The sequence below is a fragment of the Streptomyces sp. NPDC007088 genome (genome assembly GCF_042869355.1).
Classification (GTDB): Bacteria; Actinomycetota; Actinomycetes; order Streptomycetales; family Streptomycetaceae; genus Streptomyces.
In genome coordinates, this window is record NZ_JBIAFO010000025.1 from 1 (window position 1) to 56,371 (window position 56,371).

Annotated in this window: 43 protein-coding genes and 2 pseudogenes (1 of these 45 cut by a window edge); 22 read left to right on the top strand and 23 right to left on the bottom strand. The window is 73.0% G+C overall.

Annotated elements, in window-relative coordinates; translation table 11 throughout:
• Positions 1–221: 221 nt before the first annotated feature.
• From ACFYMP_RS28130 to ACFYMP_RS28145, 4 genes and pseudogenes are all read right to left on the bottom strand, one after another.
• Positions 222–1,910 carry a glycoside hydrolase family 13 protein gene (locus tag ACFYMP_RS28130; protein ID WP_388862810.1) on the bottom strand — a complete coding sequence of 563 codons (1,689 nt, stop codon included), beginning with the start codon at positions 1,908–1,910 and terminating at the stop codon, positions 222–224.
• A gap of 65 nt (positions 1,911–1,975) precedes the next feature.
• A pseudogene (locus ACFYMP_RS28135) lies at positions 1,976–2,671 on the bottom strand (sugar ABC transporter permease); the annotation flags it as partial.
• A complete protein-coding gene (locus tag ACFYMP_RS28140; RefSeq protein WP_388862939.1) occupies positions 2,650–2,805 on the bottom strand; it encodes a hypothetical protein in 156 nt (51 codons plus the stop codon). The gene ACFYMP_RS28140 and the pseudogene ACFYMP_RS28135, both read right to left, overlap by 22 nt.
• A 173-nt stretch (positions 2,806–2,978) precedes the next feature.
• A complete protein-coding gene (locus ACFYMP_RS28145; RefSeq protein WP_388862812.1) occupies positions 2,979–4,253 on the bottom strand; it encodes an extracellular solute-binding protein in 1,275 nt (424 codons plus the stop codon).
• Between the two features lie 408 nt (positions 4,254–4,661).
• Between ACFYMP_RS28145 and ACFYMP_RS28150 the strand changes: the two genes are divergently transcribed.
• A complete protein-coding gene (locus ACFYMP_RS28150; RefSeq protein ID WP_388862814.1) occupies positions 4,662–5,780 on the top strand; it encodes a LacI family DNA-binding transcriptional regulator in 1,119 nt (372 codons plus the stop codon).
• 99 nt (positions 5,781–5,879) lie between these two features.
• Here ACFYMP_RS28150 and ACFYMP_RS28155 read toward each other — a convergent pair whose 3' ends face one another.
• The 5 genes from ACFYMP_RS28155 to glgA all read right to left on the bottom strand — a co-directional run bounded on the left by ACFYMP_RS28155 (position 5,880) and on the right by glgA (position 13,966).
• Positions 5,880–8,894, bottom strand: coding sequence for an alpha-mannosidase (locus ACFYMP_RS28155; protein WP_388862816.1), 3,015 nt, complete (start codon positions 8,892–8,894; stop codon positions 5,880–5,882).
• Between the two features lie 217 nt (positions 8,895–9,111).
• A complete protein-coding gene (locus ACFYMP_RS28160) occupies positions 9,112–9,285 on the bottom strand; it encodes a hypothetical protein (protein ID WP_388862818.1) in 174 nt (57 codons plus the stop codon).
• Positions 9,286–9,657: 372 nt separating this feature from the next.
• On the bottom strand, positions 9,658–11,199 hold the full coding sequence (locus ACFYMP_RS28165; RefSeq protein WP_388862820.1) for an SDR family NAD(P)-dependent oxidoreductase: 1,542 nt from the start codon (positions 11,197–11,199) through the stop codon (positions 9,658–9,660).
• Positions 11,200–11,413: 214 nt separating this feature from the next.
• Complete coding sequence (gene glgC, locus ACFYMP_RS28170; RefSeq protein ID WP_388862822.1) at positions 11,414–12,631, bottom strand: glucose-1-phosphate adenylyltransferase; 1,218 nt, start codon at positions 12,629–12,631, stop codon at positions 11,414–11,416.
• Between the two features lie 174 nt (positions 12,632–12,805).
• Complete coding sequence (gene glgA, locus ACFYMP_RS28175) at positions 12,806–13,966, bottom strand: glycogen synthase (protein WP_388862824.1); 1,161 nt, start codon at positions 13,964–13,966, stop codon at positions 12,806–12,808.
• A 348-nt stretch (positions 13,967–14,314) separates the two neighbouring features.
• Between glgA and ACFYMP_RS28180 the strand changes: the two genes are divergently transcribed.
• Positions 14,315–15,349: a DMT family transporter gene (locus ACFYMP_RS28180; RefSeq protein ID WP_388862826.1), complete on the top strand. Its 1,035-nt coding sequence runs from the start codon at positions 14,315–14,317 to the stop codon at positions 15,347–15,349.
• A 33-nt stretch (positions 15,350–15,382) separates the two neighbouring features.
• Here the strand turns inward: ACFYMP_RS28180 and ACFYMP_RS28185 are convergent, their stop codons facing one another.
• Complete coding sequence (locus ACFYMP_RS28185) at positions 15,383–16,693, bottom strand: transglycosylase family protein (protein ID WP_388862828.1); 1,311 nt, start codon at positions 16,691–16,693, stop codon at positions 15,383–15,385.
• Positions 16,694–17,406: 713 nt separating this feature from the next.
• On the opposite strand from ACFYMP_RS28185, the gene gndA reads away from it, so the two are divergent.
• Complete coding sequence (gene gndA / locus ACFYMP_RS28190; protein WP_388862830.1) at positions 17,407–18,846, top strand: NADP-dependent phosphogluconate dehydrogenase; 1,440 nt, start codon at positions 17,407–17,409, stop codon at positions 18,844–18,846.
• Between the two features lie 556 nt (positions 18,847–19,402).
• On the opposite strand, the gene ACFYMP_RS28195 is transcribed toward gndA, so the two are convergent.
• Positions 19,403–20,020, bottom strand: a complete 618-nt coding sequence (locus ACFYMP_RS28195) for a TetR/AcrR family transcriptional regulator (protein WP_388862832.1) — start codon at positions 20,018–20,020, stop codon at positions 19,403–19,405.
• A 217-nt stretch (positions 20,021–20,237) separates the two neighbouring features.
• Between ACFYMP_RS28195 and ACFYMP_RS28200 the strand changes: the two genes are divergently transcribed.
• The 4 genes and pseudogenes from ACFYMP_RS28200 to ACFYMP_RS28215 all read left to right on the top strand — a co-directional run.
• Positions 20,238–20,390, top strand: coding sequence for a DUF1427 family protein (locus ACFYMP_RS28200; RefSeq protein ID WP_388862834.1), 153 nt, complete (start codon positions 20,238–20,240; stop codon positions 20,388–20,390).
• Positions 20,387–20,641 (top strand): XapX domain-containing protein, encoded by a 255-nt coding sequence (locus tag ACFYMP_RS28205; RefSeq protein ID WP_388862836.1) that lies wholly within the window; start codon positions 20,387–20,389, stop codon positions 20,639–20,641. Before ACFYMP_RS28200 ends, ACFYMP_RS28205 begins: the two co-directional genes overlap by 4 nt.
• Positions 20,638–21,552 carry a DAPG hydrolase family protein gene (locus ACFYMP_RS28210; protein WP_388862838.1) on the top strand — a complete coding sequence of 305 codons (915 nt, stop codon included), beginning with the start codon at positions 20,638–20,640 and terminating at the stop codon, positions 21,550–21,552. Before ACFYMP_RS28205 ends, ACFYMP_RS28210 begins: the two co-directional genes overlap by 4 nt.
• A gap of 104 nt (positions 21,553–21,656) precedes the next feature.
• Positions 21,657–22,472: pseudogene (locus ACFYMP_RS28215) on the top strand (alpha/beta hydrolase); the annotation flags it as partial.
• Between the two features lie 487 nt (positions 22,473–22,959).
• Here the strand turns inward: ACFYMP_RS28215 and ACFYMP_RS28220 are convergent.
• Together ACFYMP_RS28220 and ACFYMP_RS28225 are read right to left on the bottom strand one after the other, a co-directional pair.
• Positions 22,960–24,834, bottom strand: a complete 1,875-nt coding sequence (locus tag ACFYMP_RS28220) for an ABC transporter ATP-binding protein (RefSeq protein ID WP_388862933.1) — start codon at positions 24,832–24,834, stop codon at positions 22,960–22,962.
• 72 nt (positions 24,835–24,906) lie between these two features.
• On the bottom strand, positions 24,907–26,505 hold the full coding sequence (locus tag ACFYMP_RS28225; RefSeq protein ID WP_388862840.1) for a glycoside hydrolase family 71 protein: 1,599 nt from the start codon (positions 26,503–26,505) through the stop codon (positions 24,907–24,909).
• A 355-nt stretch (positions 26,506–26,860) separates the two neighbouring features.
• On the opposite strand from ACFYMP_RS28225, the gene ACFYMP_RS28230 reads away from it, so the two are divergent.
• Positions 26,861–28,345, top strand: coding sequence for a sugar transferase (locus ACFYMP_RS28230; protein WP_388862935.1), 1,485 nt, complete (start codon positions 26,861–26,863; stop codon positions 28,343–28,345).
• A 22-nt stretch (positions 28,346–28,367) separates the two neighbouring features.
• Here ACFYMP_RS28230 and ACFYMP_RS28235 read toward each other — a convergent pair whose 3' ends face one another.
• Positions 28,368–29,309 carry a GDP-L-fucose synthase family protein gene (locus tag ACFYMP_RS28235; RefSeq protein WP_388862842.1) on the bottom strand — a complete coding sequence of 314 codons (942 nt, stop codon included), beginning with the start codon at positions 29,307–29,309 and terminating at the stop codon, positions 28,368–28,370.
• 275 nt (positions 29,310–29,584) lie between these two features.
• On the opposite strand from ACFYMP_RS28235, the gene gmd reads away from it, so the two are divergent.
• The 3 genes from gmd to ACFYMP_RS28250 all read left to right on the top strand — a co-directional run bounded on the left by gmd (position 29,585) and on the right by ACFYMP_RS28250 (position 34,473).
• The gene (gmd, locus tag ACFYMP_RS28240; RefSeq protein ID WP_388862844.1) at positions 29,585–30,598 is read left to right on the top strand and encodes a GDP-mannose 4,6-dehydratase; all 1,014 of its coding nucleotides are present in this window, start codon (positions 29,585–29,587) and stop codon (positions 30,596–30,598) included.
• Between the two features lie 299 nt (positions 30,599–30,897).
• Positions 30,898–33,633: a LamG-like jellyroll fold domain-containing protein gene (locus ACFYMP_RS28245; protein ID WP_388862846.1), complete on the top strand. Its 2,736-nt coding sequence runs from the start codon at positions 30,898–30,900 to the stop codon at positions 33,631–33,633.
• A 132-nt stretch (positions 33,634–33,765) separates the two neighbouring features.
• A complete protein-coding gene (locus tag ACFYMP_RS28250) occupies positions 33,766–34,473 on the top strand; it encodes a hypothetical protein (RefSeq protein ID WP_388862848.1) in 708 nt (235 codons plus the stop codon).
• A 160-nt stretch (positions 34,474–34,633) separates the two neighbouring features.
• On the opposite strand, the gene ACFYMP_RS28255 is transcribed toward ACFYMP_RS28250, so the two are convergent.
• Together ACFYMP_RS28255 and ACFYMP_RS28260 are read right to left on the bottom strand one after the other, a co-directional pair.
• Positions 34,634–35,755, bottom strand: a complete 1,122-nt coding sequence (locus ACFYMP_RS28255) for a glycosyltransferase (protein WP_388862850.1) — start codon at positions 35,753–35,755, stop codon at positions 34,634–34,636.
• Entirely contained in the window at positions 35,752–36,291 is a 540-nt protein-coding gene (locus ACFYMP_RS28260) for a WcaF family extracellular polysaccharide biosynthesis acetyltransferase (RefSeq protein ID WP_388862852.1), read from the bottom strand. The genes ACFYMP_RS28255 and ACFYMP_RS28260 overlap by 4 nt, the downstream gene beginning before the upstream one ends.
• 164 nt (positions 36,292–36,455) lie before the next feature.
• Here ACFYMP_RS28260 and ACFYMP_RS28265 point away from each other — a divergent pair, with 164 nt between their 5' ends.
• Both ACFYMP_RS28265 and ACFYMP_RS28270 read left to right on the top strand, forming a co-directional pair.
• Positions 36,456–37,994 carry an O-antigen polymerase gene (locus ACFYMP_RS28265; RefSeq protein ID WP_388862854.1) on the top strand — a complete coding sequence of 513 codons (1,539 nt, stop codon included), beginning with the start codon at positions 36,456–36,458 and terminating at the stop codon, positions 37,992–37,994.
• 101 nt (positions 37,995–38,095) lie between these two features.
• On the top strand, positions 38,096–39,007 hold the full coding sequence (locus ACFYMP_RS28270) for a transglutaminase family protein (protein ID WP_388862856.1): 912 nt from the start codon (positions 38,096–38,098) through the stop codon (positions 39,005–39,007).
• A 14-nt stretch (positions 39,008–39,021) separates the two neighbouring features.
• On the opposite strand, the gene ACFYMP_RS28275 is transcribed toward ACFYMP_RS28270, so the two are convergent.
• From ACFYMP_RS28275 to ACFYMP_RS28285, 3 genes are read right to left on the bottom strand one after another with little or no spacing between them, the layout of a single operon-like run.
• Positions 39,022–40,260 carry a hypothetical protein gene (locus ACFYMP_RS28275; protein WP_388862858.1) on the bottom strand — a complete coding sequence of 413 codons (1,239 nt, stop codon included), beginning with the start codon at positions 40,258–40,260 and terminating at the stop codon, positions 39,022–39,024.
• Positions 40,257–41,978, bottom strand: a complete 1,722-nt coding sequence (locus ACFYMP_RS28280; protein WP_388862859.1) for a lipopolysaccharide biosynthesis protein — start codon at positions 41,976–41,978, stop codon at positions 40,257–40,259. Before ACFYMP_RS28280 ends, ACFYMP_RS28275 begins: the two co-directional genes overlap by 4 nt.
• Complete coding sequence (locus tag ACFYMP_RS28285) at positions 41,975–43,180, bottom strand: glycosyltransferase (protein WP_388862861.1); 1,206 nt, start codon at positions 43,178–43,180, stop codon at positions 41,975–41,977. Before ACFYMP_RS28285 ends, ACFYMP_RS28280 begins: the two co-directional genes overlap by 4 nt.
• Positions 43,181–43,527: 347 nt before the next feature.
• Here ACFYMP_RS28285 and ACFYMP_RS28290 point away from each other — a divergent pair, with 347 nt between their 5' ends.
• Complete coding sequence (locus tag ACFYMP_RS28290; RefSeq protein WP_388862863.1) at positions 43,528–44,019, top strand: adenylyltransferase/cytidyltransferase family protein; 492 nt, start codon at positions 43,528–43,530, stop codon at positions 44,017–44,019.
• Here the strand turns inward: ACFYMP_RS28290 and ACFYMP_RS28295 are convergent.
• Complete coding sequence (locus tag ACFYMP_RS28295; RefSeq protein ID WP_388862865.1) at positions 43,979–44,701, bottom strand: CDP-alcohol phosphatidyltransferase family protein; 723 nt, start codon at positions 44,699–44,701, stop codon at positions 43,979–43,981. The genes ACFYMP_RS28290 and ACFYMP_RS28295 overlap by 41 nt on opposite strands.
• Before the next feature lie 731 nt (positions 44,702–45,432).
• Between ACFYMP_RS28295 and ACFYMP_RS28300 the strand changes: the two genes are divergently transcribed.
• The 5 genes from ACFYMP_RS28300 to ACFYMP_RS28320 all read left to right on the top strand — a co-directional run bounded on the left by ACFYMP_RS28300 (position 45,433) and on the right by ACFYMP_RS28320 (position 50,545).
• Positions 45,433–47,601 carry an ATP-binding protein gene (locus tag ACFYMP_RS28300; RefSeq protein ID WP_388862867.1) on the top strand — a complete coding sequence of 723 codons (2,169 nt, stop codon included), beginning with the start codon at positions 45,433–45,435 and terminating at the stop codon, positions 47,599–47,601.
• Positions 47,602–47,723: 122 nt separating this feature from the next.
• Positions 47,724–48,143, top strand: a complete 420-nt coding sequence (locus tag ACFYMP_RS28305; RefSeq protein WP_388862869.1) for a roadblock/LC7 domain-containing protein — start codon at positions 47,724–47,726, stop codon at positions 48,141–48,143.
• Between the two features lie 38 nt (positions 48,144–48,181).
• Entirely contained in the window at positions 48,182–48,499 is a 318-nt protein-coding gene (locus ACFYMP_RS28310) for a DUF742 domain-containing protein (protein WP_388862937.1), read from the top strand.
• Entirely contained in the window at positions 48,480–49,097 is a 618-nt protein-coding gene (locus ACFYMP_RS28315) for an ATP/GTP-binding protein (protein WP_388862871.1), read from the top strand. The genes ACFYMP_RS28310 and ACFYMP_RS28315 overlap by 20 nt, the downstream gene beginning before the upstream one ends.
• Entirely contained in the window at positions 49,094–50,545 is a 1,452-nt protein-coding gene (locus tag ACFYMP_RS28320) for a cytochrome P450 (RefSeq protein ID WP_388862873.1), read from the top strand. Before ACFYMP_RS28315 ends, ACFYMP_RS28320 begins: the two co-directional genes overlap by 4 nt.
• 36 nt (positions 50,546–50,581) lie before the next feature.
• Here the strand turns inward: ACFYMP_RS28320 and ACFYMP_RS28325 are convergent, their stop codons facing one another.
• Positions 50,582–51,817: a cytochrome P450 gene (locus ACFYMP_RS28325; RefSeq protein WP_388862875.1), complete on the bottom strand. Its 1,236-nt coding sequence runs from the start codon at positions 51,815–51,817 to the stop codon at positions 50,582–50,584.
• Positions 51,818–52,177: 360 nt separating this feature from the next.
• On the opposite strand from ACFYMP_RS28325, the gene ACFYMP_RS28330 reads away from it, so the two are divergent.
• Together ACFYMP_RS28330 and ACFYMP_RS28335 are read left to right on the top strand one after the other, a co-directional pair.
• The gene (locus tag ACFYMP_RS28330) at positions 52,178–52,849 is read left to right on the top strand and encodes a TNT domain-containing protein (RefSeq protein WP_388862877.1); all 672 of its coding nucleotides are present in this window, start codon (positions 52,178–52,180) and stop codon (positions 52,847–52,849) included.
• A 10-nt stretch (positions 52,850–52,859) separates the two neighbouring features.
• Complete coding sequence (locus ACFYMP_RS28335; RefSeq protein WP_388862879.1) at positions 52,860–53,114, top strand: hypothetical protein; 255 nt, start codon at positions 52,860–52,862, stop codon at positions 53,112–53,114.
• 42 nt (positions 53,115–53,156) lie between these two features.
• Here the strand turns inward: ACFYMP_RS28335 and ACFYMP_RS28340 are convergent, their stop codons facing one another.
• The gene (locus ACFYMP_RS28340; RefSeq protein ID WP_388862881.1) at positions 53,157–54,368 is read right to left on the bottom strand and encodes an FAD-dependent monooxygenase; all 1,212 of its coding nucleotides are present in this window, start codon (positions 54,366–54,368) and stop codon (positions 53,157–53,159) included.
• A gap of 427 nt (positions 54,369–54,795) precedes the next feature.
• On the opposite strand from ACFYMP_RS28340, the gene ACFYMP_RS28345 reads away from it, so the two are divergent.
• The gene (locus tag ACFYMP_RS28345) at positions 54,796–55,467 is read left to right on the top strand and encodes an enoyl-CoA hydratase-related protein (RefSeq protein ID WP_388862883.1); all 672 of its coding nucleotides are present in this window, start codon (positions 54,796–54,798) and stop codon (positions 55,465–55,467) included.
• A gap of 171 nt (positions 55,468–55,638) precedes the next feature.
• Here ACFYMP_RS28345 and ACFYMP_RS28350 read toward each other — a convergent pair whose 3' ends face one another.
• Positions 55,639–56,371: the 3' portion of a serine hydrolase domain-containing protein gene (locus ACFYMP_RS28350; RefSeq protein ID WP_388862885.1), read on the bottom strand. It continues 329 nt past the right edge of the window; 733 of the gene's 1,062 nt are visible here — the last part of the coding sequence; its start codon lies beyond the right edge, outside the window; its stop codon occupies positions 55,639–55,641.

The window sequence follows — 56,371 nt, forward strand, 5'->3', positions numbered from 1 at the left end:
GGGGGGGGGGGCGGGCGCGGGGGGGGGGGGGGGGGGCGGGCGGGGGGGGGGCCCCCCGCGGGGGCGGGGGGGGGGCGGGGGGGGGGGGCGGCCCCCCCCCGCGCCCCCCCCCCCCCCCCCGGCCCGGTCCGGGGCTGCGGGAGCCCGGACCGGGCCGATCGGTCCCTCATTCTCTGTCCGCGTCCGGCGCCGCGCGCAAACCGGGGACGGCCCCGGGAGGGTCAGGCCAGCCACCACACCGTGGTGTCGGCGGCCAGCGGGACGCGGCCGTCCGTGGCGGCGGGGAGGGCCCCGTCGGCGGCGCTGGTGAGCAGCGGCTGCCCGGGAGCGGGCAGCGTCACCGCGGCGCCGGTGGTGTTGGCGGTGACCACGACGCTCGCGCCGCCGGGGGCGGTGCGCCGGAAGGCGAGCACCCCCTCGGGGGCGTCGAGCCATTCGACGGACTCCCCCGCGCCGAGGGCGGGCTGGGCGCGGCGGGCGGCGAGGGCCGAGCGGTACAGCTCCAGGGTGGAGCCGGGCCGGCCGGTCTGTGCCTCGACGCTCAGTTCGGCCCAGTCCCCGGGCTGCGGGAGCCAGCTGCCGCCGGGCCCGAAGCCGTACGAGGGGCCGGTGCGCGTCCACGGGATCGGGACCCGGCAGCCGTCACGGAAGCCGTCCTGGCCCGCGGCCCGGAAGTACGAGGGGTCCTGGCGCACCTCGTCGGGCAGGTCGACGACGTCGGGCAGGCCGAGTTCCTCGCCCTGGTAGACGTAGGCGGAACCGGGCAGCGCGAGCATCAGGAGGGTCGCCGCGCGGGCCCGGCGCAGTCCGAGTCCGGGGTCTCCGGCGCTGCGGATCTGGGTGCCCAGGCCCGGCGGGTTGCCGAAGCGGGTGCGGTGCCGGGTCACGTCGTGGTTGGACAGCACCCAGGTGGCGGGCGCACCGACCGGGCGCATCGAGTCGAGGGTGCGGTCGATGACCTCGCGCAGCGCGGCGGCGTCCCAGTGGGTGCTCAGGTACTGGAAGTTGAACGCCTGGTGGAGTTCGTCGGGGCGTACGTAGCGGGCGGTGCGCTCGACGGTCGGGGTCCATGCCTCGGCGACGAAGATGCGCTCCCCGGAGTACTCGTCGAGGATCGTGCGCCACGAGCGGTAGATCTCGTGCACGCCGTCCTGGTCGAAGAACGGGGTGACGTCGTTGCCGAGCAGTCTGAGCTGGTCGTGCGAGCCGAGGTCGGGCAGCCCCTCGGCCTTGACGAGCCCGTGGGCGACGTCGATGCGGAAGCCGTCGGCGCCCATGTCCAGCCAGAAGCGCAGGATCGAGCGGAACTCGTCGGCGACGGCGGGGTGTTCCCAGTTGAAGTCGGGCTGCTCGGGGGCGAACAGGTGCAGATACCACTCGCCGTCCGCGACCCGCGTCCAGGCGGGTCCGCCGAAGACGGACTCCCAGTCGTTGGGGGGCAGTTCGCCGTCCTCGCCCTGTCCGGCGCGGAAGTGGTAGCGCTCGCGCAGCGGGGAGCCGGGGCCCTCGGCGAGGGCGCGTTTGAACCACTCGTGCTGGTCGGAGGAGTGGTTGGGCACGAGGTCCACGATGACCCGCAGCCCCAGCGCGTGGGCGTCCCGGATCAGGGCGTCCGCGTCGAGTAGCGAGCCGAACACGGGGTCGACGGCGCGGTAGTCGGCGACGTCGTAGCCCGCGTCGGCCTGCGGGGAGGCGTAGAAGGGGCTGAGCCACACCGCGTCCACGCCGAGGTCGCGCAGGTGGGGCAGCCGGGAGCGGACGCCCTCCAGGTCGCCCATGCCGTCCCCGTCGCTGTCGGCGAAACTGCGGGGGTAGACCTGATAGATGACGGCCTCGCGCCACCAGTCGCGGTGTGCGGCTGCGGTGGCGAGCCCGCGGTCCGGGGTGGGCTCGGTCGAGTGCTGGGTCATGGCGTCCTTGCTCTTGCTGCGTGCGGTCGGGCGGTGGTTCGGTGTCCGGCCGGGGCCGGGGGCGGTCAGCCCTTCGCGGAGCCAGCGGTGAGGCCGGTGACGAGGTGGCGCTGCACGAGGTAGAAGAAGGCGGTCACCGGGATCGCGATGAGCACGGCGGTCGCCGCCATGTAGTTCCACTGGGCGTCGTGTTCGCTCACGAAGCTCTGCAGACCCACCGCGAAGGTGTACTTCTCGTCGTCGAGCAGGAAGGTCGAGGCGAAGGCGACCTCGGACCACGCGGTGATGAAGGTGTAGAAGGCGGCGACGGCGATCCCGGGGCGGGCCAGCGGGAGGACGAGGCGGCGGAAGGTGCCGAAGAGGGAGAGGCCGTCGATCCGGCCGGCCTCGTCGATCTCGATCGGGATCGTGTCGAAGTAGCCCTTGAGCAGCCACGCGCTGTAGGGGATCGCGGTCGTGCAGTTGACGAGGACTAGCCCGAGATAGCTGTCCACGAGGCCGAGTTCGGAGAAGATCTCGTACATCGGCACGATCAGCACGGCGATCGGGAACGCCTGCGTCAGCAGCAGCACCCACATGAGCGGGCGGTAGCCGGGGAAGCGCATCCGGGAGACGGCGTAGCCGGTGGTCGCGGCGAACAGGACGCCGATCACGGTGGTGCCCAGGCCCACGATCAGGGTCGAGGACAGCCAGTGCCAGAACTTGGTGTGCTCCAGCACGAAGGAGTAGTTCGACAGGGTCATGCTGCCGAAGATCCGACCAGCACACCGAGCACGACCACCACGGGGGTGACCATCGCGTACGCGTACCAGTACTTCTGGTAGCCGCGCCTGAGCCGGGTCAGCGGGCCGGGACGGCTCTTGTCGGGGGCCGCGCTCTCGACGGCGACTGTCATGGGTTCGACACCTTCTGGGAGGTACTGCGTGCGGGCTGCGCTCGGTGGGTCCGGGGGGCGGACACCACCCGGTCCGGCGGCCCGGCCGCCCCCGGTCAGGCGGGGACGGCCGGTCGCCGGCGGGGCCCCCGCGCGCCGGCCCGCTCGGGGGCGGGCGCGCGGGGGCCGCACGGCTACTTGCCGAACTCGGGCAGCAGCTTGGCCATCGCGGTCTCGATGGAGGCCAGGCCCGCGTCCAGGGACTCCTTGCCACTGGCGATCTTCGGCAGTTCGCTGTCCATCGGCGTCCACAGCGAGGAGTACTCGGGCAGCGCCGGGCGCGGCTGGGCGGCGTCCAGGACCTTCTGGTAGCCGGCGGTGCCGGGGTCGGCCTTCACCTCGGCGGTGTAGGCGTCCTGGCGGGTGGGCAGCGTGCCGTTCTTGAGCGCGATCCGCTCCTGGGTCTTCGCCGAGGTCATGAAGCGCACGAAGGTGAGCGAGGCGTCCTGGTGGGCCTTGTCGGAGCCCGCGTACACCGAGAGGTTGTGGCCGCCGGTCGGGGCGCCCGGCTTGCCCGCGGAGCCGGCCGGGACGGTCGCGACTCCGAGGTTGTCCTTGTCGGTGAACGCGGAGCCCTTGTAGAAGTTGGTCAGCTCCCAGGGGCCCTGGACGATCGAGGCGACCTTGCCGTTGACGAAGGCGTCCTGGATGTGGGCGTAGGCGTCGGCGGTGACGTCGGCCTTGTGCAGGCCCTTGCCGTCGAAGAGGCCCTGCCACTCCTTGAGCCCCTTGACGGCGGCGGGGCTCCTGACGGTGATCTTCTTGGCCCCGGCGTCGACCGTGTCGGTGCCCTCGCCGTACAGGAAGGGCTGGGCGTAGTAGCCGGCCGTGGAGGCCCAGTAGCCGTCGGCCCCGGTCTTCTCCTTGACGAGGGCGGCGTCCTTCTTGAGGTCGGCCCAGGTGGCGGGCGGCTCGGCGATGCCGGCCTTCTTGAACAGCGCCTTGTTGTAGACGAGGGCGAGGGTGTCGGTGACCAGCGGGACGCCGTAGGTCTTGCCCTCGAACTGGGCCTGTTCGATCAGGTTCGGCTGGATCTTGTCCTTCTCGGCGAGCGCCTCGGTGCCGTCGAGCGGCAGCAGGTAGCTCTTCTTCGCGAAGGCGGGCGTCCAGCCGACCTCGGCGCGCAGCACGTCGGGGGCGCCCTTCGCTCCGGCGGCGGTGTCGAACTTGTTCTGCGCCTGGTCGAAGGGCACGTTGACGTACTTGACCTTGATGCCCTTGTGGGCCTTCTCGAACTGCCTGACCAGCGCCTTGTACGTGGGGGCCTCGTTGGTGGCGTTGGAGGTGTCCCACCAGGTGATGGTGACGGGCCCGTCCGCCTTGCCGCCGTCACCGTCCCCGCCGCCGCAGGCCGTCGCCGCGAGGGCGAGGGACGCTACCAGTGCGGTGGCCGCTATGCCACGCCGCATGAGTTCTCCTTGAGGGTGAAAAAGCCCGAGTGACCGGAGGGCGGGGCTCCGCGCCTCCGTCCCGCTCCCCGCGGGGAGGGGACTTTGCCGACTTGCCGACAGCGCCGTTGCGGCGGCCGGGCGAACGAGAACGTAACAGCCAGGTAAGCGGCGCGAAAGACCTTGCAGCAAAAAATTGCAAGACACCGCCGACGGACACCATCTCGTTATCGCCGCGTGACCTGCGAAGTACCGTTTCCGCAGGCCGCCACCCCTAGAACACCGGACCGAGGGGCTTGTGCAAGACTCTGCAAGCCCTTGCTGCCACGGCCGGGACCGGGGAACCATCGGACGGTCCGTGCGCGCCGCCCCCGACCCGCAGGGCACGGTCGCCCACCCGGACACCGACCCCGAACCCGAGGGAGCCCGATGCCACAGCAGCCCGCGGAGCGCGTACCGGCCACCCGCCGCCCGCGCGCCTCCGCCGTACGGACCGAGGGCACGGGCACCGCGCGGCTCGCCGACATCGCGGCCCAGGCCGGGGTGAGCGAGGCGACGGTCAGCCGGGTGCTCAACGGGAAGCCGGGGGTCGCCGACGCGACCCGGCAGTCCGTGCTCGCCGCGCTCGACGTCCTCGGCTACGAGCGTCCGGTGCGGCTGCGGCGCGGCAGCGCGGGTCTCGTCGGGCTGATCACCCCGGAGCTGGAGAACCCGATCTTCCCGGCGCTCGCGCAGGTCATCGGGCAGGCGCTCACCCGGCAGGGCTACACACCGGTGCTCGCGACGCAGACACCGGGCGGCTCGACCGAGGACGAGCTGACCGGGATGCTCGTGGAGCGGGGGGTGGCCGGGATCATCTTCGTGTCCGGGCTGCACGCGGACACCAGCGCCGACATGAGCCGCTACGAGCGACTGCGCGCCAGGGGCGTGCCTTTCGTCCTGGTGGACGGCTTCTCGCCCGGGGTCCGCGCCCCGTTCATCTCGCCCGACGACCGCGCCGCCATGCACCTGGCGGTGACCCATCTCGCCTCGCTCGGGCACACCGGCATCGGTCTCGCGCTCGGCCCGGTCCGCTTCGTGCCGGTGCGACGGAAGATCGAGGGCTTCGTGGACGCGATGCGGGGCCGCTTCGGCCTCGACGCCCAGGACGTCACCGGGCGTCTCGTGCAGCACTCGCTGTTCACCCTGGAGGGTGGCCGGGTCGCGGCGGACGCACTGCTGGACCGGGGGTGCACGGCTGTCGTGTGCGCGAGCGACATGATGGCGCTCGGCGCGATCCGCGCGGCCCGCGCCCGAGGTCTCGACGTGCCGGGCGAGGTCTCCGTGGTGGGCTTCGACGACTCGACCCTCATCGCCTTCACCGACCCGCCGCTGACCACCGTACGCAAACCGGTGCCGGCGATGGGCCAGGCGGCGGTGCGCGCGCTTCTGGAGGAGATCGGCGGGACCCCCGCCCCGCACAGCGAGTTCGTGTTCATGCCGGAGCTGGTGGTGCGTGGTTCGACCGCCTCGGCGCCCGTCCGGGCGGCGCCCGAGGGCATGGGCTGAGGCGTCCGCGTGCTGGCCGCGCGGGTCCCCGCCCGCCCAGCCCGGGGCGGCCGCGCGCACGCCGGTGTGCTCGCGCGGCGGCCCCCCGCCCCAGGGGGTTCAGGCCCGGGTCAAGCGCAGCGTCATGAGCTGGAAGGGCCGCAGGGACACGGTCACCCGGCCCTCGGCCGCCTCCGGTTCCGGCTCCTCGGTGAGGGTGCGCTCCAGCAGGTCGGTGACGGCCACGGCGGCCACCTCGAACCCCGCCGTGAGCGTCACCGCCGTCCGGCCGCCCCGCGCCTCGTGGAAGCGGACGACGACGTCACCGCTCCCGTCGTCGGCTAGTTTGACGGCGGTGACCACGACCGACTCCTGGTCGACCGTCACGAGCGGGGCGATCTCCTCGGCGGCGCCGTGCGCGGTGCGCTCGGGCAGGTTGATCCGCCAGCCCTCGCGGACCGCGTCGTCGATCGAGGCGGCGGGCACCAGGGCGTGCCGGAAGCGGTGCACCCCCTGATCGGTCTCCGGGTCGGGAAAGCGCGGGGCGCGCAGCAGGGAGGCCCGTACGGTCGTGGTGGTCCCCCGGTCACTCTCACGCACCGTGCGCGTCACGTCGTGCCCGTACGTCGAGTCGTTGACGAGGGCCACGCCCCAGCCCGGCTCCTCCAGGTGCACGAAGCGGTGGTTGCACGCCTCGAACTTGGCCCACTCCCAGCTCGTGTTGGTGTGCGTGGGCCGGTGGACGTGCCCGAACTGGGTCTCCGAGGCGTACCGCTCGGCGTGCACGTCGAGCGGGAAGGCGAGCTTGAGGATCTTCTCCGTCTCGTGCCAGTCGACCTCGGTGTCGATGTCCAGGCGCCGGGCCCCGGGCAGCAGCCGCAGCACCTGGGTGGAGCGCGAGTCGCCGAAGGAGCGGACGACGCGCACGCCGTCCCCGGCCGTGGTGACCTCCTCGGCCTCGGTGAGGTCGGTGACGGTGTTGCGGTAGAAGGCGTCGACGTCCCAGGCGTCCCACTTGTTGGGGAAGTCGGTGTGCAGCTGGAGCAGGTTGCCGCGGCTGCCCGGGGCGAGGGTCTCACGCCTCTTCTCCAGATCCCGCACGGAGACGAGGAGGCCCTGCGCGTCGATCTCGGCGCGCAGCAGGCCGTTGTCGAGGAGGAAGCCGCCGCCCGTACGGGGTGCCGGCGTCACGCCGCCGGTCGTCGGGGCGGCGCCCGCCCCGCCCGCCGCGATGCCGGAGCGGGTGTGCGGGGCGCCGTTGAAGACGAGCGGCCGGCCGCCCTTGCCCGCGAGGGCGCTCTGGGCGGCGTCGACGACGGCGTTCAGTTCCCGTGCCACCCGCGCGTGGGTCCGCTCGGCCTCGCGGTGCACCCAGGCGATGGAGGAACCGGGCAGGATGTCGTGGAACTGGTGCAGCAGCACCGTCTTCCACAGCCGGTCCAGGTCCTCGTAGGGGTAGCGGAATCCGGTGCGCACGGCCGCGGTGGCCGCCCACAGCTCGGCCTCGCGCAGCAGGTGTTCGCTGCGCCGGTTGCCCTGTTTGGTCCTGGCCTGACTGGTGAGGGTCCCACGGTGCAGTTCGAGGTACAGCTCGCCGACCCAGACGGGGGGCTCGGGGTACTCGGCCCGCGCCTTGGCGAAGAAGTCGGCCGGGCTCTCCCAGGCGACGGTCGCCGTGCCCTCCATGTCCCGCATCCGGGCCGCCTTGGCGACCATCTCGCGGGTCGTGCCGCCGCCGCCGTCGCCGAAGCCGGTGGGTGCGAGGGAGTGGCGGGCGCGCCCCTTCTCCTTGAAGTTGCGGGCGGCGTGCGCGATCTGGTGGCCGTTCATCTCGCAGTTGTAGGTGTCGACGGGCGGGAAGTGGGTGAAGATCCGCGTGCCGTCGATGCCCTCCCAGCGGAAGGTGTGGTGCGGGAAGCTGTTGGTCCTGCTCCACGAGATCTTCTGCGTCAGCAGGTACTTCGAACCGGCCGCCCTGATGATCTGGGGCAGGCCGGCGGCGAACCCGAAGGTGTCGGGCAGCCACGCCTCCTCGTTCTCGATGCCGAACTCGTCGAGGAAGAAGCGTTTTCCGTGCACGAACTGGCGGGCCATGGCCTCGGAGCCGGGCATGTTCGTGTCCGACTCGACCCACATGCCGCCGGCCGGTACGAACCGGCCCCCGGCGACCGCCCTCTTGACCCGCTCCCACACCTCGGGCCGGTGCTCCTTGACCCAGGCCCACTGCTGGGCCTGGGACATCGCGAAGACGAACTCGGGGCTCTCCTCGATCAGTGCGGCCATGTTGGCGCTGGTGCGGGCGACCTTGCGGACCGTCTCGCGCAGCGGCCACAGCCAGGCCGAGTCGATGTGCGCGTGACCGACCGCGCTGACCCGGTGCGCGGAGGGCTGGGCGGGGGTCGCGAGGACGCCGGCCAGTTCGGCGCGAGCGGCGGCGGCCGTCGCGTTCACGTGCTGGAGGTCGACGGCGTCCAGGGCCCGCTCCACGGCCCGCAGGACCTCCCAGCGGCGCGCCGAGTCGACGGGCAGCTCCTTCATCAGCTCGCCGAGGACCTCCAGGTCCATGACGAGATCCCACACGGTCTGGTCGAAAACGGCCAGATCCATACGGCCGAGCCGGTACTGCGGCTCGGTGCCGGCGGTCTCCTTGTCGCCGAGGGGGGTGGGCGCGAAGGGCCAGCCGCCCTGGATGACGGGGTTGGAGGCCGCCTCGACGCGGTAGTCGACGGTCTCCCCGCCGCGCACCGGGGCGCCGACGCGCACGTACCGGTTGCGGGGGTGGATGCCCTTGACCGGGCTGCCGTCGGGGGTGTGCACGAGCCCTTCGCACTGGAAGCCGGGGCCGGACTGGTTGAAGCCGATGTCGAGCACGGCCTCGACGGTGCGGCCGGCCCACTTTCGCGGGACGGTGCCGGTCACGGTGAACCAGCTGGTGCCCCAGGGAACGCCCCAGGGTTCACCGACCGCGAGGGGCCGGGGCTCGGCGGCCAGTCCCTCGGCGACGGGCACCGGCTCTCCGGGCGCCTCCCAGATCGCCACCCGGAGCGGAACGGTCTCGGGGTGGACGGCGGGACGGATGCGTTCTTCGAGGACGCGTTGGAGGCGTGCTTCGACCAGGGTGCGGTCGTCATGCATGGGGAGTGCTCCGTAGGCAGGGCGGCGGGACGCGGCGGTTCACGGTCGGGAACACCCCTGCCCACGCGCCCCGTACGTCACGCCTCAGGCCGCGCGCCACGGGGAACCGGGTGACCGCGCGGCGGCCCCGGCCAGGCGGGACGGCCGGTTCCCGGCGTGCGGGGCACGCGGGGAACCGGCCGTTGTCCTTGTCTTGGCGCGCCGGTGGCCGGGGCGGTCAGTCCACGCTGGGCAGGATGTGGGGTTCGGCGAGGTCGTCCTCGTACCCGGCGAGACGGATCGGCGCGGAGCGCGACCAGACCTCCAGGCTGCCGATCTGCTGCTGCCGACGCCGGCCGCGTTCGCCGTACTCTCGTGTCCGCTGTTCTCGCTGGGTCGTTTCAGGTGTCACCGCGCACTCCTTATGTGTCGGATAACCCCCCGGGGTACCGGCCCGGCGCCCGAGTCACCGGGGCGCGCCGACCGCCCGGTGGGGCACTGCTGCTGAGGCGGAACGGGCGCGGTGGCGCCGGTGGCTCGTGCGGAGGACAGCCGAGGTACGGCCGACTTCCGGGGACGGACGGGGGTGGGGGTGGCACCCGCGTCTGCTGTCCGTGCCCTCAGAGTAGCCACATGAGCGCGGTCCCGCTCGATGGCGCGGGAATCCGTCAACACGACGGGGACGGAGCGGCATCTTCCGGCCAACAGGACACCCGGTGCCGCCGTGCGGTCACCGGGTGTCGGAGGGGGTGGAGGTGTCAGCGCCGCGCGAGCGGAGGGGGGTTCACCACTTGCCGGGTTCGTAGTCCTTGAGGAAGACGCCGTAGACGTCCTCCCCCGACTCCCCGCGCACGATGGGGTCGTAGACCCGGGCGGCGCCGTCCACGAGGTCGAGCGGGGCGTGGAAGCCGGCCTCGGCGAGCCGCATCTTGTCGGGGTGCGGGCGCTCGTCGGTGATCCATCCGGTGTCCACGGCCGTCATCAGGATCCGGTCCGTCTCGAACATCTCCTGCGCGCTGGTGCGGGTGAGCATGTTGAGTGCGGCCTTGGCCATGTTGGTGTGGGGGTGTCCCGCGCCCTTGTAGCCGCGCGCGAAGACCCCTTCCATGGCGGAGACGTTGACGACGTAGGCGCGGCCGGCGGGGGTGGCGGCCATCGCCGGACGCAACCGGCTGATGAGGACGAAGGGCGCGGTGGAGTTGCACAGCTGGACCTCCAGCAGCTCCACCGGGTCCACCGCGTCGACGGTCTGCACCCAGCTGTTGGTGTCGTGCAGGTCCGGTACGAGTCCGCCCGCGTCGATCGCGGTGCCGGCCGCGATCCGTGCCGGGGAGGCGGAGCCGGTGACGAGGGCGAGTTCGGTCACGTCCTGGGCGCTGAGCACCTGGCTCTCGGAGCGCGCGGCGGGCAGGGCGGCGACGGCCCCCGAGCCGAAGGTCCCGATGACCTGGGAGGCGGGCAGTTCACCGGCGGGCAGCGGCGCGGACTCCGCGGTGAGCAGTTCGCGGTACGCCTGCGGGGAGCGGCGCACGGTCTGCGCGGCGTTGTTGATCAGGATGTCGAGCGGTCCCTCGGCGGCGACCGCGTCGGCGAGGGCGACGACCTGGGCGGGGTCGCGCAGGTCGATGCCGACGATCTTGAGGCGGTGCAGCCACTCGGCGCTGTCCGGCATCGCCGTGAAGCGGCGGATCGCGTCGTTCGGGAAGCGGGTGGTGATCGTGGTGTGGGCGCCGTCCCGCAGCAGCCGCAGCGCGATGTACATCCCGATCTTGGCGCGGCCGCCGGTGAGCAGGGCACGCTTCCCGCTCAGGTCGGTGCGGGCGTCGCGGCGCGAGCGGTTCTTCTCGGCGCACTCCGGGCACAGCTGGTGGTAGAAGGCGTCGACCTCGACGTAGCGGGTCTTGCAGGTGTAGCAGGAGCGCGGGCGCTTGAGGATGCCCGCGATACGGCCGGCGGCCGAGGAGGAGGGCAGGACGCCCTGCGTCTCGTCGTCGATGCGCTCGGCGGAACCGGTCGCCGTGGCCTCGGTCACGGCCCGGTCGTGCGCGGTCTTGGCCGCCCTGCGCTCCTGCCTGCGGCGCTGCTTCACGGTCCGGTAGAGGCCGGAGGTGGCGCGCCGGACGAGTATCGCGTCGGGGTGGTCGACGTCGAGCCCGTCCAGCTCCTTGATCACGTCGAGGCAGACCGCGAGCCGCTCGGGGTCGATCCCCGCCACCTGGGCGTCCTCGCGGGGCTCCGGGGAGCGCGGCTGTCCGGGGATGGCCGCTGCGGGCTGCCCGGGAGCGCTGGGCTCGGTCGTCGTGGAGGTGCTGCTTGCCGGCGTCATCGCGTTGTCCTCTGGGTCCTGAAAGCTGCGCGCACCTGGGGCGCGGCCCCGCCGCCGCGCTCCGGGGCGGCGCCCGGCTCAGAAGGATGAGGGTCGAGGCAAGGTCAGAGGGTACTGGGGCGGGAGCCCCGGCGACAAACCGCCCCGGCCCGGGGCCGGGCGTCCACCGGTGGGGCGGTCGCCCGGCCCCGGGCCGGGGCGGGGGCGCCGGGCCTCAGTGGGCGTGCACTCCCTTTCCGAGGGCGATGACGCCGTGCGGGGAGACCGTGTACAGCCGTCCGTCCCGGTCGGGGTTGACGCCGATGGTGGCCCCGGGGGCGACCTCGACGTTCTTGTCGAGCACGGCGCCGCGCACGACGGCCCCGCGTCCCACCCGTACGCCGGAGTGCAGGACCGAGCCCTGGACGACGGCGCCCGGTTCGATCACGACGCCGGGCGACAGGACGGAGCGGGTCACCTGGCCCCGGATCACGCAGCCGGGGCTGACGATCGACTCGCTCGCGATGCCGCCGGCGCAGAACTTGGCGGGCGGCAGTCCGTCGGCGTAGGTGTAGACGGGCCATCTGCGGTTGTCGAGGTTGAAGGCGGGGGTGTCGGTGACGAGGTCCATGTGGGCCTCGTAGTAGGAGTCGAGGGTGCCCACGTCACGCCAGTAGCCGTGCTCGCGCGCGCTCTCCCCCGGCACCCGGTTCTCGTCGAAGTCGTAGAGCTGGGCCTGTCCGAGCGAGGTCAGCATCGGGAGGATGGAGCCCCCCATGTCGTGCACCGAGCTCTCGTCCTCGGCGTCCCGGTGCAGGGCGTCGACGAGCACCTTCGTGGTGAACAGGTAGTTGCCCATCGAGGCGAAGACGTGGTCGGGGTCCTTGGGCAGGCCCGGCGGGTCGGCCGGCTTCTCCAGGAAGCCCTCGATGTGCCGGCCGTCGCCGCTCGGGCTGATGACGCCGAAGGAGGTGGACTCGGTTCGCGGCACTCTGATCCCGGCGACGGTCACCCCGGCGCCGCCCTCGATGTGCCGCTCCAGCATCTGCCGCGGGTCCATGCGGTAGACGTGGTCGGCGCCGAACACGGCTATGTAGTCCGGCTGTTCGTCGTGCACCAGATTGAGGGACTGGAGGATGGCGTCGGCACTGCCCAGGTACCAGCGCGGTCCGAGCCGCTGCTGCGCCGGGACCGGCGTCACGTAGTTGCCGAGCAGGCTGGACATGCGCCAGGTGGTGGAGACGTGCCGGTCCAGGGAGTGCGACTTGTACTGCGTGAGCACGCAGATGCGCAGGATGTCGGCGTTGACGAGGTTGGACAGGACGAAGTCGACCAGCCGGTAGGTGCCGCCGAAGGTCACCGCCGGTTTGGCCCGGTCCGCGGTGAGCGGCATGAGCCGTTTCCCCTCGCCGCCCGCCAGCACGATGCCCAGTACCGAAGGTCCGCCCCGCATAACCGTCCCCTGTCGCCGACCCGTTCCGCGTTCGCCTGCATGTGGTGCTGTCCCGCTGTGGTGCCTGTGCCTACCCGTGGTGGTACGTGTGCGTGCCGCGCCTGTGGTTGCTCCCGGCCCCCCGCGGTGGTGCGGGCCTGGTGCTCGTGTCGCCGAGGGCGCCCCGGGTAGGTCTCAACTACCCCCGAGCACCGAGGTGTAGACCTCTACGGTGCGGCGGGCCACCTGGGCCCAGCCGAACTCGCGTACCGCGCGCCCGCGTCCGGCCGCCCCCAGGAGGGCGGCCGTGGGCGCGTGCCCGACGAGCTGGTTGAGGGCTCGGGCGAGCCCGCGTTCGAAGCCTTCACCGTCCTTGGCGTCGTAGGGCACCAGCAAGCCGGTCTCGCCGTCGGCGACGACCTCGGGGATGCCTCCGACGGCCGAGGCCACGACGGCGGTGCCGCAGGCCATCGCCTCCAGGTTGACGATGCCGAGCGGCTCGTACACCGAAGGGCACACGAAGGCCCGCGCGTGGGTGAGGAGCTGGACGACCTCCGGGCGCGGCAGCATCTGCGGGAACCAGAACACCGCGTCGCGCGTGGCCCGCAGTTCCTCGACGAGGCCGAGGAACTCCTGCTCGATCTCCGGGGTGTCGGGGGCGCCGGCGCACAGGACGAGCTGGGCGTCCGGATCGAGTTCCCGGGCGGCGCGCAGGAGGTGCGGCACGCCCTTCTGCCGGGTGATCCGTCCGACGAACAGGACGTAGGGGCGGTCCGGGTCGATGCCGTACCGCTCCAGCACGTCGGTGGCGGGATCGGCGCGGTACAGCTCGGGGTCGATGCCGTTGTGCACGACGTGGACCCGGTCGGGGTCGACCGAGGGGTAGCACTCCAGGATGTCGGCGCGCATGCCCCGGGAGACGGCGACGACCGCGTCGGCCGCCTCGATCGCGGTGCGCTCGGCCCAGCTGGAGAGGGCGTAGCCGCCGCCGAGCTGCTCGGCCTTCCAGGGGCGCAGGGGCTCCAGGGAGTGGGCGGTCACGACGTGCGGGACGCCGTACTGGAGTTTCGCGAGGTGGCCCGCGAGGTTCGTGTACCAAGTGTGGGAGTGGACGAGGTCCCGGCCGGCGAGGGCCGCCGCCATGGAGAGGTCCACCGAGAGCGCCCGCAGCGCGTCGCCCGTCCCGGCGGGCAGCGCCCCGGCGTGGCGTACGACGCCGGGCTCGGCGCCCTCGCCCCAGGTGTGCACGACGAGATCGGTCAGGGCCCGCAGCTCGCGGGCCAGGAACTCGACGTGCACCCCCGCTCCGCCGTACACGTCCGGCGGGTACTCCCGGGTGAGCAGTCCCACTCGCATGCGTCTCCCCTGTTCCCGGACGGCACTCCACCGTCGCGGCGTCCCATGCTCACCCACAAAGGGCGGTCGGGGAAGACCGCGGAGCGCCCCGTCGGCGGCCGTGTTCTGCGGATGCCCCGAATCGGCGTGGGCACCCGTCCGGGGAGATCACTCCCGCGCCCGGGAGCACGCGCCCGCCGCACGGCGCGACCGGGCGCCCGTACCCGGGATGTACGCCGGGGTTTCCGTACTCCATCGGCAGTAGGAGGCACTCGGTGCTCAGGAACGACGACGAGATGCCGTCCGGCAGGGAAGGGTGGACGGTATGAGAGCCCACCGTTCACCGCTGTGCCGCCGCCGGAGCCCGTCATGAGCGATCTCACGCTGTCCGTGGTGTTCGCCCTGGTGTCGGCCGTCGCCTACGCGGGCGGTGCCATCGTCCAGGAACGCGTGTCCCTGACCTCGCCGGACACCGCCTACGCCCCCCTGCGCCGCCCGGCGTGGTGGGGCGCGGTGGCGCTGAACGGGCTGGGGGCCGCGCTGCACGTCGGGGCGCTCGCCTACGGTCCGCTGAGTCTCGTCCAGCCCCTGGGGGCGCTCACGATCGTCTTCGCGCTGCCGATGGCGGCCCTGCTGGTCGGCAAGAAGGCGGGGCCCGGCGCCTGGCGCGGGGCGCTCATGGCCTCGGTGGGTCTCGCCGGCCTGCTCGCTCTCACCGGCTCCGGTGGTGACCGGACACCGGGTCAGTCCGAGATGGCGGTCGTGGGCGTCGTGACGGCGGGCGTCGTCCTGGCGCTGATGGTGGCGGCCCGTACGGTCCACCACCGGCCCGCCGCGCGGGGCGGGCTGGTCGCGGCGGCGGCCGGGGTCGCCTTCGGGATGGCCTCGGTGTTCACGAAGACGGTCGCCGACCGGTTCAGCGGCGACGAACCGCTCGCGCAGTTGCCGAGCCTGCTCGCCATCGCGGTGTTCGCGGCCTCCGGGATGCTGCTGTCCCAGGCTTCCTACCGGGGCGCGGGGCTCGCCGCTCCGCTGTCGACGGCGACCGTGGTGAACCCGGTCGCGGCGGCCGCCGTGGGGCTGACGCTGTTCGGGGAGCACTTCCGGTTCGGGCTGCCGGGCACGCTCCTCGCGCTGGGCTGCGGCGTTCTCGCGGCGGCCGGGCTGATCCTGCTGACGACGCGCCGCGCGGAGGCGGACGACGCCGGGGAGACGCCGCCCCAGGTCTCCCGGCCCGCTCCGCCGCGCGGCCCGCTGTCCGACCCCTCGGAGGGGTCCTCAGGACCGGCCGCCCCGCCGGGAGAGCGTTCCGGCGGCCCGGCGGCCGGGCCCGGGGACGCACCGCTCGGCGGGGGCCCTGCCCCCCGGGTGCTGTGCGTGCCGCCGGGGAGCGACCGGCCGTGACGGGCGGCCGCCCCCGGGGCGAGGCGGGACGGGTCAGACGTGGACGCCGCCGGCCCTCAGGTAGGCCAGCGGGTCGACGTCGGAGCCGAAACCCGGGCCGGTGCGGACCTCGAAGTGCAGGTGGGGCCCGGTGACGTTGCCGGTGGCCCCGGAGCGGGCGATGCGCTGGCCCGCGGCGACGCTCTGCCCGGCCTTCACGTTGAGCGCCGAGAGGTGCGCGTACTGGCTGTACTTGCCGTCGTGGTGGCGGATGACGATCTGGTAGCCGTAGCTGCCGCCCCAGCCGGCCGAGACGACCTCCCCCGCGCCGATCGCCTTGACGGAGGTGCCGGTGGCCACCGGGAAGTCGACCCCGGTGTGGTAGCCCTTCGACCAGGAGGAGCCCGAGGCGCGGTACTGCGTTCCGGTGCCGGCGGCGACGGGGGCGGTCAGGGTCGTGGTGCGGGTGGCGCGGTCGGCCTTCTTGGGCTGCCGCGTCTGCTCCGGGGCCTTCTTCGCCTCGGCCTTACGGGCCCCCGCTGCGGGCTCGGCCTTCTTCGGGGCGGCTTTCGGTGCCGCTTTTCGCGGCGCGGCGTGCGGAGCCGTCTTCTGCGGCGTGTGCCGCGGGCCGGTCTTACCGGGAGAACCGGCGAGGGACAGGTGCTGGCCGGGCAGGATCAGGTCGGGGTCGGCGCCGACCGTGGCCCGGTTGATCGCGTAGAGCTGCTCCCAGCCGCCCGCGATCCGCTGCTCCTCGGCTATCCCGGAGAGGCTGTCGCCGTGCAGGACGGTGTACATACGGGCGGTGCCCGCCCGGGACTGCGGGGTGGCCGCGGGGTTGGCGTGCGTGCCGCGGGCCGGCTCGGTCTTCTGCGCGGTGCGCTTCACCCGGGTGTCGGGGACCTCTTTCGACCGGGCGGTCTGCGCGTGCTTCTGCTGTACGGGCTTCGCCTTCTCGGCGCCGTCCGGGTGGACCCCGGGGCCGGGGCCGCCGCGGGCCAGTCCCGCGCGCGGGCCGCACTGGGGCCAGGCTCCCGGCCCCTGGCCCTCCAGGACCTTCTCGGCGACGGCCATCTGCTGGGTGCGGCTCGCGTGGTCGGCGCGATCGGCGAAGGCCCCGCCGCCGTACGCCTTCCAGGTGCTCTGCGTGAACTGGAGGCCGCCGTAGAAGCCGTTCCCGGTGTTGATGTCCCAGTCGTTGCCCGACTCGCAGGCGGCGACCTTGCGCCAGGTGTCCTCGGTGGCGGCGTGCGCGGAGCCCGCGGCGACGAGCGGGAGGGCGAGCCCGGCGCCGGAGGCGGTGACGGTGAGGGACGCGCGCTGGAGCGGGTGCGGCTGGTAGCGCCGGTGACGGCCTAACGGCATGGAGACTCCCTCGGAGGTGGTCCCGTACGTGGGTCAGCAGCGCAAAGTTAGGCCGCCCGCACGGTGTGCGACAAGCGGTATGGCTGAAGACGCAGCTCATGAGGGGGATCGAAAGCGCCCGTGGCGGGTATACGGGGCCCGTCAGGCACACCCGGTCCCCGCGGCGCCTTCGGTCCCGCGCGGGCGGGCGCGGCGCTTCCTCACGGCGGACCGTCCCGGAAACACGGAACACCGACGTCGCGGAAGGGACCGGCCACGGCGACGTCATCACGACTGTCTGGCTCTACCGGCGCCTGATGCCCTTCCCGGGCGGCCGGACGGCAGGACTGCCCCACGAAGGACCGCGACGGGGGCGGGGCGAAGAGGCGGCCCCTCAGCTCTGCTCCGGGGCGGCACCCGGGCCCCTGACGTCGGGGCGCTCCGAGACATCCGATGTCCCGTCAGGTCCTGGCGGACCGCGGCACGCGCGGCTCCTCCACGGCGACGCTCCAGGTCATGGCCCCTGGGGTACGTCCCGGCAGGGAGGGGCGACAAGTCCTTCCCCGCCGCACCGCTGACGGGCCCGGCCGACAGCCGTCCGGCGGCATCAGGAACCTGCGACACCAACGCGGCCCCACTGCCCGCGATCAGTGGGGGGCCGTAGGCTCGGCTCTCGTATCGGCACGCAGATCCGTCGATCTTCCGGACACAACACGACCGAAGGCAGGGTCACCATGAGCAGCACAGCCCAGATCGGTGTCACCGGACTTGCGGTGATGGGCCGCAACCTCGCCAGGAACTTCGCGCGCAACGGCTACTCCGTCGCCCTGCACAACCGCACCGCCTCGAAGACCCGCGCCCTCGTGGACGAGTTCGGCGACGAGGGGGACTTCCTCGCCACCGAGTCCGCCGAGGAGTTCGTGGCGGCCCTGGAGCGACCCCGCCGCCTCGTCGTGATGGTGAAGGCCGGCGAGCCCACGGACGCGGTGATCGAGGAGTTCGCCCCTCTCCTCGAGTCCGGCGACATGATCATCGACGGCGGCAACGCGCACTTCGCCGACACCCGCCGCCGCGAGAGGGAACTGCGCGAGCGCGGCATCCACTTCGTCGGCGCCGGAGTCTCGGGAGGCGAGGAGGGCGCCCTCAACGGGCCCAGCATCATGCCGGGCGGCAGCAAGGAATCGTACGCGTCACTGGGACCGATGCTGGAGAAGATCTCCGCGAAGGCCACGAACGGCGACCCCTGTGTGACACACATCGGCCCGGACGGATCGGGCCATTTTGTAAAAATGGTACACAACGGCATTGAGTACGCCGACATGCAGCTCATCGGTGAGGCCTATCAGCTGCTGCGCGACGTGGCCGGCTACTCGGCCGGCCAGATCGCGGACATCTTCCGCACCTGGAACACCGGTCGCCTCGACTCCTACCTCATCGAGATCACCGCGGAGGTCCTCTCCCACGTCGACGCCGCGACCGGCAAGCCGTTCGTGGACGTCGTGCTCGACCAGGCCGAGCAGAAGGGCACCGGCCGCTGGACCGTCCAGATCGCCCTCGACCTCGGCGTTCCCGTCTCCGGCATCGCCGAGGCCGTCTTCGCCCGCTCCGTCTCCGGCCACTCCGCCCTGCGCGAGGCGTCCCGGCACCTGGCCGGGCCCAGCGCCCGGCCGCTCGGCAAGGACGAGGCGGCGGCCTTCGCCGATCAGGTCGAACAGGCCCTCTACGCCTCCAAGATCGTCTCCTACACCCAGGGCTTCCACCAGATCGCCGCCGGCAGCGAGCAGTACGACTGGAACATCGACCTCGGCAAGGTCGCCTCCATCTGGCGCGGCGGATGCATCATCCGCGCCGCCTTCCTCGACCGCATCACCAGCGCCTACGAAGCCCAGCCCCAACTCCCCAGCCTGCTCGCCGACAAGGGCTTCGCCGACGAGATCGCCGCCGCCCAGGACGACTGGCGCGGCGTCATCTCCACCGCCGTCACCCAGGGCGTCCCCACGCCCGCCTTCGCCGCCACCCTCGCCTACTACGACTCCCTGCGCGCCGAACGCCTCCCCGCCGCCCTCACCCAGGGCCAGCGCGACTACTTCGGCGCCCACACCTACCACCGCACCGACCGCGAGGGCACCTTCCACACCCTCTGGGGCGGGGACAAGTCCGAGGTCGAGAGCTGACACCGACGGGCGTCCCGCTCCCGCGTCGCGTCCCGCCTTCTGGGGGCCAGGACACAGCGAGCCGTCCTGGACCTCCAGAAGGCCAGCTTCGCGATCCGGCCGCCCATGACGACGGACAGAGGTGTCCCGTGGGTGCGCATCCTCCACGGTGTCCCCTGCGGCCGGTCCGGGCACCTGTGGTGCGGCCCCTTACCGCCGTGCCGGAGGAGTCGCCGCCCCGCCGGGCCAGGACCCGCGCCGGGGGTGCGTTGCGCCCTTGCTCCGGGCACGCGTGGCAGTCGGCGCTCACCCCCGCCAGGACGTCGGCCCCCTCCCGGCGCGGCCCCTCCCCCGCCGGCCGCCCGACCCGGGGGATCGGCCACGAGTCGGTGAACTGGCGGATCACCACCCTGCTCCAGCGATTCGGCCGAGCCGTTCGGCCGTCGTGCCGTTCGCGGCGCATTGACCGGCAGCCCCGACGCGCAGGCCCTGTACGGGCCCCGTCCGCGGCGCCGCGCTTGCAGCGGCGCCCTGCCTTCCCTGAACGATCCCGCCGCCGGCGGTTACGACGACGAGGTCACGCCCCGAGAACCGCCTGAAGCGCCCGCACCATGTGCCCGCGGCGGTCCCGCTCGCCGACCCGCAGCGCAGTAACCTCCTCGTCGGCGAACAGCGCCGCGGAGACGGCCTGACCCCAAAGGATGCGGTACGCGGTGTCAGCGGCTTGCGGGGTGGTTCCGAAGCGCTCCACCAGCAGGGCGCTGAACTCCCGCGCCGCCCGCCTCGTGCTCGCGGCGCCCCGTGCGCGCAGGCGCGCGTCGTCGTAGCCGCTGAGCATGAACGCCTGGAAGACCAGCCGGTTCTCGGTGAAGACCTCGGAGAACGCCTCGATCAGCCGGAGCAGCAGGGTTTCGCGGTTGTCGGTGTCCCAGACCGGCGCGGTGCGGCAGAGCCAGGCGTCCTCGATCCGGGCCAGGAAGTGGTCCTGGGCTGCGACGAGCAGGTTCCGGCGGTCGGTGAAGCGGTGGTAGATGGACCCGTTCGACACGCCGGAGACCTCGCTGACGGCGGCGATCGTCAGGGCCTTGGGTCCCCGGCCGCCCAGGATCTCCAGGGCCGCGTCCAGCACCTTCGCCGCCGAGTCCTGGCTCCGTGCCTGCTGCGGCCTGCGCATGCCCTCTTGCCGCTCCGCCATCAGGCCCTCTCCTCGTCGTACCTCGTGGAAGTCCGCAAACCAGAGGGGTTACTCTAATACGCGTGTAATTAGAGCAGTCACTCTAATTGGAGGTTGTCGTGGACGACGCGGCCCCGCAGGGCTTCCCCACTCGGGCCAGGCCCCCGGAAGGGGGCTGCTCTCCGGGTCTCCCCCCGCGAAAGCGGGGGGAGACCCGGAGGCGACGTGAGCGGGACAGGTGACTTCCTGCCTCCAGGCGCTTGCGGCCGGTGTGCTGGTCGGGGCGGTGTACGCGCTGCTGCGGGTACGGTCCCCGGCCCCGCCGCTGTACGGCCTCATCGGGCTCGCGGGCATGCTCCTGGGCCACACGCTGACGGGTGTACTGCCATGACAGCGGCAGCCGTACGCCGCCTCACCGCCTCGGGGCTCGTCGGACTGCTGGCCGGAGCCCTCTACCGGCTGCTCGACGTCCCCTCACCGGCCCCGCCCTGGGCGGCCCTGGCCGGGCTCCTCGGCATCCTCGCCGGCGAACACGCCACCCGCGCGCTTCTCAACCGATTCCGCCCCCGCCCCGCCCCTCAGCGGGAACAGACACCCCAGCCCCCGGAGGGCCACATCCACCCCGCCAGGAGACACCGTTGATCCAGTACACCCCCTCCCGCGCCGATCGGGCCCGGTTCCCTGGCAGCTACGCGCGCGAAGAGCGCTACCTCGGCTACCGCCCCGACGAGGAGGCCAAGCCGTACGCCAAGTACTTCCGCACCGATACCCGGCCCCCGCAGGACCACGTCCGCGACGCCGTCGTCGCGGGCATGGCCCCCACCGAGTACGCCTACGGCATCCAGGACGCGGCCCGCGTCATGTCCCGGCCCGGCCATCACAAGATGGAGACCGGCTGGACCCGCGTCCCGGGCGGCGTCATGATCTCCGTCCTGACCGACATGCCCGGCGTCACCGGTGAGATGTGGGACTGGTGGTTCGGCTGGCACTCCAACGAGACCGCCCGCTACAAGCTCTGGTACCCCGACGCCCACCAGTTCTCCGCCCTGGGCGAGGACCGCAGCGCCGACCGCGCCCTGACCGACCGCCAGCGCTACGTCGACAACGTCTCCTATGTCGACGAATACGTCGGAGGCTCCCTCCAGCGCCTCGCGATCCGCTTCACCGACCCCACCCGCCTCGGCTTCGACGAACCCGCGCCGGGGCACGCCGTCATCTGCGCACGGGTCGGCCTCAGCCAGTACCCCGTCGCCCAGGGCTGGCTCGTCCACCAAGTCCGCCCCACCACCGACGGCGCCGAGATGCGCAGCCGCTTCTTCCTCGACGACACGCAGGTCCTCGACCTGCCCGGCCACTCGGTCCCCGGTCGCGGAGCAGCGCTGCTCACCAAGAGGGCCGCCAGGAAGCTGGGCAACTCCGCGCTGCCCCACCTGGGCGGGAGGGCGCTGGGGCCGACGTTCGGACAGGACCTGATGTACCACTGCGGCGCCGAGATGAACCACCTCGCCTCGTTCCTTCCGCAGCTCCACGAGGAGTTCCGCGGTACCCCCTGAACCACCCGGCCGCCCCCGGCCGCAGTGGGACGGAAACGACCGCTGCTGCCCGGCCGCCGGGCGCACCACCCCGACCAGCCCTCGCCCCTCACAGGAGACATGCCGTGACCCTGACACACGTGACCTTCGACTCCGACGGCGTACGCCTGGCAGGTGACCTCTTCCTGCCCAACGACCCCACCGGTCCGGCCCCGGGTGTGGTCATGGCACCCGGCTTCGGCGGCGTCAAGGAGATGCTCATGCGCCCCTACGCCGCCGCACTGAACGAAGCGGGCATCGCCGTCCTCGTCTTCGACTACGCGGGCTTCGGCCACAGCGACGGAGAGCCCCGCCAGCACCTGGACCTCGATGCCCAGCAGCGCGCCTACCGCCACGCCCTGGACTACCTGGCCGCGCGCCCCGGCATAGACGCCGACCGCCTGGGCGTCTTCGGCACGAGCCTCTCCGGCGGCCACGCCCTGGCCCTGGCCGCCTCCGACTCCCGGGTACGCTCCACCGTCGTCCTCATCCCCTTCACCGGCCTGGACACCTCCCTCCTCGGCCCCGACCTCCTCGCCGTGTTCGAGGACGCCGCCCGCCGCCAGGCCGCCGGCGAGGACCCCCAGATGATCGCCAGCACCGGCAAACCCGGCGACATCGCCGCGATGACCACCGACGGCGCCTGGGAGTGGACGGAACGCATGACCGCCGACGCCCCCTCCTACCGCAACGAGGTCACCCTCGCCTCGCTGTGGAACCTCGCCCACTACGACCCGGCCGGCGACCTGAAGGCCCTCGCCACGCCCGTCCACGCGATCCTCGCGACGGACGATGCCATCACCCCCGCGCCGGCCGCACGTCGCGCGCTCAGTGCCGTGGCACAGCTGGAGGTGGTCGAGATCCCCCAGTCCCACTTCGAGCTCTTCACCGACCACCTCCAGGAGACCGTCGACCTCACCACCCGCTGGTTCGCCCACGACCTCGCATCCGCACGTCCGCCGCGGGTCACATCGGCTGCGGCTCGGGGTCGGGGCCCGGCTCGGGCGGCACCGGCGAGGGGGCCGGGCCGGGCAGCGGGGGCTGCGGCTCGGGGTCGGGGTGCGCGGGCCCGGGGCCCGGTACCGGCCTCGGCGTGGGCGGCACCGGATCGGGCCGGCCGGGTACGGGGCCGGGCGAGGGCGGTACCGGCTCGGGCACCGGGGTGGGGGCGGGGGTCGGTGTCGGCGTGGGCGCCGGGGGCACGGGGTCCGGCGGCGGGCTGGTCCAGGCGGGTGGGGCGCCCTCGTTCGTGCGGGTCATGCGGTTCTCCTTCCGGCCAGGAAACGGTTCGGCTTCCGGAGTTCTCCCCCGCCTACCCGGAGGGCTCGCGCCCACGCACCCTTCCTGAGCCGTACGGACCAGCGCGGCCGCCGGGCCCCCGGCGGCCGCTCAGGAGGCGGGCGCGGTCTCTGCGGGGGCGAACTGTGTGCGGTACAGCTCCGCGTACCGTCCGCCGCCCGCCAGCAGCGTCTCGTGCGTGCCGCGTTCGGCGATCCGGCCCTCCTCGACCACCAGGATGAGGTCGGCGGAGCGGATCGTGGACAGGCGGTGGGCGATGACGAGGGCGGTGCGCCCGGCGAGCGCCTCGGTGAGCGCCTCCTGGACGGCGGCCTCCGAGGTGTTGTCGAGGTGCGCGGTGGCCTCGTCGAGGATCACGACGCGCTGACGCGCCAGCAGCAGCCGGGCGAGCGTCATCCGCTGGCGCTCCCCGCCCGAGAGCCGGTAGCCGCGTTCGCCGACCACGGTGTCGAGCCCGTCCGGCAGCTCCGCCACGAGACGGTCCAGGCGCGCGCGGTGCAGCGCCTCCCACAGCTCCTCCTCGCTCGCCCCGGGGTCGGCGATCAGGAGGTTGTCGCGCACCGACTCGTGGAAGAGGTGGCCGTCCTGGGTCACCATGCCGACGGTGGCACGCAGCGCGGAGCCGCTCAGTTCGCGCACGTCGACACCGCCGAGGCGGACGGCCCCCGCGTCGACGTCGTGGAGGCGCGGGACGAGGCTCGCGACGGTGGACTTGCCCGCTCCGGAGGAGCCGACCAGGGCGACGGTCTGCCCTCCTTCCGCGCGGAAGGAGAGGCCGTGCAGGACCTCCTCACCGCTCCGCGAGTCGAGGCCCGCGACCTCTTCGAGGGAGGCGAGGGAGACCTTGTCGGCCGACGGGTAGGCGAAGCGCACCGCGTCGAACTCGACGGAGACCGGCCCCGGCGGCACCTCGCGGGGAGCCTCCGGTTCGGCGACGAGGGGTTCGAGGTCCAGGACCTCGAAGACCCGCTCGAAGCTGACGAGCGCGCCCATGACCTCGACCCGCGCCCCGGCGAGCGCGGTGAGCGGGGCGTAGAGCCGGGTCAGCAGCAGCGCGAGGGACACGACGGCCCCGGCCTCCAGGGTGCCGCCCAGCGCGAGGCGCCCGCCGATTCCGTAGACCAGGGCCAGGGCGAGTGCGGAGACGAGCGTGAGGGCGGTCATGAACACCGACTGGGCCATCGCGGTGCGCACACCGATGTCCCGGACGCGGCGGGCCCGTTCGGCGAAGGCGGCGGACTCCCGGACGGGATCGCCGAAGAGTTTGACGAGCGTCGCGCCGGGGGCGGAGAAGCGTTCGGTCATCCGGGTGCCCATCGCGGCGTTGTGCTCGGCCGCCTCCCGCTGGAGACGGGCCATCCGGCGGCCGGTGCGACGCGCGGGAACCACGAAGAGGGGGAGCAGGACGAGCGCCAGCAGGGTCACGCGCCAGGACAGGGCGAGCATCACGCCGAGGGTCAGTACGAGCGTGACGAGGTTGGCGGCGACCCCGGAGAGGGTGTCGCTGAAGGCGCGCTGCGCCCCGATCACGTCGTTGTTGAGACGGCTGACGAGGGCTCCGGTGCGGGTGCGGGTGAAGAAGGCGACCGGCATGCGCTGGACGTGGTCGAAGACGGTGGTGCGCAGATCGAGGATGAGCCCCTCGCCGAGGCTCGCGGAGAGGCGGCGGCCGGTCAGGGCGAGGGCGGCCTCGGCGAGCGCGATGAGGGCGATCAGCAGCGCGAGCCGGGTCACGCGGCCGGGGTCGGCGCCGGAGACGATCGCGGTCACCACCCGGCCGGCCAGCAGGGGTGTCGCGACGGCGAGCAGGGCGGTGGCCACGCTCAGGACGAGGTAGGCGAGGATGCGCCGGCGGTGCGGCCGGGCGAAGCGGGCGATCCTGCGCAGGGTCGCGCGGGCGAGTGGGCGGTGGGTGTTCTCGGCGTTCATGACCGAACGCAGTTGGCTCCAGGCCGTCATCTCCATGCTCATGACGGCGACGCTAGGACCGCAACCAAACTTGAGGTCAAGCGTCGCCGCGCGAGCGACGCGGCCGGCTCAGCGGGCGCCGCCGGCCGGAGTACGTCCGCTGGAGACCCCGTAGTACTGGAGGTCCTGGACCCGCGGCTGACGGACCACCGGGTACGCCATGCGCACGGAGGCCACCGCCTTGCCCTCGCGCGACACGGTGGCCGAACCCGTCCCCGCGCCCAGCGGGACAAGGCTCGCGTGGACCCCCGCGGGGACCTGTTCCGCGCGCACGGTGCCGCCCTGCGTGGTGCGGAGGGTGGCGGGCGCGGTGAGGAAGGTGAGCGCCTCGGCGGTGTCCCGGGTGGGTGCCGAGCCGCCGCGCAGGCGCATCAGCCGCTGCTGCCCGGCGGCCGGCGCCGTGGCGGCGAACTGGGTACGCGAGGTGAGGTAGACGACGTCCCGTACGATCCGCGGCCACTGCCCGGTCTTGAAGCGGGTCAGATAGTACGACGAAAGGTCGAGGTAGGTGTAGCCGTTGTGCAGCGAGGGGGCGAACTGCGTGCCCTCGGAGTAGTCGTTCCACGTGGTCATCTGGACCCAGTCGGCGCCCTGGTCGATGGCAGCCTGCCAGCTCGCGCGCAGCGTCGCGGTGTTCCCGGCCTCGTCGAAGATCCCCTGGTTGGGGCGCGCGTCCTGCACGGAGACGGGCTGCATCCAGAGCTTTCCGTAGCGCCGGGCGAGGTCGAGGTCGGCGGCCGCCCCGGACTGCGTGGTGTAGCTGCGGTTGCCCCACTCGCTGAAGCCGTGGCTGATCGGGGCGAACTTCTCGGCGTTGGCGGGCAGGTCGAGGAAGACCGGGACGAGCGCGGAGTCCACGCCGTGGGCCTGGCGCAGCCGGTCCATGACCTGGCTCCACCAGCCGGGCTCCTGCGCCTCGGCCTTGAAGGGGGAGATCACGAGGCGGCCGTCGTCGAGGCGCTGGGCGGCGGGGGCGGCGGCGAGTTCGGCGAGCCGGTCGGCGAGGGTGACCGGATCGGTACGCAGGCCCACCATGTCGGGCATCAGCATGATCCGGAAGTTCGGGTCCACGGTGTGCGCGGCCTCCAGCAGGAGCCTGACGCGGTCCCAGTTGGCGCCGGAGAGCGACAGCAGGTCGACGCTGAACCCGTCGAGGCCGGCCTCGCGGGCGGTGGCCACCTCCTGTTCGAGATTGGCTCGCTGCCAGTCGCCCTGCTGGGGCGCCACCGGCAGCGGACGGTCGCGCAGCAGCCCGCCGTAGGCCGCGTGCTTGCCCTTCTCGCCGTCCGGTCGCAGGTAGTTGCGCGCGTAGTAGTCGGCTCCCGGCGGCTGATTGTCGAGGGAGACGGGGTAGGGCGTGAAGTAGTGGGCGAAGACCTTCTTTCCGGCGGCGGCCCCCGCCCGCAGCGCGGCCGGGTCGGGGAGGTCGAAGGGCAGGGCCTCGGAGGTCGGGCGGACCGGCGCGGGCAGCGGGGAGGCGGCCGCCGACCGCGGCAGCGCGGACTGCCGCCCGCCGCCTCCCGCGTCGCCGAGCGGACCCCACGCGAGGCCGGTGCCGGCGACCGCGCCGAGCAGCAGGACACCCGACAGCGCGGCGAACAGCAGGCGCAGCCGTCCACCCAGCGGCGAACGGCGGTGCACAGCGGGACGGGGCGGAGGCTGCGTCACTGGGATTCCCCTCTGTCACGAGCTTCGCGTCACGGAAGGCTCGCCAGTAGTACAGCGGATCGGACAGGACGGGACAACAGGAACTCTGCGGACGGCGGGACTCCGCTTAGTCCGGGCCCGGAGCGAGCGCGGGCGCAGCTCGGGCATACTGTAGCCACTTCACTCGCTTCACGAACTGCCGTCCGATTCGGGGGCCGCCCTCAGCGGCAGGCCCCGGGGTTAACGGGCGGTCACCGGGAGCGGACGTTCCTGTAAACGGAGATGCACGAAGACCGGCGAGTGCCATAGTGTTCTCCGTTGCCATGCTTGTTCGTCGATCGGGGATTCGACCGGATGAGTCGTGGTTCGTCAACACGTGCCGGGGGGGTACATGTGGCATGTCCAGTCGCCTGAGACAAGTGCGTCCACAGTCAGTCGCTTGCCCAGGGGGCTCCCCCCGGGAAGCAAGGCGCGGTGGTACCTGCCACTCGCGCTGCTCGTCGACGTCCTGGGGACCTCGGTTCCGGTAGCCGTCCTCTTCCAGGGGCATGACCAGCCCTATCCGAAGGCCACCGCGGGCGTCGCCGCGACCGCCTGGGTGCTCGTGCAGGCCCTGCGTCAGCGCTACGCGGCGCGGGCCATCGGGGAGTCGCGCGGGGCCCTGCCGGTGCTGCACGACTGGCTCATCCTGATCGGGGTGCTCGCCGTGGTGCACGTCGCGGCGGACCTGCGGCACGGGCAGCTCGTGAGCCTCGCGGCGCTGCTGCCCTCGCTCGTGCTGACCCTGGCCTGCCGCAAGCTCACCTACCGTCATCTCGCCGCGACCCGCAGGGCCGCGCAGGGCGTGGTGCGGGTCCTGCTGCTCGGGGAGCCGCCGGCCGTCGAGTCGGTGGCCGGTCACCTCGCGGGGCACACCAACCATCCGTACGTCGTGGTCGGTGTGGTCGCCATCGGCGAGGGCCCGCTCGACGGGGGGCTGCGACTGGCCGCCCGGCTGCCCGAGCGCCGGCCCACCACCGCGGGCGGGGACACCACCCTGGTCCTGGCCGCGGCCCTTGAACTGCGCGTCGACGTCGTCTTGGTGGCGGCCGGCCGGGAGATGTCCGGGGACCGGCTGCGTCAGCTGTCCTGGGGTCTGCACGACGCGGGCCTCGAACTCGCGGTGGCCCCGGGCCTCGTGGAGGTCGCGCCCAAACGCCTGGAGACGACCTCGGCGGCCGGCATGGCCTTGCTGCGCATAGCCCCACCAGTACGGCGCGGGGTCCAGCCGGCCCTCAAGACGGTACTGGACCGGGTGCTGGCCGTCGCGGGGATCGTGGTCATCTCCCCGCTGCTGCTCGGTATCGCGCTCGCGATCAAGCTCACCTCGCGCGGGCCGGTGTTCTACCGCAGTGAGCGCGTCGGACAGGGCGGGGTGCCCTTCCGGATGTGGAAGTTCCGCTCCATGAAGGTCGGCGCGGACGCCATGAAGGCCGAACTCGCGGCCGAGAACGAACACGACGGCGCGATGTTCAAGATGCGCAAGGACCCCCGGGTCACGGGGGTCGGCCGGCTGCTGCGGCGCACCTCGCTGGACGAACTGCCCCAGCTGCTCAACGTGGCGATGGGGCAGATGTCCCTGGTGGGGCCGCGTCCTCCGCTGCCGGACGAGGTGGCGACGTACTCGGACACCGAACGCCGCAGGCTCGCCGTACGGCCCGGGATGACCGGGCTGTGGCAGATCAGCGGCCGCTCCGACCTGTCCTGGGACGAAACGGTTCAGCTCGACCTCAGCTATGTCGACAACTGGTCGTTCACCAGCGATGTCGACGTCATGGCCCGTACGCTCCGCGCCGTCGTCGACGGTCGCGGTGCGTACTGAGCCCGGCGGGGCGGCCACGGTCTCAGACCGTGGCGCGCCACGCCTCATAGGTGCGCGCGATGCCCTCGCGCAGCGGGACGCGGGGCTTCCAGCCGAGCGAGGCGAGGCGCGAGATGTCGAGGAGCTTGCGCGGCGTGCCGTCGGGCTTGGAGGTGTCCCAGCCGATGGACCCGGTGTAGCCGGTGACGTCCTTGACGGTCTCGGCCAGTTCCCTGATGGTCAGGTCGCTCCCGCAGCCGACGTTGACCGGTTCGGCGCCGTCGTAGGAGCGCAGCAGCAGGGCGCAGGCGTCGGCGAGGTCGTCCACGTGCAGGAACTCCCGGCGCGGGCTGCCCGAGCCCCAGAGCACGACCTCCTCGCGGCCGGCCTCCTTCGCCTCGTGGAAGCGACGGACGAGGGCGGGCAGGACGTGCGAGGTCTCCAGGTCGAAGTTGTCCCCGGGCCCGTAGAGGTTGGTCGGCATCGCGGAGATGTAGGAGGCGCCGTACTGGGTGCGGTAGGACTGCACCTGCACGATGCCGGCGATCTTGGCGAGCGCGTACGCCTCGTTGGTGGGCTCCAGCGGGCCCGTCAGCAGGGCGTCCTCGCTGATGGGCTGCGGGGCGAGCTTCGGGTAGATGCACGAGGAGCCCAGGAACAGCAGCCTGCCGACCCGCGCCGTGTGCGCCCCGGCGATCACGGACAGCTGGATCTGGAGGTTCTCCTCCAGGAACTGCACGGGGAAGGTGCTGTTGGCCATGATGCCGCCGACCTTGGCCGCGGCGAGCACCACGGCGTCGGGGCGGGTCCGGGCGAGGTAGGCGGCGGTGGCCGCCGCGTCGCGCAGATCGAGTTCCTCGCGGGTGCGGGTGAGGACCTCGTGTCCGTCGGCGCGGAGCTTGCGCGCGACGGCGGAACCCACCAGGCCGCGGTGTCCCGCGACGAATATTCGGGCCTGCTCCGGCAGGAGCTGCGGTTCGGTCATGGACCGGATCATGCCAGGACACAGCCCGCCGACGGCACCCGGTCCGGCATCTTCCTCGCGAAACGCGGCAAAAGACCTGTCGCCGGGCCCCTCACCACGGGTTCCCCCGGCGCCCGGGGCCGCCGTACGCTCCGCGCACGACCCCCGGGCCGCGCGCCCGCCGGCCGGGGCCCCGCGCCCCGCCCGGGGAGCACCGTTCACCACATCACCACCACGTTTCAGAACCACGAAGGCGGCCCCCACTCCGGCCGGCCGGTTCAGGAGGGGCACCACTCATGAGCAAGAGCGCGCTGATCACAGGCGTCACCGGACAGGACGGCTCGTATCTGGCCGAACTACTGCTGTCGAAGGGCTACACGGTCCACGGGCTGCTGCGCCGGTCCTCCAGCTTCAACACGGAGCGGATCGACCACATCTACCAGGACCCGCAGGAGGCCGACCGCTCCTTCGTCCTGCACCACGCCGACCTGAGCGACGGAGTGGCGCTGGTGAACCTGCTGCGCGAGATACAGCCCGACGAGGTGTACAACCTGGGCGCCCAGTCGCATGTGCGGGTCTCCTTCGACGCTCCGCTGTACACGGGCGACGTGACCGGCCTGGGCGCCCTGCGGCTGCTGGAGGCCATCCGCGCCTCGGGCGTGAACACCCGCATCTACCAGGCGAGCTCCTCGGAGATGTTCGGCGCCACTCCCCCGCCGCAGAACGAGACCACCCCCTTCCACCCGCGCAGCCCGTACGGCGCGGCGAAGGTGTTCGCCTACTGGGCGACGGTCAACTACCGCGAGGCGTACGACATGTTCGCGGTCAACGGCATCCTGTTCAACCACGAGTCCCCGCGGCGTGGTGAGACCTTCGTGACCCGCAAGATCACCCGCGCGGTCGCGCGGATCAAGGCGGGGCTCCAGGACCGGCTGTACCTGGGCAATCTGGACGCCGTCCGGGACTGGGGCTACGCCCCGGAGTACGTCGACGCGATGTGGCGGATGCTCCAGCACGACGAGCCGACCGACTACGTGGTGGCGACCGGGGTTCCCGCCACGGTGCGGGAGTTCGTGGAGACCGCCTTCGCGCACGCGGGCCTGGACTGGAACGAGTACGTCCGTTACGACCCGAAGTACGAGCGTCCCAGCGAGGTCGACGCCCTGATCGGCGACGCGGGCAAGGCCCGGGAGCTGCTGGGCTGGAAGCCGACCGTGCTGGTCGAGGAGCTGGCCCGGATCATGGTGGACGCCGATGTGCGGCAGGTGGAGGACCAGTTGGCGGGCGCCACGGTGCGCATCGACCGCTGATCCTCCCCCGCCCGCTCTCATCACACGCGCCCGGCCCGCGTCCGGCGGCTCTCACCACACGCGCCCGGCCCGCGTCCGGCGGCTCTCCCGCCGGGCGCGGGCTTTCGCGCGTGGTCGGGGGCGGGGCGGCCGCGACAACCGTTTTCCCCGGACGAGCTGACCTGCTTTCATACCGATACGGTCAAGGAACCCCCATGAGGCGCCACCCGGCTGTGCCTCCCCGGGAGTTCTCCTGCGAAGATACTGATCCGTTCGGCCAGAGCAGGCCGCTCGTCCGGGCCCATAGCCTTGGGGGGTACATGCAAAGATCCAAGGGGCTCTCCGCTGCCCTTGTCCTCTCCGCCTCCGTTCTCGGAATGGGGGCCACCGCCGTTCCGCAGGCGGCCGCCGTCACTCCGCCGGTCGCCTTCACCGCCGACGACCTGCCGACCTGGCAGACCAACGGGATCGTCTGGGCGCTCGCCCAGTCCGGCGACACCGTCTTCGTCGGCGGCACCTTCTCGCAGCTCAAACCGCCGAACGGTGCGAGCGGCACGCCGAAGTCGGCCGTCAACTTCGCGGCGATGAACGCCGCCACGGGCGCGCCCATCGACTGCGACCTGTCGTTCACCGTCTCCAGCGGCACCGCGACCGTGCGCGCGATGGCGGTCTCCGAGGACGGCAAGACGCTGTACGTCGGCGGGTACTTCGGCGCGGTCAACGGGGTGCAGGCCAGCAGCCTGGCCGCGATCGACATCGCGACCTGCAAGCCGAGGACCGACTTCAAGGCGAGCTTCTCGGCGACCGTGCGGGCCCTCGCGGTGTCCGGCGACACGGTGTACGCGGGCGGCGACTTCCAGACCGTCGGCGGCCAGTCGCACAAGCGCTTCGCCGCCGTCAACGGCAAGACGGGCGCGGTGCTGCCCTTCCAGGCGGACGCCGACCAGCCGGGGCGCGCGATCTCCGTGACCCCGGACAAGAAGCACGTCCTGCTGGGCGGCGACTTCTTCACGGTCAACGGTGCCGACTCGCACGCCCTGGGCGTCGTGGACGCCACCACGGGCGCCAACGTGAAGACCTACCCGAACAACTTCGTGCCGAAGAACTCGGTCGTGAAGTCCATCGCGACGGACGGCACCGGGTTCTACACCGGCAACGAGGGTACCGGCGGCGGGGTCTTCGACGGCCGGATCGCCGTGGACCTCGACACCTACGCGCAGCGCTGGCGGGACACCTGCCTGGGCGCGACGCAGGCGGTGCTGCCGTACAACGGGGTGCTCTACAGCGCCTCGCACGCGCACGACTGCTCCAGCGTCGGGGAGTTCCCCGACGGCCGCCGTCACCACCTGCTCGCGCAGCCGGTCGACGACGTGCACAAGCTGGGCTGGATGCCGGACACCAACGACGGGATCGGCGAGCAGATCGGCCCCCGCGCGATGTCCATATCCGGCACCGGCGCGCAGAAGTACCTGTGGGTGGGCGGCGAGTTCACCACCGTCAACGGTGGCGCCGCGCAGGGCCTGACGCGCTTCGCGACCGGTCCCGACACGAAGGCGCCCGGGGTTCCGCAGGCCAGCGCGGCCAGCGTCAAGCCCGGCGCGGTGCAGGTGCGGTGGCGTTCCAGCCTCGACCTGGACGACAGCAAGCTGACGTACAAGGTCTACCGCAACGGTTCCGCCACCCCGATCCACACCACGACCGGGGACTCCCTGGAGTGGTCGCGGCCGCAGCTGTCCTTCACGGACACCACGGCCAAGGCGGGCGAGACCTACACCTACCGGGTGACCGCCTCGGACGCGGCGGGCAACACGAGCGCCCTGTCCAACTCGGTGTCGGTGACCGTCCCGGAGAGCGCCGAGGCGTACCCGAACGCGGTGCTGGAGGACGGCGCCTCGATGTACTGGCGCTACGACGAGAGCGCGGGCCCCTTCGTGGGCGACCTCTCCTCGGGCGACCTGCACGGCATCGGCGCCAACTCCCCGACGCTGGGCCAGGCCGCGGGCGCGGTCGGCGGCTCCTCGAAGTCGCTCTCGCTCAACGGCACGAACCAGCAGGTCGACACCGACCGCAGGACGACGGTCGACGGCGCCTTCTCGATCGAGACGTGGTTCAAGACGACCTCGACCAAGGGCGGCAAGCTCGTCGGTTTCGGCGACCAGACCGGTACCCGGGGCAGCGGCAACTACGACAAGCACCTGTACCTGACCGACGCCGGGAAGGTGATCTTCGGCGCCCACCCGGGCATGCCGAAGGTCGTCGCCTCCAGCGCCGGGCTGAACGACGGCAAGTGGCACCACGCCGTCGGGACGCAGAGCGCCAACGGCATGGCGCTGTACGTCGACGGGAAGCTCCAGCAGACCAACGACGTGAGCGGCAACCAGTCGTACTCGGGTTACTGGCACGTCGGCGGGGACAACATCAGCGGCTGGCCGGAGGCTCCCTCCAGCCAGTTCTTCGACGGGCAGATCGACGAGACGGCCGTCTACAAGAAGGCGCTGACCGGTGAGCAGGTCGCCCGCCACTACCAGATCGCGACGAACCCGGCCCCGGCCGACACGATCGTGAAGGTGACGGCGAGCGAGGACAGCTACGCCAACGCGGGTGCTCCGAGCACCAATTACGGCTCCTCCGCCTCGCTCGCGGTGCGCGGCACCTCGGCGTACGAGTCCTACCTGCGGTTCACGCTGCCGAAGGCCCCGCCCGGCACGGTGCTCAAGAGCGCCCGGCTCGCGGTGAAGACCTCGACGCAGGCGGGGGCCGGCTCCACCGACCCGCAGAAGATCTCGCCGGTCACCGGGGCCTGGACGGAGGACGGGGTCACGTACAAGAACCGTCCCGCGCTCGGCACCTCCGCGCTCGGCACGCTGACGGGCGCGACCGAGGGCTCCACGGTCTACTCGGCGCTGCTGGACACCACCGCCATGACCAAGGCGCTGGGCGCCGAGTACAGCATGGCGCTCACCAGTGAGGGCACCGACCCGCTGTGGCTGTGGTCCAGCGAGGCGAGTGCCGGGGCGCAGACCCCGCAGCTCATGCTGACCTTCGGAGCGCCGTGAGCGTACGGCGTTGACGGTGCGGGGCCGGACACCGGGAAGGTGTCCGGCCCCGCGCCGTACCGGCGTCCCCTACCCCGGTCCCCGCACGACCCGCCGCGAGGCACCGCACCATCCGTACAGGAGTTGTGTCCCATGCGTATCTCCCACCGCCGCCCGGCGGCCGTCGCCGTACTGGCCGCCGCCCTGCTCACGCTGAGCGCGTGCGGCTCCGACCACGACGACGACAAGAACAGCGCCAAGGGCCCGGCGGCCTCCGCCCCGGCGGCGGGTGAGGAGAGCGGGGGCCCCAGCGAGAGGGCCGCCGACAAGCCGGCCGCCAACGCCGCCTCCGCACAGCCCAAGCCCACCGGTTCGGTGGTCTCCGACGACGGCCTCAAGCCGGCCACCGGTTCGTTCACGAAGAAGGAGAAGAAGTACCTGAGCGGGCGGGTCCCGAAGGACGTGGACCCCGCCTCGGTCCTCCAGACGGGCCAGGAGGCCTGTCAGCGTATCGAGCTGACCGCCCAGCACGACAAGGACGCGGTGGTCGGCGCGCTGATCACGGGCGAGATCCCGGACGCGGCGGCGGCCGTGGAGCAGTTGTGCCCGCGGCAGCAGCCGCTGCTGGACCGGGCCCGGCAGGGCTTCAGCGACGGCACCCGCAAGAGCCCGGCCGCCGGCACCTACCGGGCGCTGACGGCCGACACGAGCTCCTGCGCCTGGCAGGCGCTGGGCGAGGGCGACAAGGTCCTGGCCTCCGGTCCGCCGCAGGGGCGGAAGCCGGAGAAGGTGACGGCGGACATCCCGGCGGGCACGCGGAAGTTCGTGTCGACGGGCTGCTACGCCTGGCTGCCGGTCTGAGCCGGACGGCTGCGGCCCGGCCCGGCCCGGTGCGCGCCCTCGCCCGGCCGGGAGCGGCCGGCGGGCCGGCCCCCGGCCCGGGGGCCGGGGCGCGCCCGAGCGGATCTCGCCCGGTGGCGGCCCTCACGGGCCGCCACCGGACTCGTCCGCGGTGGGTGGGCTAGCGCGCGCCGAGGCCCGCGTAGACGCCGAGCAGGGTGTCGAGCACGGAGTCCATCGAGAAGGAGCCGGCGGCGAGTTCCCGCGCCGCACGGGAGGCCGCGCGGTGGGCGGCGGGGTCCAGGAGGTCGCGCACGGCGGCGGCCAGGCCCCCCGCCCCGGTCACCACCCGGCCCGCGCCGGCCCGCGCGATGTCCTTGGCGAGCCCGTTGGAGGTGGTGACGACCGCCGGGGTACCCACCGAGAGTGACTCCAGTACGGACATGGGGAAGGGCTCGTCGACGGCGGGCAGCACGTAGACGGTGGCGGCGCGCAGCGCCTGCGGCATCCGCTCGCCGCTGAGCGCGCCCGGGACCGCGATCCGGTCGGCCAGCCCCAGTTCGTCGATCAGCGCGCGGACCGGGGCGAGTTCGCCCTCGTCGGGCCCCGCCACGGTGAAGGTGGCGTCGGGGTGGTGGACGAGGATCTCCGGGACGGCGGCCACGAAGTCCCGCGGCCGTTTGCGTGCCTGGAGCCGGGCCGCGTACAGGATGTGCGGCGGGCCGCCCTGCCACGGGGCGCGCGGCTCCTGGGCGGGGACACCGTTGACGAGGCGGACGGCGCGCTCCAGCGGCGGCGCGCCCACCACGGCGTCCAGTCCGGCCCGTTCGTGGTCGGTGAGGTAGAGCACCGCGCCCGCCGAGCGCAGCAGCCGGCGGACGGCGAGCGCGTCGAGTACCTTCGCGAGCAGCCGGCCGCTGGGGTCGACCATGCCGTGCGTCTGGAGCACGAGGGGCCGGCCCGCGCGCAGCGCGGCGAGGGCGACCGGGAGGGTCACGAGGTCGCGTGCGAGATGCACGTGGACCACGTCGGCGTCCTTGACGAGTTTCGTGGCCGCGCCGAGCAGGGCGGGTGAGGTGATGCCGCTGAAGCCTAGCGGGGCGAAGCGGCGCGCCGGGTAGAGCCGGGCGGGCACCCCCTCGACCTCGGTGGGCAGCTCGCCCTCGAAGCCGTCGCCGAGGGCCACCAGGGCGGCCTCGTGACCGCGTGCGGCCAGGCCCTTGGACAGGTTGAGGGCGACCCGGACGGGACCGCCGAAGGCCCCGGTGGGGCTGTGCAGGGTGACGACGTGCAGGACTCTCATACCGGCTCCGGCACGGGCCCGCGGCTGCCGTCGACGCGGTGCAGCGTCAGGTCCGGCAGATCGCGGTGCAGGACGGTGCCCGCGGACACCACGGACTGGCTGCCGACGGTGACTCCGGCGAGGACGGTGGCGCGGGCCGCGACCCAGGCTCCGTCGCGCACGGTGATCGGCGCGTTGCGGTAGCGGAAGTCGGCCGCGCGGTGGTCGTGGCTGCCGGTGCACAGCAGCGCCTCCTGCGAGACGCACACGTGGGCGCCGAGACTGATCGGCTCCAGGTTGAGCAGCCAGGCGCCCTCACCTATCCAGGTGTGGTCGCCTATCTCCAGCTTCCAGGGCCACAGGACGCGGACCCGGTGCCGGATGAGCACGCCCTCACCTATCTTCGCGCCGAAGGCGCGCAGCAGCGCGACCCGCAGCCGGGCCGGGGTGAACCACGCCATGAAGACGGTGTTCATCACGGCGAACCACAGGGCCTGGACCAGCTTGCCGCGGCCCTTGTCGTATCCGGCCAGCGTGAAGGCCGGGAGATTGCGCATGAATTCGTTACCCCCACCGGCGCCTCCCCGGGCGCCCTCGGTGCTCAGCCTAATGGTTGACTCAAGGTGACCGTCGGGCGTCGGTAGACTGCCGCGGGGGGGATCTCTTCCGGGGGCATCCGGAATGTTGTCAGGGGCACAGCTCCGGGGGCGGGGGCCAGTACATGGCGAGGGACACGCAGGACGCGGGCAGCGGGACGGCCGTGGTGCCTCCGGCGCCCCCCACGCCGCCGCGCGGGCCCGGCGGGGACGACGGGGACACGGCGTGGGGCAGGCCCACCTCCCCGCGCACGATGCTCTCGCGCGCCCTGTCGGTGCCGCTCGTCCTGGGGCTCGCGGTGTTCTTCCCGCTGTGGGTGTGCACGCAGCCGGGCAGTGGGGCGCACGACGCGGCCTTCTGGCTCCAGCTCGCGCTGACCGTGTACTCGGGCGCCCGGCTGTCGGCGATGGTGCTGACCAGTAAGCGGAAGCTGCTGCAAGGCTCGTTCTGGCTGTTCGTCTACATGGCGATGGGGGTCGCCCCGCTCGCGCAGGCCGTGCTCGGCCAGGTACCGACGCCGGTCGTCGGGGCGCGTGGCGACCTGACCGAGGCGATCGCCCTGATCCTGGCGGGCTGTATCGCCTTCGACATCGGTGTGCTGCTCGCGCGGCACCGGCCGGGCGGCCGGGGCCGGGGCGAGACCCGGCCCGCCCTCGTGCACCGCAGGCGGCTGTACGTGCTGGTCGGGCTGTCCTTCGTGGCCAGCGCCCTGTTCGTGCAGAAGCTCGGCGGTCCCGCGGTGTTCTTCAGCAGCCGCCAGGAGATCATCGCGGGCATCGAGGACGCGGGGCTCTCACAGGCCGACTCGCAGGCCGGGCAGGCGATCCTGCGCGGTTTCGGGACCGTGCCCGCGCTGCTGTCGCTGCTCGTCTACACCCGCTGGCTGGTGACCTCGCGACGGGCCCGCCGCTCGGTCGCGGTGATCGCGGTGTGGTCGGCGCTCGTGCTGCTGAACTGCGTGGTCAACAACCCCATCTCCAACCCGCGCTACTGGTTCCTCACCGTCATGTTCTCGCTGCTGTTCACGGTCTTCCCGCGCAGCGCGGCGATGTACCGCTCGGCGCTGAGTCTGGGCGTGGTGGTCGCGCTCATCGTGTTCCCCTTCGCCGACCGGTTCCGGTACGACGACAAGAACTACAAGCCGATGCAGACGACCTCGATCCTGGAGCCGCTGGCCCTCAAGGACTACGACCAAGTCGGGATGTTCGCGAACACCATCACCTTCGTGCACTCCGGGGAGGGCCACACCTTCGGCCTCCAGTTCGCGGGCGACGTGCTGTTCGCGGTGCCCCGCTCGGTGTGGTCCGGCAAGCCGAAGGACACCGGGGTCGTCGTCGCCGAGTGGATGGACACCAAGAACACCAACCTGTCCTCCCCGGTCTGGGCCGAGCTGTGGATCGACTTCGGCCCGCTCGGCGTCTTCTTCGGGCTGCTCGGCATCGGCTACGCCTCGGCCCGCGTCGACCGCCGCTACGCGCGCCGGGCGGTGCGCAGGACCCCGCCGGGCTCCCTGGTGTCCGTCCTCGTGCCCCTCGTCGCGGGTTACTCCTTCATCCTGCTGCGCGGGCCGCTGCTCCAGGCCACCGGCCGGGTCGCGATCGCCCTGGTCTGTGTCGCCCTCGTCACGACGTGGAAGCGGGACGGGCGCGCCAGGATGCAGTGAGGGGCCTCTCCGCACCTGTGGACGCCGGGGCCGAAATCCTGTCAGAGTGGCCGCCGCGGGCCGCCGCACGGGGCCGGCGGCACTTCTTCCGGGGGGTCGGCATGACTGTTCTCAGCGCGGCGGAACGCGACTTCTACACCGCTCAGAGCCCGTTCAGCGATCCGGGGGCCGCGGCCGCTGCCTACCAGGGTCTGCCGGCCGATCCCGGGCGTCTGGCCCGGCTCGTACGGGATCTGCTGATCCACCGGCTCGAGGGCCCGCTGTTCGGGCTGGAACTCGCCGAGGAGCGGCTGCGCGAGGACGCCGAGACCCGGTATCTGGACGAGGTCCTGGCGCTGGTCCTGGAGCGGGACGGGGCCGCGCTGGACGTACAGCGCCCGCCCGGTGACCGCTTCGTCGGCGTGTGCCGGGACTTCGCGCTGCTGCTGTGCTCGCTGCTGCGGCACGCGGGCGTCCCGGCCCGGACGCGCTGCGGCTTCGCGGACTACTTCCACGGCGGGGAGTTCCACGCGGACCACGTCGTGACCGAGTACTGGGACGAGCGGCGCGGCTGGCTGCTCGCGGACGCCCAGCTCACCGACCCGGCGCTCGCCGCGCGCGTCGGCGCGGACGTGGACCCCCTCGACGTGCCCCGGGACCGGTTCCTGGTCGCGGGGGCCGCCTGGCGGGCGATCAGGGCGGGCGAGGCGGACGCGGGGCGCTTCGGGCTCGCCCCCGAGGGCCCGCTGCGCGGCACGTGGTTCGTGGCGGGCGAGGTACGGCTGGACCTCGCCGCTCTCAACAGGTCCGAGATGTTGCAGTGGGACGTCTGGGGCACCGGGGCCGACAGCGACGCGGAACTCGCCGAGGCCGACCGGCTCCTGTACGACGAGGTGGCCCGGGTGACGGGCGGGCGGCGGCCCGTGTTCGGCGCGCTGCGGGAGGTCTACGCCGACCAGCGGCTGCGCGTCCCGCGTACGGTGCTGTCTCTCGCGCCGTACGCGGGGGTCCGCGAGGTCACGCTGCGCGGCTGAGCGGGGCCCGGGTCTCAGGTGGTGGCCGCGGCGGGGCTGTCCTCCGCCTCCCGCGCCGCCGGAGCGGCCGGGAGCCGGCTCACGCGGGTCCACGCGGCGACCGCCTTCAGCGCCGAGCCCAAGGCCAGTCCCCACGCGGCGCCCTGGACCCCGTCCAGTCCGTAGCCGCCGAGCATGAAGGCGACGGACAGCAGGGAGAACACCACTTGCAGGGAGAGTGTGGCGCGCGGGCTCAAAACCCGCAGGGTGACCAGCGCGCAGGTGCCGAGCGCCATCACGGCGTACTGACTGCCGGTGGCGGGCAGCAGGTGCGCGGTGGACTGCCAGGTGGCGCCCAGGAGACGGCGGCCCATCGAGTCGGGCAGGGCGTACAGCACGGCGGCCCAGCCCAGGGCCACCGCGCCGAGGACGAGGCCGAGCAGGGCGGCGGCCCGCGAGGTGGCCCGGCGTCCGCCGAAGCGGCCGAGGACCGGCGGCCCGAAGGCGTTGACCGAGGTGAACAGGACGTTCAGCGGTCCGAACAAGGTCGTCGCCCCGCGCAGCGCGCCGACGGCCAGCGGGTTCGCGAACAGGCCGAGGCCGAGCACCGCGAGCTGACTGGAGGCGTTGCCGACGGCGAACTCGACGACGAAGCGCTGCCCGAGGTGGCCCCGTTCGAGGTAGGCGCCGAGCGAGGCCCGCGCCCCCTTCACGTACGGCCGCAGCAGCACGAGGGACAGCAGCAGCGCGGGCAGCGCCGACAGGCCCCACACCACGACCAAGCGGGCGGGGCCCGCGTGGTGCGGCTGGACGAGCAGGGCGGGCACCACGCAGGCCAGCCGCAGGGCGTCGGCGGCCAGTGCGCGGTGCGGGGCCTGGAGGGCGGAGAAGCTGTAGCGCGCCCCGTCCTGGAGCAGCACGAGCGGCAGGACGGCGCCGAGCGCGAGGAAGGCGTGCCCGGAGGCGCCGCCGGCCAGGGCCCCGCCCGCGACGAGCAGCAGTCCGGCGAGGACCGAGGCGTACGCGGTGAAGGCCGTCGCGGAGCGGCAGGCGGCGCCCAGCGCGCCCGGCTCCCCGCGCTCCAGCACCACCACCTGCCCCACGTACGACATGTTGAGCCCGAGCAGCACCGTGAAGGTCACGTAGACCATCGAGAAGGCGGCGAAGCCAGCGGCGGTCGAGACCCGGGCCACGATCACCAGGACCAGAATGTTGGTCAGGCTGGACGCGGCCTGGTCGAGCACGGAGGCCGCGACCGTGGCCGAACGTCTCATCTCTTGTCGCCCGTTCGCAGGTCCTCGGGGCGCAGGGTGCGCAGGGTGACGGTCTCGCTGCCGTCCCGTACCGGGCGTACGGGGTCGGGCTCCGGGGCCGCCGGGGGCCGGCCGGGGCCGGAGGCCGGTCCCGGCCGTTCGGCGCCGCCCGCGCGGCGGCCGCCGCTGCCCTTGCGCTTCGCGGACCTGCCGCCCTCGTCGTGGGTGACGGCGCCGAGGACGGTCCCGCCCGCGCCGACGATCAGCTCGCGGATGCGGGCCAGTTCGGTGCGGTGCACGCTGCGCATGTCGCACACGATGACGACGCCGTCGACCCGGTCCACCAGGGCGAGGGCGTCCGCGTAGGCGAGGACGGGCGGGGCGAGGACGACGACGGTGGCGCCGGACTCGTCGGCCTCGTCGATGAGCCGGGTGGCGCGCGCCGAGGTCAGCGCGCGGGCCACGTTGCGCACGCGCTCCCCGGGAACGAGGTCGAAGGTGCCCGACTCCCCCGCGTCGACGGTGAGCGGCCGCGGTCCGGGCCAGCCGTTCTCGTCGGCGTCCGGCGGCAGGCTCCAGCGCGGGCGGCCCGAGCGGGTGCGCAGCCGTCCCCCGAGAGTCGGGGTGCGCAGGTCGGCCTCGACGAGCAGGACGTCCTTGCCGGTCTCCGCGAAGGAGGCGGCCAGGTTGGAGGCCACGGCCGCGGCGGCCTGGATGCTCGCGTCGCGGGCGGCGACCACCAGGAGCCTGCGGCGGTCGGCGAACCGGGAGTCGTAGGCGAGCCGGAAGGCGACCGAGCGGTACTCCTCGGCGGTGCGCGAGTCGGTCAGCTCACCGGCCAGCAACGCCTTGCCCGCGCCGTGCGGCAGGGAGCCGAGGACGGGCGCGCGCACGGCACGCGCGACGTCGCCGGTGGAGCGGGGCGAGGGGTCGAAGACGAGCCGGACCCAGGCGCCGAGCAGCCCGAGCGCGATGCCGAGGGCGCCGCCGAGGGCGAGGGACATGAACACCCCGAGGCCGTCGGCGGAGTCGGGCGGACTCGCCTTCTGGGTGATCGACCCGGCGGCCATGTCGAGGCCCTTGAGGCTGTCGATCTGGTTCTGGAGGTCGCTGATGCGGCTCTTGAGATTGACGTTCTGCGTCTGCAGGGCGTCGTAGGCGGAGGAGCCCTCGGTCATGGTGTCGAGGTCGCTCGCGAGCTGGTTCTGCTTCTTGCCGAGCGGGTTGACCTGATTGGTGAGCCGCTTGACCATGCCGTCGCGCAGGTCCGACCACTTCTTCTCGCTCGCGTCCAGATACGCCTGGGAGAGGAGGTTGGCGCGGCGGGCGGCCTCCGTGGGCGAGCCGTCGGTGTAGGTGAAGCGCAGGGTCAGGCTCTGCGGCGGGTTGGTGACCTGGAGGTTCTTCTTCAACTCGCGGGCCAGGGAGGGCTGTCCGAGCTTCTTCGCTGCGATCTCGGCGACGTTGGTGCTGAGCGCCGTCTGCCGCTCGGTGTTCATGTTGACGTTCTTGTCCGGCGCCGCCGACCCGTCGAAGGGGTTGGTGGTGGGGGTGCGCACCACGATGTCGCTGTTCGCCGCGTAGGACTCGGAGGAGGTGATTCCGAGATAGGCGCCACCGACCAGTCCGATGCCTATGCCGCCGCCTATCAGCCAGCGGTAGCGCAGGAGTTGACGGAACTGGTCCCGCAAGAGGTCCGGTTCGTCGTCCCCCGCCGCCCGGACATGCGTGTCGGTCATGTGCGCAGACCCCCCATGGCCTCTTCGATGAGTGCGTCGATGCGGGCGAGTCCCGCCTCACGCGTCAGATGGGCCGCGACATGACGCGGGCCCGCCTCCCCCAGCGCTCCGGCGTGGGCCGGATCGTCAGCGAGTCTACGCACTTCCTTGAGGAGGGCTTCGGGGTCCTCCGGCACGACCAGCACCCCGGCTCCGGAGCGCCGCACCTCCTGCGCCGTTCCGCCCTCGGCGGCGACCGAGGCGAGCACCGGACGGCCCGCGGCGAAGTACGAGGTGAGTTTGGAGGGCACGCTCATGTCGAGGACGGAGGCGCGCTGGGTGACGGCGAGCACGTCGGCGGCGGCGAGCACGTCCATGAACTGTCCGTCCTCCGCGGGCGGCAGGAAGTCCAGGTTGGGCACGCCCGCGCCGAGTTCCTCCAGGTGGGCGCGCTGGTTGCCGTCCCCCATGAGGACGAAGCGCACGGCGGGGTCCCTGCGGGCGGACTCGACCAGGACGTCGAGGCCCTGCTTGAGGCCCATGTTGCCGGAGTGCAGGACGACCGTCTGCCCGGGGGCCCAGCCGAGCCGGGCCCGGGTCGCGGCACGGTCGCCGGTGGGGCTCTCGACGTGCGACCAGTTGGGGACCAGGCGGATACGTCCGGGGGCGACGCCGAGCGCCTCGACCTTCGCCACGAAGGTCTCGTGGATGACGCCCACGAGGGTCGCGCGGCGCAGGGCGAAGGACTCGGCGCGCGCGGCGAGGCTCGCGGCGCGGTCGCCGCCGCGGATTCCGCTCTGGGCCGCGGCGGCGCCCATGAGGTCCTGGACGACGGGGACGTACGGCACCTTCCAGCGGTGCGCGAGCCGTGCCGCGAGGACCCCTCCGGCGAGGCTGGGCATCTGCGCGAGCACGGCGTCCGGGCGGCTCATCCGGGGCGGGGCCACGGCTCCGTGGAGCAGGATCGTGCCTTCGAACAGGGCGCGGCGGGCCGCGGTCTGGCGGGGCGGCACGGTGTGCCTGCGACGGTGCACGGTGACACCGTTGCGGTCCTCGACACGGCGCCAGGCACCCGTGTACGCGGGGTCCACGGACCACGCGGGATAGTGCGGCATCCCGGCCAGGACGTGGGTGTCGTGGCCGCTCGCCGCCCAGTGCTCGGCGATCTGGGTGGCGTACGGGCCGATCCCGGCGTGCTCGGGCGCGTAGTTGGTGGAGACCATCAGCAGCGTGCGCCGCCGCCCACCCGGCGTCCGCCGGCCGCTCGTCGCGCGCGCCGGCGCGGCGGCCTCGCGGCCCCCGTCCGAGGCCCTCGCGGAGTCAGTTGTTCCGGTTCCGTTTCCGGTGTGCGCCGGCCCGGAGGGCTCCGGAACCGGTATCGCCCCGGAGTTCTCATTCGCTGTCACGCAGCGTTCCCCTTCCCCCTGCATTCGCCCAGGTGCGGACTGTTTCCCCTCGCAGGCGAACCGTATATAGCCTAATCGTTCAGTCACACCAGGGGATACGCGCACGCTATCGTCGGACATCGCACCGCACGAAGGGCGCGAACGAGACCAGGGGGGTTTCCCAGATGACGACCGGCATACCGTATCGAGTCGGTTACGCACCAGGCGCGTACGATCTCTTCCATATCGGACATCTCAACATCCTCCGGCACGCCCGGAGTCAGTGCGACTACCTGATCGCCGGAGTGGTCTCGGACGAGATGTGCGAGCGCGCCAAGGGCCGCCGCCCGATGATTCCGCTTGTCGAGCGGCTGGAGATCGTACGCAGCGTCAAGTACGTCGACGCGGCCTTCGTCGAGACCGTCCCGGACAAGGTGGACACGTGGCGGCAGGTCCGCTTCGACGTGCTCTTCAAGGGCGACGACTGGCGCGGTACGCCCAAGGGCGACAAGCTGGAGCGGGACTTCGCCGAGGTCGGTGTCGACGTCGTCTACTTCCCCTACACCGTGCACACGTCCAGCACACAGCTGCGCCGCGCGCTGGACGTGCTCGCTCAGCCGGAGCCCCCGGCCGCCTTCAGCGCTGAACTGCGCTCAGTTCCCGGAACCACTTCGTGAGGAAGGCCAGCAGGAAGAGCACGGCCGCGGCGCCGAGGGCCGTGTAGGCCCAGCGGAAACCCGGCCCCGCTCCCAGGAGCAGGAAGACCAGGCAGAACACGCCGTGGTCCACGGGCAGCAGCGCGAGCGCGCGCGCCGTGGAGGGGGACTCGGCCGGTGCGCCGGGGGCGGGCCGGGGCTTCAGCTTCTCGGTGAGCAGCCCGCCGAAGAAGGTCACGACGGCGGCGAACTGGAAGGCGAGCGGCACCAGCAGCCAGGCCCGGTCCTCGGTACCGAAGTCGGCGGGGTGCCGGTAGAAGGCGATCAGGACCACGGCGTGCAGGGCCGTGATCTTGGCGCAGTCCACGACGTGGTCCAGCCACTCCCCCGCCGCGCTGCCGCCCCCGCGCAGGCGGGCCAGTTGCCCGTCCGCGGAGTCGAAGGCGAAGCCGATCGCGAGCCCGAGCCAGACCAGCAGCCCAAGACTCCAGTCCGGCGTGCCGACCGCGAGTCCGGCCACGGCGGCGAAACTGAACAGGGCACTGACGAGGGTGACCTGATTCGGGGTCAGACGCAGCCCGTGGGACACGGCGGCCAGACAGCGTCCGGCGGGCCGGTTCACGAAGCGTGAGTAGAGCGATACACCCTTGGACGACTTCTGCGCCGTTCTCAGTTCGTGCAGCGCGGTTCCGACAGTTCCCATGGCCCCCCCGGGTCATTTTCCGTTGATCTTTCGATCACATCATCGCAGGTGTGATGGCCGGACAACCCTACGGGCCTGGTCGGCGGCACCGCGGCCCCGGCCGGCGACGCTCCGGTCGCCTCGCCCCCGGTCCGTGCCGACCAGGCGCCCCACAGGGCCGCGAACCCGGCCGCACAGGGCCGCGCACCGGCCGCCCGCGGCGACGAGCGCCTCGTGCGGGCCTTCCTCCACGACGCGCTCCTCCTCCAGGACGAGGACCCGGTCGACGGCAACCGCCCGGGTCGGCCGTGGGCGACGCCGAGGGCCGCGACCTCTCCCGGGCGCAGGTCCCGGGGCACCGGCTTCCCGTGGGGCGCCGCCGCGTCCCGGGGGCGCGAGGGCTGAGAACGACGGCCGAGTACCGACGGCCGCTCACCCCGACCGTCGAGACCGAAGGATCGAACACACGCACGGTGCCCGTGGGGTCCTGGCCTCGGCATGACCGAACCCGCCCCTCCCTGACCGGCGACGCACGCGCATCTATCACGCGTGGAGTCGCCAGGGCGGGGAATCGACGGGAAACACCACCATCGTGGGGGAGCGATGCGCTGAGGTGGATCAGTCGGCTCGGGGCGTGATTAGAGTGACCGCCGAATGCGGAGCCGCGCCCCACCTCCCGCCGCTCCGTACGCCCTCCCGGTACACCACCTCCGTCCACCGCCCCCACCACTCCGACTCCGAGGGACCGCGGAATGTCAGTGTCTGCCCCCCAACGTCCGCGCCGCTCGGGCAGCCCCCGGCCCGTGTCCCCGTTGCCCGCTCTGGCCACCCTCCTCGCGGCGGCGGCCGGGGCGGGGACGGTGTGGCTGAGCGCGCCCGCCCCGGCCCGGCCGTGGGTGGGGTGGACGGGGGTGGTGGCCTGGCTGTGCCTGGCTGTGACGGCGGCCCGGACGCAGGCACTGGTCCGCGCGGACCGGCGCCGTACCGCGCGGGCCGAGGCGGAGAGCGCCGCGGCCAGGTCACGGCTGGCCGAGCACGGCGCGGAGGGCGCCCGGATCGCACACACGGTCCTCCCCCTCCTCGTCGAACGCCTGCGGGAGGGTAGCGGGGCGGACGAGGCGCTGGCCTCGGTGCCACTGCCCTCGGACCCCCAACTGGTGGCCGTGCTGCGGACGTTCACGGAGGAGTTGGCGCGCGCCCAGGAACGGGTGGCGGGCGCCCGGCTGACCGCCCAGGAGGCCGAACGGCGCTTCCACGCGCTGGACCAGGACGTCGAGCGCTACGCCGGGGAGACCGTGCCGCTCGTGGTGAGCCGCTTCCGCGACAACAAGAACCACGGGGACGCCCTGCACCGCGTGCACCTCCCGGAGGACCCCCGCCTCGCGAAGGCGCTGGACGAGTTCGCGTGGACGACCCACACCGGGGTGCGCCGGGCCAAGGTCGCCTACGGCATGGTCCGGCACGTGCTGACCAAGGTGCAGGCGCGCAACACCACGATCCTGCACCACCTGCGGGACATGCAGTTCCGCTACGGCCAGGAGGCCCTGAAGGACCTGTTCTTCCTCGACGAGACCGCCTCCCAGCTCGCCCTGTCCGCGGACCGCATCGCCTGGATGGTGGGCGGCCGGGGCAGCCGGCTGTGGACGAGGCCGATCGCGATGGAGAGCATCCTGCGCGGGGCGATCGGCAAGATCCAGTCCTACCGGCGGGTCAAGACGCACAACGACAGCAAGCTCGCGATCGTCGGCCGCTCGGCGGAGGCGATCATGCACCTGCTGGCCGAGGTGATCAACAACGCCGCCCAGTACTCCCCGCCGATGGACGAGGTACACGTCTACGTCGAGGAACGCACCGCCGGGATCATCGTGACCGTCGAGGACAGCGGGCTGAAGATCCCGCCTGCGGCCCTGCCCTACCTGGAGGACTGCATCGCGGGGCGGGTCCTGGACCTGGCCGAGTTCCGCAACCACCACTACGGACTCAACGTGGTCGGCATCCTCGCGCACCGCTTCCGGCTGACCGTCAACTTCCGTCCCTCCTCTCGCGGTGGCACCGGGGTGGTGATCCTCATCCCCTCCGAGCACATCGCCCAGCGTCAGCCTCCGCACCCGCTCGACGCGCAGAAGAGCGGACTGCCCGCCGTCACCTCCCCGGGCGCACCGCCCGTGGACCGCGCGCGGCGACGGGCCGAACGCGCCGACACCCTGGCGCGCGAGGCCGCGGGCAGGGCGACGACCGCCGGGACGCCTGACGGCGCGGGCGGCGACGTCGCAGAGCAGGAGCGGGGGCCGGGGGACACCGCGACGCCGCCCTCCCCGCCCGCCGCTCCGAGCCCCTCGCCCGGAGTCCGGCACGCGGCCGCCCCGCCCGCGAGCGGCGCGGCCCCGGCGGTGGGCGGCCGGCGGCCGGGGACGGGGACGGCGGCGGAATCCGCGCCGCCGACGGCACCGGCTGCCGCACCGGCCCCGGGCCCGGCCGGCCGGCAGGACGAGGCGCCCCCGCTCCCGGCCCGCTCCCCCGCGTCCAGGACCTACGGCGAAAGCTCCGGTGAAGCCGTCCCCCGGTCGTCCTCCGGCCAGGAAGGACACCCGCCCACCCATCCGGTGATCCCCGCGCCCGCCGGTCCCGGCCCCCGGGTCTCCACCGAGCACGGGCTGCCGGTGCGGCCTCCGGGCCGCACCATGGCGGCGGTCGACCAGGGCTTCGCCGCGACGCCGGAAGGGGAGGCGGGGCCGCCGCCCGTGCGCGACGTGGGGCGGCTGTTCGGCTCCTTCCACCGCGCGGTGCGCGCCGGGCGGAACGCGTCCGCGGCGCCGCAGGAAGGACACGCCACCGCTCCCCGCCACGGCGGCCCCCGGCCGTCCCAGACCGACGGCCGGAGCGCCGACGGCGCCGACCCCGCCCTTCCCCCCTCCGACTGAGCCGGGGGCCGGGGGCCCGCACCGGGCCCCTGGCCCCGTACGTCCTCCCCCCAGCCCGGCGAACGCGATTGGAGACAAGGGCACCCCGCCGGAGCGCCGCTCCGGCCCCGCCCGCGCACACCATGCCGACGACTGACAACAGCCTGACCTGGCTCCTGGAGAACCTGCTGGAGCGCACCCCCGGTACCCGGCACGCCCTCGTGCTGTCCCGGGACGGGCTCAAGCTCTGCTGGAGCCGCCACCTCACGCTCGACCAGGCCGACCAGCTCGCGGCCATCTGCTCGGGTATCCAGGCGCTCGCGCAGGGGGCCTCGATGGAGTTCGGCGACCACTCCGGCGGGGTGCGGCACTCGATGACGGAGTACCACGGCGGCCAGTTGCTCATCGTGGACGCGGGCGAGGGCGCGCATCTCGCGGTGGTCGCCGCCGAGGAGGCCGACCCGGGCTACGTGGGCCAGGAGATGACCCTGCTGGTCTCGGCGATCGGGACGTACCTACGGGCCGAGCCGCGCACCCCGGCCCGGAACGCCGGCTCCTCGTGACCCCGCGCGGACCGGCCGAGGTGGGCTCCCCGGACCGGATGTACCTCGTCACGAGCGGCAGGACCGAGGGCGACGCGCGCACCTTCGACCTCGTGACGCTGATCGTGCGGGAGTCGGCCCAGTGCGCGGGGCTGTCCTCGGAACACCGGCGCATCCTCGATCTGAGCCGGCATCCGATCGCGGTCGTGGAGCTCTCCGCCGAGCTGGGGCTTCCGGTGTCCGTCACCCGCATCCTGCTCGACGACCTGCTGGCCACCGGCCGGATCAGCGCCCGCAGGCCGCGGCTGCGCCAGGACGCCGCCCAACCCGACACCGCCATCCTGAGGGAGGTGCTGCATGGACTCCGCAATCTCTGAACCACCCGCGCGCACACCGCTGTCCGATACGGCCGACAACGGCCTGAAGGTCGTCGTGGTAGGCGGTTTCGGGGTGGGCAAGACCACTCTCGTGCGCTCGGTGAGCGAGATCCGTCCGCTCAACACCGAGGAGGTCATGACCCAGGCCGGGGTCGGCGTGGACGATCCGAGCGGGGTGGACCACAAGTCCACGACGACCGTCGCCTTCGACTTCGGGCGCATCACGCTGAGCGAGCGCACCGTGCTCTACCTGTTCGGGGCCCCGGGCCAGGAGCGCTTCTGGTTCCTGTGGGACCGGCTGTTCTCGGGCGCGCTGGGCGCGGTGGTGCTGGTCGACACGCGCCGGGTCGCGGACTCCTGGTACGCCGTGGACCGCCTGGAGTTCCACCGCACCCCCTTCGTCGTCGCCGTCAACCGCTTCGAGACGGACGGGCACTACTACTCCCTCGCCGAGATCCGGCAGGCGCTGTCGCTGCCCGAGCACGTCCCGATGCTCGACTGCGACGCCCGGGTGCGTTCCTCCGGCAAGAGCGTCCTGCTGAGCCTCGTCGATCACCTGTACACACGGGCTCTGGCCCGGGAGGCGGCCACCTCATGACCGATCCGGTGAACCATTCCCCCGCGTCCTTCGGCCCGGAGGGCGGCGCGGTCCCGCGGCCCGGCCGGCACCGGGGCGGAGCCCCCCGGGAAGGCGCGGCCCCGTACGACTCCCCGGGCCCCTACGCGGCCACGACGCCGTACTCCGGTGGGGACGACTGGGACGCGGAGGCGGCGTACGCCTCGGCGCCCCCTCCCGCGCAAGACGCCGCGCCGCCGCCGGGGTGCCCCGCGCACGAGGGCGAGCGGCCGTTCCGGATCGGCGGCCTGGAGTTCCAGCGGCCCCCCGCCGACCTGTACCGCGCGCTGCGCCGTCAGTACGGTCCGGTCGCGCCGGTCCTGCTCGACGACGACGTTCCGGCCTGGCTGGCGCTCGGCTATCCGGAGGTCACCTATGTCACCGCGCACGACGAGATCTTCGCGCGGGACTCCCGGCGCTGGAACCAGTGGGACGCGATCCCGGGGAACTGGCCGCTGCTGCCCTACGTCGGCTTCCAGCCGTCCCTGCTGTTCGCCGAGGGGGCCGAGCACCGGCGGCGGGCCGGGGTGGTCTCCCGGGCGCTGGAGGCGATGGACCTGTACGACGTGTCCCTCGTGTGCGAGGCGGTCGGTGACCGGCTCATCGCGCGCTTCGCGGGCGCGGGCCGGGCCGAACTCATGCGCGCGTACGTGCACTCGGTGCCCGTGCGGGTCATCGTCGAGCTGTGCGGGATGCCGGCCGGCGAGGAGGAGACCGAGGAGCTGGTGCGGGATCTGCGGATCTCGCTGGACGCCGAGGAGGGCGAGGACCCGGTGGCCGCCTACGGCAGGGTCGGCGAGCGGATTCACGCGCTGGTCGAGGACCGCAGGCAGCGGCCGGACCGGGACATCACCTCGTACATGACCTGCGATCCGGCGGGGCTGAGCGACGAGGAGATCGTGCAGGACCTCATCTCGGTGATCGCCGCCGGTCAGCAGCCGACCGCGAACTGGATCTGCAACGCGCTGCGGCTGCTGCTGCTCGACGACCGGTTCGCGGACCGGCTCGCGGGCGGCCGGGTGGGGGTGCCCGAGGCGCTCAACGAGACGCTGTGGCTGGACACGCCGACGCAGAACTTCATCGGCCGCTGGGCGGCCCGGGACGTGGAGCTGGGCGGGCGGCTGATCCGCGCGGGCGACTGCGTGGTCATGGGCCTGTCGGCCGCCAACACGGACCCGGAGGTGTGGCCGGAGGGGTACGTCGGCGAGGAGAACGCCGCCAATCTGTCGTTCAGCAACGGTGAGCACCGCTGTCCGCATCCGGCCCCGCAGATCGCCCGGGTCATCGCGCAGACCGCCATCGACACGCTGCTCGGCAGGCTGCCGGACGTGGCGATGGCGGTCGAGGGCGAGGCCCTGCGCTGGCGCCCCTCGATCTGGATGCGGGGCCTGGAGGAGCTGCCGGTGACCTTCTCCCCGACGGTGATGTGAGGAGCCGGGACCGTGGTGGCCGGTGCGCCGGGGGGCTCAGGCCGGTACCGGGGCGGCCGGGGTGAACCGTACCGGGAGCGACTGCGGTCCCCGGGTGAACACCCCTTGTTCGTGCGGGTCGAAGCCCTCGGCGAGCCGTACGTCGGGCATCGCGTCGAGCAACTGGTTCACCCCGGTCTCCACCTCGGCCTTCGCGAGCAGCGCGCCGACGCAGAAGTGCCGGCCGAGGGCGAAGGCGAGGTGGTCGGCGGCGGCGGAGAAGGCGGTCGTCGTGGTGAGGTCCTCACGGAAGAGGTCGAAGCGGTCCGGGTCGGTGTAGCGCGCCGGGTCGCGGTTGGCGGCGCCGATCAGGCAGGTCACGGTCGAACCCGCCGGTACGAGGCCCCCGGTGAGCCGTACCTCCACGGCGGTCTGCCGCATGATCATGTGGACCGGCGGGGTGTACCGCAGCGTCTCGGCGAAGGCGCGCGGTATCAGCGAACGGTCGGCGCGGACCGCCGCCAACTGCTCCGGCCGCGCGAGCAGGTTGGCGAAGATACTGGCGATCGCCTTGTCGGTGGTCTCGCCGCCGGCCGCGAGCAGCAGACTGCAGAACGCCTTGATGTCCTCGTCGCTCATCCGCACCCCGTCCACCTCGGCCGCGCACAGGGTGGAGAGCAGGTCGCCACCGGGGTTGGCCCTGCGTTCCCGGATGATCGGGAGCATGTAGGCGGCGAACTCCTCCCGGGTGCGTTCCCCCGCGGCCTGCACCTCCCGATCGCCGGAGAGGTTGCCGAGGAAGGCGATGACGGCGGTGTACCAGCGGTGGAAGCGCGCGTGGTCACCCTTGTCGAGCCCCAGCATGTCGGCGATGACGTTGACCGGGAAGCGGGTCGCGTAGGCGTCGACGAGGTCGGCCTCCCCCGACTGGCGGAAGGCGTCGATGAGTTCGCGGGAGTTGCGCTCGATCACGGGCAGGAAGGTGTCCCGCAGTTCGGAGCCCCGGAAGGCGGGAGCCACTAAGGCCCGGCGGACGGAGTGCTCGCGGCCGCTGAGCTGGAGGATGGTCCGGCCGTGCACGGGTTCGAGCTGCCAGTCGTAGTTGTCGGTGGTGAACTGACCGTCGCGGTCCTTGAAGACGCGTTCCACGTCGTCGTAGCGCGAGACGAGGTAACTGCCGGTCGGCTCGTGCCACAGCAGCGGCGCGCTCTCGCGCAGGACGGCGTACGTCGGGTAGGGGTCGGCGGCGAACTCGGGCGAGAGGATGTCGGTTACCTGCGGGGCGGTGGACATGGCGCTCCTCTGTCTGCGGCGGACCACGGTCAACGGGATCTGTGGGCCAGGTTATTGACGCTTCGGCCCGCTTTGAAGCCCACGTAGGGGTGGATCATGGGGCGGGAACGTGGTGGCGGTGTCGGCGGGCGGGCCGGAGAGGGCGGCCGGGCGGGAGGGAAGGCGGCCGGTCCGCCCGCGGTTTGAACTCCGCGCCCTCACTCGTTCGGTGCGGTTTTGTCGCCGGAACGTCCTGTCGTGGGGGTGTACGCGAGGGGGCGCCGGTAGTTTTCAGCGGGTCGATTACCGGGCGAACCGGGCGCGCCGTCACAGCGGACGCGTCGCGTGTGCCCGGTCCGCAGAACCCGGAGGACGCTTCGCGTGACGTCGAGATCCCTGCCCCTGCTGCTGGCCGCCCTGGTCGCGACGGCGCTGGCCGCCGCTCCCGCCCCCGCGGCCGGGAAGACGGTCAAGTCCGCTGGGCCGAGCACCCGTCCCGCTCCGTGCACGGGCGAGTACCGGGGTGACGCGCGGCTGGGCCCGCGCCACCTGCCCGGCCCCCGGCAGCAGCCGGTCGGTCCGCTGCTGCGGGGCTGGCAGCGGACCGGGGGGCTGTCCTCGGCCGCGTTCCTCAAGAAGTACTGGGAGGGCGACGCGGGGAGCGGCGGCTGGAAGTACCCGCCGGACGACGGTTTCACGCACACCAACGGCAAGCCGGACCGTACGGCGACCCGGTTGCGGCGCGGGGAGCGGCTCGACCGCTTCGGCTCGGTCTACGGCGGGTTCCTGGCCCCGGCCGGGGACGCGTACGCGAAGCGCGCCCTGCCGCCGCAGAACCTCAACACCCGTGAGCCGGTGTCGCCCTGCGACTACCACGTGTACGAGGTGCGGAAGCGGTTCACGGTGTGGCAGGGGCCGATCGCCCCGTGGTTCGCGCAGCCCGGCGGCGGCCGGCAGATCAAGCTGGACGCGGAGTTCCTCGACCCGGGTGAGGGGGAGCGGCTGAACGTCAAGTGGCTGCTGGACCACGGCTATCTGTCCACCGTCGCGTAGTCTGCGGGACGTGGACAGAACGGCGCTGGTGGGCGCGTTGCGGGCCGCCGGTCTCCCGGACACCGTGTACTGGGTCGAGGGCGTGCACGAACCGGCGCCGACGCCGCCCGACTTCCTGTACCTGCGTGCCGTCCGGCCGGCGGGCGGGGCGGGCGGGGCCTGGGAGACAGGGGCCTTCGAGCGGGGTGACTGGCAGCCGGTGGCCCGGCACGACACGGAGGCGGCGGGGTGCGCGCATCTGCGTCACCTGCTGCTCGGGGACTGATCCGTCCGCGCCTCCCGCTCGGGGGCGGGAGGCGCGGGCGGTTCAGTCGCGTGCGGCCGTGGCCCGGCTCTGGACGGTGCGCGCCAGGCGTGGTCCGAGCCAGCGCTTGAGGCGCCGCAGGGGCTCCAGCTGTCCCGCGGCGCGGTCCATCCGGTAGTAGAGCTGCGGCGGTACGTAGGGCAGCAGCGGGGAGTGCCGCTGACCAAGCAGGGCGAACATGCGCTCGGGGGCGAGGTTGATGTAGCGCGGCAGGTTCTCGTACCACTGCGCGCTGTACCGGGCCGCGCTCTGCACCGGCAGCAGGGCCTCGCGGCGTTCGCGGCCGTAGCGTTCGAGGGCCGGGGCGAGGGGTCCGCCCGTGCGCAGCGCCTCGGCGAGGGCCATCGCGTCCTGGAGGGCGAGGGTGGTGCCGGCGCCGATCGAGTAGTGGGTGGTGTGGGCCGCGTCCCCGAGCAGGACGAGGTTGTCCCGGTGCCAGGTGCGGTTGGTGAGGGTGCGGAAGCTGAGCCAGTGCGGGGTGGCGTGGGCGTGGGCGCGGCCGATGAGGGGGTGGCCGTCGAGCAGCCCGGCGAACAGTTTCTCCAGGGTGGCGAGCCCGGTGGCCTCGTCGGCCATGTCGAGGCCCAGGCCCCGCCAGGTGGTGGGGGCGCACTCGACGACGCAGGTGCTGCCCTCGGTGCCGAAGCCGTAGGCGTAGCACCAGATCCAGCCGTGCGGGGTCTCGACGAAGGCGAAGCTGAAGCTGTCGAAGACCTTGGGGGTGCCGAGCCACAGGTACTTGTTGCGTCCGTGGGTGACCTCGGGGCGGAAGTGGCCGGCGTGCCGCTCGCGCAGGGCGCTGCCCACACCGTCGGCGGCGACCACGAGGTCGGCCGGGGGCAGGTCGGTGGGGTCGATCTCGCTGTCGAAGCGTACGTCGACGCCGAGTTCGCGGGCGCGGGCGGTGAGCAGGGCCAGGAGGCGGTGGCGCCCGATGCCGAAGCCCTCGTCCCCGTGGTGCACGGTGACCCGGTCGCCGACCCGGGCCGTTCCGTCGCTCCACGGCACCGACGCCTCGCGTACGGCTCGCGCCGATTCGGGGTCGTGCCGCTCCAGTTCGCCGAGCAGCTCCCCCCAGTAGGTGACGCCCCAGCCGTAGGTCGAGCCGGCCGGGTTCCGCTCGTGGACGGTGATCTCGTGGCTGGGGTCCCGCCGTTTCATCAGGAGGGAGAAGTAGAGGCCGGCGGGCCCGCCACCGACTACGAGGATCTTCACGCGCGCTCCTGTCCTTGACTGCCCTTGGCTGTCCTCTGGCTGCCCGTGGCTGTCCCTGACGGCCCTTGATCAGCGAACTGCCCGAAACGGGACGCAAGGTAGCAAGTGACCTGGCGGGCCGCGGCCATGTCGGTGCGGTGTGCCGCCGAGGTCCACCCGGGCGGCGGCCGTCGGACGGGGCGCGGGCCGGAGGTGCCCTGGGGCAAGGGGCACAGGGGCCGGAAACGGCGAAGGCGGACGCCCCGGACCCCCGGACGCCTGACTGTCGCCTGACTCTCGCCTGACTGTGATCTTCGCCCGTCTTCGCCGTACGCGTAGCGAGGAGCCCCCGCGCCGTGCCATCGTCACGCCGTGACCGGGGGCGGACCGCCGCCCCGGTGTCCCGCCCGCCCGGGGTGGGACGGCACGAGGGGACGGGAGCGCGCGCATGCCGAAACTCGGACGGGACGGCGAGATCTTCGTACTGCACCTCGACGCGGACGACGAGAACCGGTTCCACCCGGACTGGCTCGGGGCCGTGGAGTCGGCGTGGGACGAGGTGGAAGCGGCGCCGGGACCACGGGCGCTGGTCACGGTGGGCAGCGGCAAGTTCTGGTCCAACGGCCTGGATCTGGACTGGCTCATGGCTCACGGCGACCAGTACGGGGCCTACCTCGACCGCGTGCACGCCCTGCTGGCCCGCACCCTGGCCTCGCCGGTGGTGACGGTGGCGGCGCTCAACGGGCACACCTTCGCGGCGGGCGCGATGTGGGCGCTCGCTCACGACCTGCGGGTGATGCGCGCGGACCGGGGCTACTTCTGTCTCCCCGAGGTCGACCTGGGCCTGCCCTTCCAGCCGGGCATGTCGGAGCTGATCCGCTCCCGCCTCACTCCGGCCGTCGCCCACGAGGCGATGACCACCGGCCGCCGCTACGGCGGCGAGCAGGCGCTCACGGCGGGCGTGGTCGACGCGGTGGCCGGCGCAGACGAGGTCCTCGCGGCCGCCGTGGCACTGGCCCGTCCTCTGGCCGCGAAGGCGAACCAGGCCAGGGGCCAGATCAAGGAGACGCTCTACACCCAGGCCCTCACGGCGCTGCGTACGCCGGTCACCGTTGCGTAGAGGTAGCCGGCGTCCACGTCGCCGGAGGCGTACCCGGCGGCCGGGTCGGAACACGTGGGCGCCCGGTGGCCGCGCCGGGCACCGGCCCCGTCGGCGCGCTCGGGCGGGCGGGCCGCCCGCCCGAGCGCGGCGCTCGCCCGGTCCGGGCACGCCCCCGAAGCGGCGCGCACCTCAGTCCCGTACCGCGTGGAACTCCCGTCGCAGCTCCACGAAACCGGTGCGTGCGCGGCTGGGGTGCACGCGGTTGGTCAGCAGGACCGCGTACCTGCCTTCCCGGGGGTCGCACCAGACGCTGGTCCCGGTGAAGCCGGTGTGGCCGAAGGAGTCCGGGCCGAAGGACGGGCCCACGGGTGAGTCGAGCGGGTCCTGTCCCTGCCAGGCCAGGGCCCGGCGGAGGTTGAGGCCGTCCGTGTGCGGGGCCGTCATGAGGGCGAAGGTGTGCGGCCGCAGTACCCCGGGCAGTCCGGCGGCGAGGCCCACGCCCAGCCGTTCGACGTCGGCGAGGGGGGCGAAGAGGCCGGCGTGCCCGGCGACGCCACCGAGCACCACGGCGTTCTCGTCGTGGACCTCGCCGCGCACGAGGTGCCCGCGCCAGGGGCAGTCCTCGGTGGCCACGCAGCGCTCGCGTTCCCGCGGCGCGGGCCGGAAACCGGTGTCGCGCATGCCCAGCGGGGAGAGCACGAGCGCGTCCAGGAGGGTGTCGAGCGGCTGTCCGCCCGCCTGCTCGGCGATCAGGCCGAGGAGCATGAAGCCCTGGGAGGAGTAGACGACCCGCTCTCCGGGCGGCGCCGACAGCGGCAGCGTGCCGAGCGCGTCGAGCAGGGAGGCCCGCGTGGGGTGAGCGCGGTACATCGGCACCTGTCCCGGCAGCCCCGAGGTGTGCGTGAGGAGCATGCGGACCGTG

Excerpts from the sequence above, each read along its gene's own strand:
- ACFYMP_RS28130 (WP_388862810.1), bottom strand. The coding sequence starts at position 1,910 with ATGACCCAGCACTCGACCGAGCCCACCCCGGACCGCGGGCTCGCCACC.
- ACFYMP_RS28140 (WP_388862939.1), bottom strand. The coding sequence starts at position 2,805 with ATGACAGTCGCCGTCGAGAGCGCGGCCCCCGACAAGAGCCGTCCCGGC.
- ACFYMP_RS28145 (WP_388862812.1), bottom strand. The coding sequence starts at position 4,253 with ATGCGGCGTGGCATAGCGGCCACCGCACTGGTAGCGTCCCTCGCCCTC.
- ACFYMP_RS28150 (WP_388862814.1), top strand. The coding sequence starts at position 4,662 with ATGCCACAGCAGCCCGCGGAGCGCGTACCGGCCACCCGCCGCCCGCGC.
- ACFYMP_RS28155 (WP_388862816.1), bottom strand. The coding sequence starts at position 8,894 with ATGCATGACGACCGCACCCTGGTCGAAGCACGCCTCCAACGCGTCCTC.
- ACFYMP_RS28165 (WP_388862820.1), bottom strand. The coding sequence starts at position 11,199 with ATGACGCCGGCAAGCAGCACCTCCACGACGACCGAGCCCAGCGCTCCC.
- glgC (WP_388862822.1), bottom strand. The coding sequence starts at position 12,631 with ATGCGGGGCGGACCTTCGGTACTGGGCATCGTGCTGGCGGGCGGCGAG.
- glgA (WP_388862824.1), bottom strand. The coding sequence starts at position 13,966 with ATGCGAGTGGGACTGCTCACCCGGGAGTACCCGCCGGACGTGTACGGC.
- ACFYMP_RS28180 (WP_388862826.1), top strand. The coding sequence starts at position 14,315 with ATGAGCGATCTCACGCTGTCCGTGGTGTTCGCCCTGGTGTCGGCCGTC.
- ACFYMP_RS28185 (WP_388862828.1), bottom strand. The coding sequence starts at position 16,693 with ATGCCGTTAGGCCGTCACCGGCGCTACCAGCCGCACCCGCTCCAGCGC.
- gndA (WP_388862830.1), top strand. The coding sequence starts at position 17,407 with ATGAGCAGCACAGCCCAGATCGGTGTCACCGGACTTGCGGTGATGGGC.
- ACFYMP_RS28195 (WP_388862832.1), bottom strand. The coding sequence starts at position 20,020 with ATGGCGGAGCGGCAAGAGGGCATGCGCAGGCCGCAGCAGGCACGGAGC.
- ACFYMP_RS28205 (WP_388862836.1), top strand. The coding sequence starts at position 20,387 with ATGACAGCGGCAGCCGTACGCCGCCTCACCGCCTCGGGGCTCGTCGGA.
- ACFYMP_RS28220 (WP_388862933.1), bottom strand. The coding sequence starts at position 24,834 with ATGGAGATGACGGCCTGGAGCCAACTGCGTTCGGTCATGAACGCCGAG.
- ACFYMP_RS28235 (WP_388862842.1), bottom strand. The coding sequence starts at position 29,309 with ATGACCGAACCGCAGCTCCTGCCGGAGCAGGCCCGAATATTCGTCGCG.
- gmd (WP_388862844.1), top strand. The coding sequence starts at position 29,585 with ATGAGCAAGAGCGCGCTGATCACAGGCGTCACCGGACAGGACGGCTCG.
- ACFYMP_RS28245 (WP_388862846.1), top strand. The coding sequence starts at position 30,898 with ATGCAAAGATCCAAGGGGCTCTCCGCTGCCCTTGTCCTCTCCGCCTCC.
- ACFYMP_RS28250 (WP_388862848.1), top strand. The coding sequence starts at position 33,766 with ATGCGTATCTCCCACCGCCGCCCGGCGGCCGTCGCCGTACTGGCCGCC.
- ACFYMP_RS28255 (WP_388862850.1), bottom strand. The coding sequence starts at position 35,755 with ATGAGAGTCCTGCACGTCGTCACCCTGCACAGCCCCACCGGGGCCTTC.
- ACFYMP_RS28260 (WP_388862852.1), bottom strand. The coding sequence starts at position 36,291 with ATGCGCAATCTCCCGGCCTTCACGCTGGCCGGATACGACAAGGGCCGC.
- ACFYMP_RS28265 (WP_388862854.1), top strand. The coding sequence starts at position 36,456 with ATGGCGAGGGACACGCAGGACGCGGGCAGCGGGACGGCCGTGGTGCCT.
- ACFYMP_RS28270 (WP_388862856.1), top strand. The coding sequence starts at position 38,096 with ATGACTGTTCTCAGCGCGGCGGAACGCGACTTCTACACCGCTCAGAGC.
- ACFYMP_RS28275 (WP_388862858.1), bottom strand. The coding sequence starts at position 40,260 with ATGAGACGTTCGGCCACGGTCGCGGCCTCCGTGCTCGACCAGGCCGCG.
- ACFYMP_RS28280 (WP_388862859.1), bottom strand. The coding sequence starts at position 41,978 with ATGACCGACACGCATGTCCGGGCGGCGGGGGACGACGAACCGGACCTC.
- ACFYMP_RS28285 (WP_388862861.1), bottom strand. The coding sequence starts at position 43,180 with ATGGTCTCCACCAACTACGCGCCCGAGCACGCCGGGATCGGCCCGTAC.
- ACFYMP_RS28290 (WP_388862863.1), top strand. The coding sequence starts at position 43,528 with ATGACGACCGGCATACCGTATCGAGTCGGTTACGCACCAGGCGCGTAC.
- ACFYMP_RS28295 (WP_388862865.1), bottom strand. The coding sequence starts at position 44,701 with ATGGGAACTGTCGGAACCGCGCTGCACGAACTGAGAACGGCGCAGAAG.
- ACFYMP_RS28300 (WP_388862867.1), top strand. The coding sequence starts at position 45,433 with ATGTCAGTGTCTGCCCCCCAACGTCCGCGCCGCTCGGGCAGCCCCCGG.
- ACFYMP_RS28305 (WP_388862869.1), top strand. The coding sequence starts at position 47,724 with ATGCCGACGACTGACAACAGCCTGACCTGGCTCCTGGAGAACCTGCTG.
- ACFYMP_RS28310 (WP_388862937.1), top strand. The coding sequence starts at position 48,182 with ATGTACCTCGTCACGAGCGGCAGGACCGAGGGCGACGCGCGCACCTTC.
- ACFYMP_RS28315 (WP_388862871.1), top strand. The coding sequence starts at position 48,480 with ATGGACTCCGCAATCTCTGAACCACCCGCGCGCACACCGCTGTCCGAT.
- ACFYMP_RS28320 (WP_388862873.1), top strand. The coding sequence starts at position 49,094 with ATGACCGATCCGGTGAACCATTCCCCCGCGTCCTTCGGCCCGGAGGGC.
- ACFYMP_RS28325 (WP_388862875.1), bottom strand. The coding sequence starts at position 51,817 with ATGTCCACCGCCCCGCAGGTAACCGACATCCTCTCGCCCGAGTTCGCC.
- ACFYMP_RS28345 (WP_388862883.1), top strand. The coding sequence starts at position 54,796 with ATGCCGAAACTCGGACGGGACGGCGAGATCTTCGTACTGCACCTCGAC.